Here is a 56612-nt window from a genome sequence, read left to right on the forward strand (position 1 = left end):
GCAACTATCGCGCCAAGCCGGTCGGCGGCGCCAAGCAATGGCTCGATCTGATCACCGGCGTGATGCCCGAGCGCGAGAAATACTCCAAGATCGTCGGCCTCTGGACCACCGAAGCCGGGCAGCCCAACGAGGTCTGCCACATCTGGGCCTATCCTGATCTCAACGCCCGCGCCGCCGCACGCGGCAACGCGATGAAGGATCCGGCCTGGCTGGAATTTTTGAGCAAGGGCACGCAGGTGCTCGAGGAGATGCACTCGACCATCATGCTGCCGGCACCGCACTCGCCGTTGCAGTAAGGCAGGCGCTGGTCGCGCCGCGTTTCCCAATGATGCGCCGAGCGCAAGGCAGAGAGGCCGCCGGTTGAGGCGGCCTTTTCGTTTGGCGTCGGGACGTCGAGAGCGCGGGCAAAAAGCCCCATCCGATGTTTCCATCAGATGAGGCTTTCGAAGCAAGGGCGCGCGCCGTCTGAGAACCAGCGCGCCACAACGCTAGTCGGGCCAGCTGACACCAACCTGACGGCGGCTGCCCGTTGTTTCCCGATGTGTCTGCATGCCTACGAAAGGGTAAACCGCATTATCCGGGCTTGCCGCGCCGGCTACGGATGAAGCGCACGGCGCCGCGCGCGCCTTCGTAGGCGAATTTGTTCAGGGTCAGCGCGGCGTGAATGGCCGGCACCAGCGGATCGCGGCGCCGCAGCGGCAGCAAGACGTCGCCGATCGCGAAGCGGCCGCGCCAGATCGGGTCGATCATGGGGTGGCCGGGCGCCGCCGTGGAATCGGCCGAATTGATCGCGGGATCGGCGCAGAGATGGCGCGTCAGCTCCAGCGTCAGCTGCGTGCCGGGCGAATGTTTCGCAAAACGCTCGTCGACGCCGATCTTGAAGAAGAAGGCTCGGTCCTGGTGGCGCACCACGATGCCGCCCGCGACCGGCGTGTCGCCCGCATGCAGCGTGATGATCTCGCAGCGGCCGGCTTCGGCCATCGTCGACGTCGCGCGGCGGATGAAGGCCGCATCGCCGGCATGCTGGCTGAGCGCCGTGCCGCGCTGGCCCTTCCAGCCACCGGCTTCTAGGACAAGGAAAGTCTCGAGCGCCGTCGCAACCTCGTGCGGCGTGCGGGCGACATCGAAGCGCACCGCGCCGTGGTCGGACAGGCGATGGTGCTGACGGCGCAACTCCTTCAGCTTCTTAGGCCCGAGCGCGTCGCGCAACAATTCGTCGGCATCGCGCGTCGCATCCAGCTGGGCGCGCTGATAGGCGCTCAGCACGCGCGGCTGCAACCCGTCTCGCGCCAGCACCGCGCGGATCGCCGCCATGGCCGGGCCCTCGAGCGACATGGTGCGCAGGATCAGCGCATGCGCGCCCGCATTGCGCGCCTGCCGCAGCATCTTGCCCACCGCTTCCTCGGCGGCGTCGCGGTCGAGCAGCGGCGTGCACAGCGTGCCATAAGGTTCGGCGCCGACCAGCGCGGGCAGGGGGATGCGGTAGATCCGCCGCATCGGAACGACCGGCAACAGCCCGATCAATTGCCCGGCATCGCCTGCGGCACTGAGCAGCGCCGCGCCGGTGCGGCCGCGCGCGGAGGCATCGACCGCCAACTCCCAGTCGGGCTGATAGTAGCCATTGGCCTCGATCGCGCGCGCGGCAAGCGCACGCCATGCATTGAGCGGCGCGGCCGACAGCGGCGGCAACGTGCGATCGTCCGTGGCATCCCTGCGCGATGCACGGTGGATCATTGCCTGGTCAGCAATATCGGCCACGTCCCTGTTTCCCCAGTCCGCGAGGCCGATTGGCCTTGCGTTCGTCAGGGCAACGCTAGCGGAAAGAAATGGAAAATGCCGTTGAGGCCATCAGGCAAGTTGAGCGGTCGTGTTAACGGGCCGTTCAGCATACCCGGTGCGCGCCGGCCTGGCCGTCTCGCCGGCTCAAGCGCTAGGGTTTGGCGCTCCGCTGCGCTTCCGCCGCAACGGTGCTCTCGACCGGTTCGTAATTCTGCGTCACGCAATTGTCGTCGGCCTCCACCTGCCGGCGATCGAAGATCGCGCCGTCGTTGATGAAGACGCGATAGGTCTGCGTCCCCAGGGGCTTGCCGATCACCGATGTCAGCTCGGCGCGGACGCAGGCGGTCCAGCCGGTGCCGCGCGGGTCGTGCAGCGGGGCGGAGACCCGCACATGGGTCGGCTGTGAACCGGCCGTGAACACCGAATCCAGCTTGCCCGCGACCAGCCGTTTGACGTCCGGAGGCGTCTCGAGCGGGGCCGGCTCTGTAGCCTTGACCTTCAAGGCCTCCGGCCACACCGCGTGGCTGTCCGCCAGCCCGCAGCCAGTCAATATGAAGGCGGCGCCGGCCAGCAGCGCCGCCAGATGTACTTGTCCCTGTCCCATTGAGCGAATTTAATGTGCCACCGCCAAGATTGCGCCCCCCTGGTGGCGCTGAATTCGCATCGCGCGGCGCTTTGTCGATCAACAAATGTCGAGCGACAAGTTATCGTTGGGGTAGAGGTATTACCGGATGTTGCTGCGGCGGCGGGGGAGACAGACTGACATGAAACGCTTCACGGTTGCTGCCGTCATTCTGGCGCTGCTCGCGACACCCACGCTGGCCCAGGGCCGGCGAGGGGGCGGTGGGGGCGATACGAAGACGGAGCAGAAGCCCAAGGTCGACGAGAAGGCCTACAAGGCTGCGCTCGATCGGATCCCCGAGCCCAAGGAGAAATACGACCCCTGGGGCGTCACCAAGCCGGCAGCCGATCCGGCCAAGAAGCCGAAATAGCCGGGCTCGCGAGGTCTCTGCGGCCATTCGACATCCGAACCGGCGTCGGTCGGCAGCACATTGGCGCACGGCATGAACCTTGGCCTGACGGCGTCCGACCCATCTTCGATGTCATTGTCGGAGGCCGCCATGCTTCGCCGTTCGCTCCTCAGCCTGATCGTTCCGGCAGCGATCCTGCTCGGCGCCGTGCCGGCGTCGGCGGAAAACCGGCTGGCGCTGGTGATCGGGCAGTCGGCTTACAAGTCGGTGCCCGCGCTGCCGAATCCGGCCAACGACGCCAGGGCTGTGTCGCAGATGCTGACCGATGCCGGATTTGCAGTCACGGCCGCATCGGACCTGTCGCAGGACGAGATGCGCGCACGGCTGAGCGATTTTGCCGGCCAGGTGGCGGCAAAGGGCGCCGACACCGTGGCGCTGGTGTTCTATGCCGGACATGGCCTGCAGATCGACGGCGAAAACTATCTGGTGCCGGTCGATGTCGATCCGAAGCGCGAGGCCGATATCCCGATCCAGGCGGTTCGGCTCAACGACATCCTGAATACCTTGACCTCGGTGCCGAGCCGGATGCGCATCGTGCTGCTCGATGCGTGCCGCAACAATCCTTTCCCGGAGCTCAGCAAGACCGCGGGGCACGGGCTCGCCATCGTCGATGCCAAGGTCGGCGCGCCCGGCACGTTTGTCTCGTTCTCGACCTCGCCGGGCGCGGAAGCCGAAGACGGCAGCGGCGCCAACAGCCCCTACACGACCGCGTTGCTGGCCTCGGCCAAGGAGCCGGGCATCCCGATCGAGGACACCTTCAAACGCGTTCGCCTGGCGGTGAACAAGGCGACCGACGGCCGCCAGACGCCGTGGGACTCGTCCTCGCTCACCGACGACTTCCGTTTCATGGCGGGTGCTGCGGCGTCGCCCGCAGCGCCGCCGCCGCCGGCCGCGGCCAAACGCAGCGTCGACGACTGGAAGCGCGAATTGCAGGGCAAGCCGATCGAGGCCGCGAATGAGCTGATGGTGGTCGACGGCACCGACGAATCCTATGAAGCCTTCGCCGCGATCTTCGCCGGCACGCCGCGCGGCCTGCAGGCGCGCGACTGGCTCGACCGGCATCGCCGCATGATGGCGTGGAATAGTGCTGTTCTCGCCAACACGGCGGCGGCCTATCGCGGCTTCCTCGCGCAATATCCTGACACCGACCTGACAGCGACCGCGCGCAAGATGATCGAGCGGCTGCGCTACCGTCCCGATCCGGCACCCGCCGTCGCGCTCAGTGTGCCCGCGACCAACGTCGCGCTGGCGGCGCCGACCTGTCCCTGCAACGCCGCGCCGCCGCAACAGCCGCTGCAGCAGAGGGCCAACGTGCCGGTGAAAAAGCGTGCCGATCCCGATCCGCCGCGGCGCGCGGGCAAGCGCCCGCCGCGCGTTGTGGTCGAGGACGACGTCGTGGTGGTGCGCCGTCCGCCTCCAACCGTGGTCTATGAGCCTGCCGGACCGCCGATCGGAATCGGGATCGGCATCGGTGGCGGCGGTGGTTATCGCGGCAACTACGGCGGCGGCTATCGCCGGGGTGGATACTGACGCGCCGATCGCGTAAAGGCTTTCCCCGCATGAGATGCGGCGCCTGATGATCGCATCCTGGGGGAGGACGCGATGCGGTCGCTGCTTTGCCTGCTTGCCGCGCTGCTGCTGTGTGCTCAGCCGGCGCGCGCCTGGGAATATTGGGGCGGCGACCGCGGCGGACAGCGCTTCTCGCCGCTAACGCAGATCACATCAGACAATGTCGGCACGCTGGTGCGCGGCTGGGAATTCCGCACCGGCGATCTCGATACCCGCCCGCCCGAGGTGATGAAGCGCACCAAGTTCGAGGTGACGCCGCTGTTCGTCGAGGCCAGCCTGATCCTCTGCACGCCGTTCAACGAAGTGATCGCGCTCGATCCCGGCAGCGGTGCGCAGAAATGGCGTTTCGATCCGAAGATCAGCATGGCGCAGCGGCCGGCCAATCGCTTTGTCTGCCGCGGCGTCGCGCACTGGACGGATGAACGTGCGGCGGAAGGCGCGGCCTGCAAGTCACGCATCTTCACCGGCACCAACGACAGGCGCCTGATCGCGCTCGATGCCAGAACCGGCAAGCCCTGCGCCGATTTCGGCAACGCTGGCGAGATCAAGATCGACGTTGGGATGAAGCTGGAATGGCCGGGCGAGTTTCAGATCACGTCGGCGCCGGTGACGGGACGTGGCGTGGTCGTGGTCGGGTCCGCGATCGGCGACAACCGGCGGGTCGACGCGCCGCTCGGCGCGGTGCGCGCCTTCGATGCGCGGACCGGCCAGCCGCGCTGGAGCTTCGATCCGCTCGTGCACAATGGCGTCGAGGCCGGCCACAGCAATGTCTGGGCGCCGATGTCGGTGGACGAGGAGCGCGGCCTGGTGTTCCTGCCGACGACATCGCCCAGTCCGGACTTCTGGGGCGGCAAGCGCCCCGGCGATGACGAGCACGCCAATTCCGTCGTCGCGCTGAGGATCGAGACCGGCGAACTCGCATGGGCATTCCAGACCGTGCATCACGACGTATGGGACTACGACCTGCCGGCGCAGCCAACGTTGGCGCGGATCGACACCGGCGATGGTCAGCGCGACGTCGTGATCCAGCCGACCAAGCAGGGCTTTGTGTTCGTGCTCGATCGCGACACCGGCAAGCCGGTGTGGCCGGTGGAAGAGCGCGCGGTGCCGCAGAACGGAGCCGAGGGCGAGAGGCTGTCGCCGACGCAGCCGTTCCCGAGCCATGTGCCGCCGTTGCTGACGCAGCGGATGACGACCGATGATGTCGCCGGCCTGCTGCCGGGTACCGGGAGCTCGGCCTGCGAGACGCTGCTCGCGCAATCCCGCAATGAGGGCCTTTACACGCCGCCGTCGACGCAAGGCACTGTGATCTATCCGATGACCGGCGGCGGTGTGAACTGGGGCGGCGCGGCGTTCGATCCGGTCAATCAGATCCTTTACGCCAATGTCAGTCATGCGGCGCACATCGTCACACTGATTCCGCGCGACCAGGCCAAGGGCTTCAATCCGCCGCCGGGTCATGAATTCGGCCAGCAGGAAGGGGCGCCGTTCGCGATGTCGCGGGCGCTGGCGAAGTCGGCGGTCGGGTCGCCCTGCAACAAGCCGCCATGGGGCGAGACGGTGGCGGTCGATCTCAAGGCCGGCAAGATCCTGTGGCATGCGTCGGTCGGCACCAGCGAGGATCTCGCGCCGCTCGGCATCGCGCTCAATACCGGCACGCCGCTGGTCAACGGCGTCGCGATCACCGCGGGCGGACTGGTGTTCACCGGCGCGATGGATGCCTATCTGCGCGCATTCGACGCCAGGTCTGGAAAGCAATTGTGGCTCGGCCGGCTTCCGGTGCCCGGCGTCGCCAATCCGATGACCTATTTCTGGAAGGGCGAGCAGTACGTCGCGATCGGCGCCGGCGGCCATTCCGAGGCCGGCACATCGATCGGCGATAGCGTGGTGGCCTTTCGCCTGCCGCGTCAGGGCGAGGGGGGATCGTTGTGGTCGCGCCTGATCGACTGGCCCGGCGGGCGGTTCACCGCCAAGGCTGTGGCCGCCGGACTCGTGCTCGTGGCCCTCATTGCGCTGTTGTGGCGCTGGCGGCACAGCCGTCGCTCGCGATCCGCTTAGGTGCTCCCTGCTGCAGGTGCGCGCCTCCAAAATATCGAAAACAACCCCATGCAAAGTAGCCGGCGGCTGCCGGCGTTCGAAAAGCAACTTGACACGTCGGGCAACTCAGGGGTATTTTTCTAATATTCCGAAATGATGCAAGCGCCGCCTCGCTGCGCCAAGGCGCGATGAATTCAGGTTGAATCGGCTTGGCGGCATTCGCTGCATCTTCCCCCGCAACCCGCAGGGCAATCGCATTTGGGAAAAATCTGGCGAGAAGCGCCCCTGCGGCCCATCCTTCGAGACGCCCGCCTTTGGCGGGCTCCTCAGGATGAGGTCTTGTTTAGCGGCACAATAGTAGACCCTCATGGTGAGGAGCGCCGCTTGCGGCGCGTCTCGAACCACGAGGCCGAGTACGTGCGCAACCGCCCAAGGGACATATGCGATTGCCCTGCCCGGCAACTGGAGAGGGAGCGCAGGTTCTTTGCGGATGCAATTGAACCTGGGGCGTGGACTCATAATTCTAAGATGTCGCTTCCGAGAGGAAATGCGGACACGCGGCGCAGACCGCGGGGATGTCACCTAGTGGACCAACTTCGCCGCCTCTGACTGGTCCGGGACTTCTCATCAACGATCCTCGACCGCCGCATTTGACCCAAAGCCGACGATGACGTGACCTGCACACGTGCAGAGGCTTTATTGAGCGTCTAGTTATGGTAGAGTTGATGAGATGAGACTACCAGAGGACACGATGAAAACCGTGCGCACTTCCATCCAGTTCGCACTGGCGGCGTGGCTGGTAATATTCTTTCTCGGGGTGCTACCGTACGCGGGTAGCCAAGCGCTAAAAATCAAAGATCGTCCTCGCGTAATGGGATTTTTCTCAAACTACCGCGAGGTTTCCGGTACAAAAGGCTCTAGATACGTTGTGGCTACTCTCGATTTCGATCGACCAAGCCCTCAAGGCCTAGTTCACTGCAAGATTGATCCCTATACGCTGGGCCCAGTTAACACTGAAGCATCAAAGCTTTCGAACGCTCAATTTGCCGTACAGATGGGCACATGCGAGGCGGCGATACAGTTGCCGCTTGGAAGCCCGCATGACCTTTGGGGCTGGATACGGCTCCTTCTCCTCGGTTCGATGTACGCAGCAATAATCGGATGTGTTTATGGCTTCGCTGTGCTGCACGATTACGTCTGGAAGCACGGGCATGGCAAGCAGACGGCGGGCTGAGCACCACCACGTGACATATGCTCGGGTCACGTCTGCTTCTGGCCCTGAGCGGACATTCACCACAGCATTGCTGATGTCGGCTTTTGAGAGCGACACCGACCTCGCTATCCGCTCGCATACACTGGATTTTCGAGTACACGCCCCTGTTCTCATCACGCTTTAGCGCGACCCGTCACAAATCAGGAACACGAATTCTCAATCCGTGCACTGAAGCGACGTGCAGTCAAAGTTGCGCGATGTCTCGCTTGCGTTCGCCGTGATGCTTCGCATACGAGGTCGCGAACGGACCCGCCGGGCTTCCGGCGAACCCGTTGATTTCAGATCATTGCCCATGGTGATTGCGATGAAGATCACTGCCTCGATCATGCTTGCCGCCGCGCTCGCGCTGTCGTCCGCGCCGGCCAACGCCACCGTGCTCGATCTCTCGACCATGACGTGCAAGCAGTTCGTCGAAGGTGGCGACGACACCATCAAGATGGTGCTGGTCTGGATGGACGGCTGGTACAAGGGCGATTCCGACGAGGCGATCATCGACACCGACGTGTTTACCGAGAACGCCAAGAAGTTCGGCACCTATTGCGGAAAGAATCCGACGATCAGCATCGTCAACGCCGCGGAGGCCGTGCTCGGCAAGTAAATCTTGCTACGCAAGCTATGGCGGGATTGGTCTAGTCGGCTTGCTCAGTGTCATCACCCGCGCATGCGGGTGATCCAGTATTCCAGAGACCGTGGTGATGGAATGAGCGGCCGCGGCGTACTGGATCGCCCGGTCAAGCCGGGCGATGACAGTTGCGTAGGATGGGTAGAGCGAAGAGAAACCCATCATCTCAATGCGCGGCAAGAAGCTCGGCAAGTAAATCTTGCACCGTGATTAGCCTGAACCCTCATGGTGAGGGGCGCGGGACGCGCGTCTCTGTACGATGCTTCGCATCGCCAGGCGAACCATGAGGCCGGGCTGGTGGCCTCGTCCTTCGAGACGCTTGCTGCGCAAGCTCCTCCAGCGACAAAGGCGAAGCCTTTGCGCGGGGATGAGGAGATACACCGTCTATGATGCGAGAGGCCTATCCCGGCAGCATCGCGAAGGCGCTCGACACCATCGCCACCGGCTTGTTGTCGGTGGCGGAGGATAGCGTGACGCGGCCGAAGCTCATGGTGCGGCCGAGCCTGACCACGCGGGCGTCGGCCAGCACGTCGGAGGCGGTCACCGCGCGCATGAAGTGGGTGGTCTGGTCGACCGTCGTCATCGGGCGATAGCCCTTGTTGGCCGCGAGGTTGGCGAGCACCATCGCGGTGTCGGCGAACGCCATCAGCGCCTGGCCGCAGACGATGCCGCCATTGCGGCACAATCGCTCGGAAAACGGCATGCGCAGGATGGCGCCGGGCTGCCAATCGGCATCGCCGCTAGCAGGCGGGGCGATGTCGAACTGCTCGATCGCCAGATTGAGGTCCTGCACCCATGGCGCAAAGACGTCGCCGAGCACGCGCTTTGCGTCGTCGATCCCGAATTCACCGGCCTGCTGCATGACGTCCCGTTTCCTCCGCTGATGGTTTTGCCATTTATCGCCTAGTTGCGCGTGACATGCACTGCCGGCGTGTTGCCCGCATTCCACTTGCCGTCGATCGCCCGTTCGATCTGGGCGGCGAGTTGTAGCAACAGCCCGTCACTCGCTTGCTTTCCGATCGCCTGGATGCCGAGCGGCAGGCCGTGCTCGTTGGCCGCGAGCGGCAGCGAGATCGCGGGGATGCCGCAGAGATTGGCGAGCGGCGTGAAGGCGAAGTTGCGCCAGAGATTGCCGAACCAGTCCAGCACCGACGGATTGTCCGAGATGGTGAGATACTCCGTGGTGCCGACCTTCGGCGTCGGCAGCGCCGTGATCGGCGTCAGGATGATGTCCCAGTCCTCGAAGAAGGCGCCGAAGCCGCGCGAGGTGGTGTTGAAGACGGCCTGCATGCGGGCGCGATCGGCGAAGCTGAAGTCGCGGCCGTGCTCCCAGATGCGGATATTGATCGGCTCGATCAGCTCCGCCGGCGGCCGCTCGAGGCCGCGCGCGGCGAGCATGTTGCCGATCACGACGGCGAAATTGCTGATGTAGCAGGTGGTCTGCGCCGCGAAGGCTTCCCGATAGTCGATCGACGGCAGTGCGTGATCGACCTGATGGCCGAGGCCTTCGAGGAAACGTCCGACCCGCTCGAGCTCGGCTGTGATGTGCGGCGTCGCGCGATAGTCGCCCCATGTGTGCGACAGCGCGATTCTGAGCCGGCCGGGATCACGCGCGATCATCGCGGCATATGGCTCGGGCGAGGTCCAGAACGGCATGAACTCGCCGGGCGCAGGTCCCCGGCAGGCATCGACGAAGCCAGCGGTGTCGCGCACCGTGCGCGACTGGCAGCCCTGGATCGAGACCAGCCCGGTGAGATCGGACAGATGCGGCGCGAGTGAGAACACGCCGCGCGAGACTTTCAGGCCGATATTGCCGTTGACCCCGGCGGGAATCCGGATCGAGCCGCCGCCGTCGGTCGCATGCGCGATCGGCACGGCACCGGCGGCGACCATCGCCGCGCTGCCGGCCGACGAGCCGCAGGTGGTGTAGTCGGTGTTCCAGGGATTGCGCGTGACATAGACCGCGGGATTTTCCGCCGAGCTGCAGACCCCGAACTCCGGCGTCGTGGTGCGGCCGATCAAATTGAGGCCGGCCTTGCGCATCTTCGCGGTCAGGAAGGTATCCGCCGCGGCGCGATTGCCGCGCATCATCAGCGAGCCCATCTCCTGCAGCCGGCCCTTCAGCGTCGGGCCGAGGTCCTTCATCAGGAAGGGCAGGCCGGCGAACGGGCCGTCGAGGTCGGCGCCGTCGCGCGCGGGGTCGGCGATCACATCGTCGAACAGCTCGACGACGCCGGAGAGCGCGGGATCGACCTTGGCGACGGCGCTGGCTGCCTGCGACGCCAGCTCACGGGGCGTCAGCTCGCCGGCCCGGACGCGCCCTGCGAGCGCCGTCCCGTCATGCTGCGTCCACTCGTCCCAGCTCATCGCCAAAGTCATTTGATCGATTCCTTTTCTGCTTTGTTGCGCAGTGTAATTTGCGCGGACGCCCGGTCAAACCGACGCGCGCTGCGCTGCGTTCCGATGCGCGCTTGCGCTGCGCTCCGACGCGCACTGCGCTGCGCTGCAAGCGCCGTGCCCGGCTTGAAAATGCCCCAGTTTCGGCGCTCAGTCGCCTCCTCGCGAGTGGTGGGGGCGTACATGTTCCGCAAATTGGTGGTGCTCGGCGGCGTGGTTGCGATCGGGCTTGCGCTCAGCGGTTGCACGCGCTGCGGTCCGGTCTGGGACGGCTGGATGCAGTCGCCGAAATCCTGCAAGTCAGACCATCTCTAGTGTGCTGAATGCGAAGTTCGTGCGATTTCGCGGCAGCCACTTTCACGAACTTCGCATTCATAAAGCACACTAGAATCATAAGTTTGCTAGTGTCCTTATCGAATCCGAAGTTCGCTCCGAAGGTGCGGCAAATGATGCGAACTTCGGATTCGGGACACTAGGGCCGGGGCAGGCGCGCTTGGCCAGACACGCTTGGCGACGGCTTTCTTGCGGTGATATACCGGCGACGAAAATGCAAGGAGCGTACTCATGAGAGTTTTGTGCGCAGTCGCGGTTGCGGTGCTGCTGTCGGCGCCGGCCTATGCGCAGATGCCGAACGTCAACCTGATGCCTGAGGTCAAGACCAGGACCCAGGAGGAGAAGGAGCAGGACGCGGTCAGGGACAAGGCCTACAAGGACTCGCTCAGCAAGATTCCCGATGCCAAGGGATCGTCCGATCCCTGGGGCGTCGTGCGCAGCGATCCGCCGAAGGCGGCCGCCCATCCCGCCAAGCCGAAGACCAAGACCGGAAGTTCGGCGCAGCCCGGAAGCGCCGCGCCGCGTAGCCAGTAACGCCCGTTCGGGGCGACGTCATCCGTCTCCCGCAGACTCGGATTCTCCTGCCGCCGCCCCTATATTGGGGTGTCGTCAGTTGGTCCGGAGTTGCGGCATGGTGTCTCGTCCGCGCGATCTCGCCAGCCGGATGGCCGAGCGGCGAAAGCCGGACGACGGCTATCTGCGCGAGACCTTCAGCCTGCCACGCGATCAGGCCCGCGTGAGGGCGCGCGACTTTCTCAAGCGCTACCCGAAGGCGGCCTATATGAGCGCCGTCGAGAGCTGGCGCGAGCTCCCCGGCGGCGACATCGAGTTCACGATGCGGCGGCTGGCAAGCGCGGATTGAAGCGTTTTCGAGCGAAGCGCGAGGGCCGGCCGGTCAGGGCACCGGGGCGTGCACGATAGGCCGTGCCTCAGTCCCCATTGCTGCCGCGGGTCCGTTCCCGCTCCAGATTGTTCAGCTCGCGATCGATCCGCAGTTGCACGCGGCGGATCGCCAGAAGATCGAGCTTTGCTTCGGTCTTGCCCGTGAAGACGCGATCGCCGATCTGGAAGCGCCATTTCCAGACGCCAGCCATCAGCTGAGTGACGCTGAACTCGATGCCCCTGTGGATCATCTGTAACGGTTCCGCGAATGAAGGGCGGTCGTCGATCTTTAAACCATTGGTTGTAGTAATAGTTGGCACCCGTAAAAAGGTCGTGTGAAAGGCCGCGCCCGTTCGAGCCGTCGTTGTGGATTCCGGAAAGGATTCGTCCGCCGGCAGCGTCGCCAGGGAACCGTCGCCAGCCGTGTTGCCTGTCCAGCGCCGCGCAATTCGCGTTGGTTGAGCAGGCCAATGTTACGAACACTGGCGGAACCCGAGTCTTCCCGTCGAACGCTACGGAGTTTTTCCAGGGCTCAGGAGGGGTACGAAGGTAGTATGCAGATTGTGCCAACCGTTATCTGACGCGGTCGAGCCTGTCCGGTTAACTTGTTGATTATCAGGGGAACTTCGGGCGCAAGACGCAGTACGGCCCGGAACTTTGTTCTTGGCCGGAGAACTACGGAATTTTAAACGGCCCCAACAGGGGGCCGCCAACCCGTCCCGGAGGCGGGTTTTCCTCCAGCAGTCGGGGGGCTACCTGTCTGGCTGGGGGCCCCCAAATAAGGGCACTGCCGGGCCGATTGTTCCAGTAAATATTCCGCGAGAACAGATCGCGACCCGCAGGAAGTCATGGGGCCAGAACATCTGAGAGCCTCCTCAGTAGTCCTACCGAGAACATCGGCTAACCCTTGGTTGCGGCGGGGTTAAACCCAAACCAGGCCGCTCCAAAAATCAAAGCAGGCCATTGTGGATGGAAACGGGCCGGCACCTCCTGGCCTGAAAGAACATATTGCGAACATAGAACAAACGTGGTACGAAGTTCCAATCAACAACGCATTCTACCCGATCTCATCGCCCGTTTTTCCCGCTAGCGAATCCCCGCCATAAGGAGCACATCCCAAATGTCCGCCACCGCACTGCGTATCGTCGAAGGATCCTCCATGGATAAGTCCAAGGCCCTCTCAGCCGCGCTCTCCCAGATCGAGCGCCAGTTCGGCAAGGGCTCGGTGATGAAGCTCGGCAAGAACGACCGGTCGATGGATGTCGAGACGGTGTCGTCGGGGTCGCTCGGGCTCGATATCGCGCTCGGCGTCGGCGGCCTGCCGAAGGGACGCGTCGTCGAAATCTACGGGCCGGAATCCTCGGGCAAGACCACGCTGGCGCTGCACACCGTGGCGGAAGGCCAGAAGAAGGGCGGCATTTGCGCCTTCATCGACGCTGAACACGCGCTCGACCCGGTCTATGCGCGCAAGCTCGGCGTCAACATCGACGAGCTCTTGATCTCGCAGCCGGACACCGGCGAGCAGGCGCTGGAGATCTGCGACACGCTGGTGCGCTCCGGCGCGGTCGACGTGCTGGTGGTCGATTCGGTTGCGGCGCTGGTGCCGAAGGCCGAGCTCGAGGGCGAAATGGGCGATGCGCTGCCGGGCCTGCAGGCGCGCCTGATGAGCCAGGCGCTGCGCAAGCTCACCGCCTCGATCAACAAGTCCCACACCATGGTGATCTTCATCAACCAGATCCGCATGAAGATCGGCGTGATGTACGGCTCGCCGGAGACCACCACCGGCGGCAACGCGCTGAAATTCTACGCCTCGGTCCGCCTCGACATCCGCCGCATCGGTGCGATCAAGGAGCGCGACGAGGTGGTCGGCAACACCACCCGCGTCAAGGTGGTGAAGAACAAGCTGGCGCCGCCCTTCAAGCAGGTCGAGTTCGACATCATGTACGGCGAGGGCGTCTCCAAGATGGGCGAGATCCTCGACCTCGGCGTCAAGGCCGGCATCGTCGAGAAGTCGGGCGCCTGGTTCTCCTATGACAGCCAGCGGCTCGGTCAGGGCCGCGAGAATTCCAAGGCATTCCTGAAGTCGAATCCCGACATCACCGCCAAGATCGAAGCCGCGATCCGGCAAAACTCCGGCCTGATTTCCGAGCAGATCCTCGCCGGCACGCCCGAGCGCGACGCCGAAGGCGAGGAGCCTGCCGACGAGTAAGCCGCAAGGCTCAATCATTTCGCTGGAAGCGGGCGCTGAGGACGTTGAGTTGCCGACGTCTTCGGCGCCCGTTTCGCTTTGTGCCTGGCGTCGAGAGAGTTGAGCGGATGAAACGCCTGATCCTGACCAGCCCGTCCGGCCTTAGCCTCGCGCGTTCGGGGCTCACCGAGATCGCTATTACATCCGGCTTTCGGTTTGTTGGTGGACCGCTGCCGCCGCCAGGAGAGCTTGAGGCTTACTTCGGATTACGGTCGGACCAGGATTCAGTCGGACATTGGTCGCACTGGAGCTCACAGAGCCAGTGGCCTCAGGATGCCCGTGCGCGCCGGCATCTCGCACTGATCGAATTCTGCGAACCTTACGAGATTATCGAGCTTTGGTTCGATCCGAACCCAATGGATCAATTGCAGCTGATTTGGTTGCTCGATCATTTCCGGGCCTACCCGGCGATGGCGGCCAAGCTGAAATTGCGCCTGGTCGCGTTCGATCTGTCGATGATGCACGAGACATGGCGCGGATGGAACGAGGTGCCGCTGATCAACATACGGCCTGCCGACCTCGAGACTGCAAGTCTCTGTTGGCAGGCGTATCGAGCGGCAACGCCCGAGGCCTGCTTCGATACGCTGCATCGAGACCTCAGCGGCTTTCCCTTGCTGAGGCCGGCGCTGCTTGATTTGCTCCAGGAGCTTCCGTGGAGCGGATCGGGACTTGGCGCGACCGAACTGCGACTGCTCGAACTGATTGCGGCGGGCTTCATGGGGACGAACGGGCTGTTCTACCTTCGCGGCTTTCGTCAACGCGGTGTGTTCACCGACATGGAAATCGGCACGCTGCTTCAGGGGCTCGCGCATGGGCCGCGGCCCGCGATCGCCGGGCTCGATGATGAGCTACGCGTCATCGCCCCTGAGAATTTGCGCGCGCGTATGGAGGCGTATCAGCGAAGCCGGCTGTCGCTGACTGAATTCGGCGAGGCTGTCCTTGCCCATAAGGAGGACTTCAGTCGCCACAATCCGATCGATCGTTGGTGGGGTGGCACGCATCTCACCAACGACAGCCTTTGGCGCTGGGCCCCCGCGCTACTCAAGCACTAGCACCGATCGTGGATTGGACCGTTGCGACTCAATCCGCGCAATTCGGATTGTCCGCTTACCCCCGCGCCAGCGCCTTTTCGCGGCTCGCAATCAGCGCCCGCAAGTCCTCGGTCACGGCGACCGACTGGTGCGTTTTCTGGTCGGTCGCGACCCAGATGATCTCGCCGGTGGCGCGCAGGTCATGGGAGTCCTTGGCGAAGATCGCGAGCGCAAGATTGATCGAGGAGCGGCCGATCCGCGCGACGCGTACGCAGACCTCGATGTCCTCGTCGAACCGAATCGGCGCCTTGTATTCGACGACCGACTTCACGGTGTGAAAGTCGATCCCGGTCCGCGCCACTTCGCCGAGATAATCATAGCCGAGCGCGCGAAAATATTCCGTGATCGCGGTGTCGAAATAGGTCAGGTAGTGGGCGTTGAACACCACGGCCTGCGCGTCGACCTCGGAATAGCGGACGCGGAACGGGAAATGAAACCAGAATTCCTCGCGCATGTTTCCTCCTGCCGCGGGCGGCCCTCGCTATCGTTCGTCCCGCAGTTAGCAGGGACGTTACGATCGCTGGACCGTAGGATGGGTAGAGCCAACGGGTCCGCGCAAAGCGCGGCCCGATGATAAACTCCGCGAAACCCATCGTTCACGGAGCGTGATCAGCAGTGATGGGTTTCGCTGCTCTCTACCCATCCTACAACAATGGCTACGAGAAGGGCGCTTACTCTGCCGCCTGCGCGTAGTCCTCGACCGGCGGGCATGAGCATACCAGGTTGCGGTCGCCATAGACGTTGTCGACGCGGCCGACCGGGCTCCAGTATTTGTCGGACCGCGACACGCCGGCCGGGAAGCAGCCCTCGGCGCGGGTGTAGGCCCGGTTCCAGTCATCGTCGGCAATGTCGTGGACGGTGTGCGGCGCGTGGCGCAGCGGCGAGGCCTCGACCTTCCAGCGGCCCTTCTCGATCTCCGCGATTTCGTCGCGGATCGCGATCATGGCGTCGCAGAACCGGTCGATCTCGAACTTCGACTCCGATTCCGTCGGTTCGATCATCAGCGTGCCCGCCACCGGGAAGCTCATGGTCGGCGCGTGGAAGCCGTAATCGATCAGCCGCTTGGCGATGTCGTCGACGGTGACGCCGCTCGTCGTCTTCAGCGCCCGCGGATCGACGATGCACTCATGCGCAACGCGGCCGCGCTCGTTGCGGTACAGCACCGGGAAGTGCGGCTGCAGCCGTGCGGCGATGTAGTTGGCATTGAGGATCGCGATCTCGGTGGCGCGCGTGAGGCCTTCGCCGCCCATCATCAGGATGTAGATGTAGGAGATGGTCAGGATCGACGCCGAGCCGAACGGCGCGGCCGACACCGGGCCGATGGCGTGCGCCGTCGTGCCGTCGGTTGCGGGATGACCCGGCAGATAAGGCGCAAGATGCGCCTTCACACCGATCGGGCCCATGCCCGGGCCGCCGCCGCCATGCGGGATGCAGAAGGTCTTGTGCAAATTGAGATGGCTGACATCGGCGCCGTAATCGCCGGGCCGCGAGAGCCCGACCTGCGCGTTCATGTTGGCGCCGTCGAGATAGACCTGGCCGCCATGCGCATGCACGATGTCGCAGATCTCGCGGATATGCTCCTCGAACACGCCGTGGGTCGACGGATAGGTGATCATGACCGCGGCAAGGTTGGCGGAGTGCTTCTCGGCCTTGGCGCGGAGATCGTTGACGTCGACGTCGCCGCGCGCATCGCACGCCACAACCACGACGTCCATGCCGACCATCGCGGCCGAGGCCGGATTGGTGCCGTGCGCGGAGGAGGGGATCAGGCACACCTTGCGGTGCGGCTCGCCGCGCGCAAGGTGATAGCCCCGGATCGCCAGCAGTCCGGCATATTCGCCCTGCGCGCCGGAGTTCGGCTGCAGCGAGATCGCGTCATAGCCGGTGATGTCGCACAGCCACTGCTCCAGCCGCTTGAACAGCGCGTGATAGCCCTTGGCCTGATCTGCGGGCGCGAACGGATGCAGATTGCCGAACGCCGGCCAGGTCAGCGGGATCATTTCCGTGGTGGCGTTGAGCTTCATCGTGCAGGAGCCGAGCGGGATCATCGCGCGGTCGAGCGCGAGGTCGCGATCACTGAGCCTGCGCATGTAGCGCAGCAGCTCCGTCTCCGAGCGGTGGGTGTTGAACACCGGATGGGTGAGGAAGGCGCTCGAGCGCCGCAGATCCTTCGGCAGCGCCTCGCGCGCGGCCGCTTCGATCTCGGCAAAGCTGAGCTTGCCGCCGAACACGCGCCATACTGCCTCGACGGTCTCCGGCGTCGTGGTCTCGTCGAGCGCGATGCCGAGCGTGGTCGCACCGATGCGCAGATTGATCCGCTCCGCCTGCGCGCGGGAGACAATCTCGATCTGCTTCGCTCCGGCCTCGACCGTCACGGTGTCGAAGAACGCTTCGCTGGTCGGCGCAAAGCCGAGCTTGCGCAGGCCGGCGGCGAGCACGGTGGCGCGGCGATGCACGCCGCGTGCGATATGGGTCAAGCCCTCGGGACCGTGATAGACCGCATACATCGAGGCGATCACGGCGAGCAGCACCTGCGCGGTGCAGATGTTCGAGGTCGCCTTTTCGCGGCGGATATGCTGCTCGCGGGTCTGCAGTGCAAGGCGATAGGCGGGCTGCCCACGCGAATCCACCGAGAGGCCGACGAGGCGGCCGGGCAGCGAGCGCTTCAGCGTGTCGCGCACTGCCATGTAGGCGGCGTGCGGTCCACCATAACCCATCGGCACGCCGAACCGCTGCGCCGAGCCGATCGCGATGTCGGCGCCGAGCTCGCCGGGCGAGGTGAGCAGCGTCAGCGACAGCAGGTCCGCCGCGACGATCGCAAGCGCGCCCCTGGCGCGCAGCGATGCGATGGCAGGCTTGAGGTCGCGCACCGCGCCCGATGTTCCCGGATATTGCAACAGGGCGCCGAGCACGTCGGCGTTGTCGAGCTCGGTCAGGGGATCGCCGACGACCAGCGCCCAGCCGAGCGGCGCGGCGCGCGTGCGCATCACCGCCAGCGTCTGCGGATGCACCTCCTTGTCGACGAAGAACACCTTCGCCTTGACCTGCGAGTGGCGCTCGGCGAGCGCCATCGCTTCGGCCGCCGCGGTCGCCTCGTCGAGCAGCGAGGCGTTGGCGACATCGAGCCCGGTGAGATCGCAGATCATGGTCTGGAAGTTGAACAGCGCCTCGAGCCGGCCCTGGCTGATCTCCGGCTGGTACGGCGTATAGGCGGTGTACCAGGCCGGGTTCTCCAGGATGTTGCGCTGGATCACCGCGGGCAGGATGGTGCCGGAATAGCCCTGGCCGATCAGCGAGGTGAACACCTGGTTCTGCGCGGCGAGCTCGCTCATATGCGCGAGCGCCTCGGTCTCGCTCAGCGCCCGACCGAGATCGAGCGGCGCCTTCTGGCGGATCGACGCCGGCAGCGTCTCATTCATCAGCGCCTGCAGGCTCGCGGCGCCGACCGTTTCCAGCATCGCGTTGATGTCGCGCGGCGACGGTCCGATGTGGCGGCGGACGAAATCGGTGGCGGCTTCGTTGATCGGCTTGAAGGGCGCGTTCATGACGTGGTCCTCGTTGTCAGCCGTCATACTCCGCGAAAGCGGGGTATCCAGTACGCCGGGACATCAGTGATTGAGCTGAAGGGCCGCGGCGTACTGGGTCGCCCGATCAAGTCGGGCGATGACAGTGAGTGTGTGGTGGCAATCTGCTTCATTCTCTCAGGCGGTGTGCGCGGCGTAGGCGGCCTCATCCATCAGGCCGCCGAGCTCGCCCTTGTCGGCAATCTTCATCTTGAAGAACCAGGCCTTGCCGCCGGCGTCCGAATTGACCAGCGCGGGCTCGGCGGCGAGCGCGTCGTTGACCTCGACCACCTCGCCGGTGATCGGCGCGTAGACGTCGGAGGCGGCTTTGACGGATTCGACGACGGCTGCGGCCTCGGCCTTCTTCAGGCTGCGGCCGACCTTGGGCAGTTCGACGAACACGACGTCGCCGAGCTGCGACTGCGCATAGTCGGTGATGCCGATCGTGGCGACGTCGCCCTCGATGCGGAGCCATTCGTGGTCGGATGTGTACAGCGTCGTCATGGGATCGATCCTTTGGCGTTTAGCGTTTGTAGGTATTGGGGACGAAGGGCGTGGCGGCGACTTTCAGCGGCAGCCGCTGGCCGCGCACTTCGGCGAAAACGGTGGTGCCGACGGCGGAAAGGGCGGTCGGCAGATAGCCCATCGCGACCGGCGCATTGAGGCTCGGGCCGAAGCCGCCCGAGGTCACCTTGCCGATCTGTTCGGTCGAGGCGGCATCGGCGAACAATGCGGCGCCTTCGCGCACCGGGGCGCGGCCGTCGGGCTTCAGGCCGACCCGCCGGCGCGCGGCGCCATCTGCGAACTGCGCGAGAATCTTGTCGGCGCCCGGGAAGCCGCCGGCGCGGGCGCCGCCGCTGCGGCGAACCTTCTGCACCGACCATTCCAGCGCGCCTTCGACCGGCGTCGTCGTGGTGTCGATGTCATGGCCATAGAGGCAAAGCCCGGCTTCGAGCCGCAGGCTGTCGCGCGCGCCGAGCCCGATCGGCAGCACGTCGGGATTGTCGAGCAGCGCGGTGACCACGGCTTCCACCTTGTCTGCGGGCACGGAAATCTCAAAGCCGTCCTCGCCGGTGTAGCCGGAGCGCGAGACGAAGCAGTCGACGTCGCCGACGCGGCGCGGACCAGCGTCCATGAATTTCATCGAACTGACATCTGCACAAAGTTTCGCCAGCGCCGATTCGGCCTTCGGCCCCTGCAGTGCGATCAGCGCGCGGTCGGCCAGCGATACGATCTCGCAAGTGTCGGCGAGGCTAGCGCGCAGATGCGCCTCGTCCTCGGCCTTGCAGGCGGCGTTGACCACCAGGAACAGGTGATCGCCGAAATTCGCGACCATCAGGTCGTCGAGCAGGCCGCCGTCATTGTTGGTGAATTGCGCGTAGCGCTGCCGTCCCGGCGCGATGCCGACGATGTCCTGCGGCACCAGTTTTTCCAGTGCGAGCGCAGCATCGGCGACTTTGCCGGATTTGGCCTTCAGCACGAGCTGGCCCATGTGCGACACGTCGAACAGGCCGGCTTCCTTGCGGGTGTGCAGGTGCTCCTTCAGCACGCCGGCCGCATATTGCACCGGCATGTCGTAGCCGGCGAACGGCACCATCTTGGCGCCGCGCGCCAGGTGCAGCGCGTGCAGCGGGGTCTGTTTCAGCGGGGAAGTTTCGCGTGCAAGCATCACAGGGCCCTCGCGGTTCCCATCGGGGACCTATTTCCCCTTGAGAAACCTGCAGAAAGCCCCATCTGTCGCTGTGCCTGAGAGTATTATCCCGTCGGCGGACGCATCAGGGCGAATCCCAGCGTCTCTTTCCAGATGTCAGACGTCACGCGGTCCTTTTGCCTGAGAGTTTCCGGGGCGGTTGCTCCTTCGGCGCCGGCGGTAAGGCCGGTCTCTCCCGACGTGACTAGGTATAGGTAGGTAGAAAACACGTCGCCACCAAGACTGTCAACGCAGCTGCAGCAACTATCCAATGGGCTTTGTGCTGCCGCGGCAAGCCCATGATCCGCCTGCACAGTTTCTGGACACCGCAGCTGGCAATGTCTAAAAGCGTTCGGCCGGAAAATGACGCCTTTTTGCGGCTGGCCGGCCCCTTTTTCCGATTGGATGAACATGAGCAGCGTCAACGACATCAGGTCGACATTTCTGAACTTCTTCAAGGGGAATGGCCACGAGATCGTGGCCTCGTCGCCGCTGGTTCCGCGCAACGACCCGACCTTGATGTTCACCAATGCCGGCATGGTGCAGTTCAAGAACGTCTTCACCGGCGTCGAGAAGCGCTCCTATCAGCGCGCCACGACGTCGCAGAAGTGCGTGCGCGCCGGCGGCAAGCATAACGACCTCGACAATGTCGGCTACACCGCGCGCCATCTCACCTTCTTCGAGATGCTCGGCAACTTCTCGTTCGGCGATTACTTCAAGGAGCGCGCGATCGAGCTCGCCTGGAATCTGATCACCAAGGATTTCGGGCTGAAGAAGGACAAGCTGCTGGTCACCGTCTACCACACCGACGACGAGGCGGCCGGCTACTGGAAGAAGATCGCGGGCTTCTCGGACGACCGCATCATCCGGATCCCGACCTCGGACAATTTCTGGGCGATGGGCGACACCGGCCCGTGCGGTCCGTGCTCCGAGATCTTCATCGATCGCGGCGAGCACATCTGGGGCGGACCTCCGGGCAGCCCGGAGGAGGATGGCGATCGCTTCCTCGAATTCTGGAACCTGGTGTTCATGCAGTACGAGCAGGTGACGAAGGAGGAGCGCGTGGCGCTGCCGCGTCCCTCGATCGACACCGGCATGGGGCTGGAGCGCATGGCGGCCATCCTGCAGGGCGTCGAGAGCGTGTTCGAGACCGATCTGTTCCGCAACCTGATTGATGCCGCCGCGTCTACCCTCGGGCACGGTCCGAACGAGCAGAACGTTGGGTCGTATCGGGTGATCGCGGACCATCTGCGCTCGTCGGCGTTCCTGATCACCGACGGCGTGCTGCCGTCGAACGAGGGCCGTGGCTACGTGCTGCGCCGGATCATGCGCCGCGCGATGCGCCATGCGCAGCTTTTGGGCGCGAGCGAGCCGCTGATGCATCGCCTGGTCTGGGCGCTGGTCCGCGAGATGGGCCAGGCCTATCCGGATCTGGTCCGCGCCGAGAAGCTGATCGAGGAGACGCTGCGGCTGGAGGAGACGCGCTTCCGCAAGACGCTGGCGCGGGGCCTGTCGATCCTCGACGAGAAGAGCGCGGGCCTCAAGAAGGGCGACATGTTCGACGGCGACACCGCGTTCACGCTGTACGACACCTACGGCTTCCCGCTGGATTTGACGCAGGACGCGCTGAAGTCGCGCGGCATCAGCGTCGACCAGGCGTCGTTCACCGACGCGATGGAGCGGCAGCGCGTGAAGGCGCGTGCCTCCTGGGCAGGCTCGGGCGAGGCGGCGAGCGAGGCGATCTGGTTCCCGCTGCGCGAGAAGCTCGGCGCGACCGAATTCCTCGGCTACGAGACCGAGGGCGCGGAAGGCGCGGTGACGGCGCTGATCAAGGACGGCGCCGAGGTCGAGAGCCTGAAGGCCGGCGAGAGCGGCGCGATCGTGCTGAACCAGACCCCGTTCTACGGCGAGTCCGGCGGCCAGGTCGGCGACACCGGCGTGCTGACCGGGGAGGGCGTCAAGTTCCGCGTCACCGACACGCAGAAGAAGGCCGGCGATCTGTTCGTGCATCTCGGCACGGTAGAGCAGGGCACGCTCGGCGTCGGCACCGCGCTGCAGCTCGAGGTCGATCACGCGAGGCGTTCGTCGATCCGCGCCAACCATTCGGCGACGCATCTGTTGCACGAGGCGCTGCGCCAGGTGCTTGGCGATCACATCGCCCAGCGCGGCTCGCTGGTCACGCCGGACCGGCTGCGCTTCGACTTCGTGCATCCGAAGCAGATCACGCCGGAAGAGCTCGCCCGGATCGAGGACATCGCCAACGATGTCGTGCTGGAGAACGACGAGGTCACGACCAGGGTCATGGGTGTCGACGATGCCCGTGAGGCCGGCGCCCGTGCGCTGTTCGGCGAGAAGTACGGCGACGAGGTCCGCGTCGTGTCGATGGGCAAGGGCGCCCGCGATCACGGCCAGAACGCGCTCGGCTGGTCGGTCGAGCTCTGCGGCGGCACCCATGTCCGCCGCACCGGCGACATCGGCATGATCTCGGTGACCAGCGAGGGCGCGGTCGCGTCCGGCGTGCGCCGCATCGAGGCGCTGACCGGGCATCACGCGCGCAAGCACGCCAACGACACCATCGCGCTGGCCAAGACCGCGGCGCTGGAGCTGCGCACCACGATCGACGACGTCCCGGCGCGGATCGCCGCGCTGATGGAGGAGCGCAAGAAGCTCGAGCGCGATCTGTCTGACGCCCGCAAGAAGCTCGCGATGGGCGGTGGCGGTGCGTCGAACGGCGCCGCCTCAGCCGTTCGCGAGGTCGGCAATGTCAAGCTGCTCGCGCGCGCGGTCGAGGGCGTCGAGACCAAGGATCTGAAGAGTCTCGTCGACGACGGCAAGAAGCAGATCGGCTCGGGCGTGGTCGCGATCGTCGGCGTCACCGAGGACGGCAAGGCCGGCATCGTAGTCGGCGTCACCGCCGATCTGACCGCGCGGTTCAACGCGGTCGAGCTCGTGCGCAAGGGCTCCGAGGTGCTCGGCGGCAAGGGCGGCGGCGGCCGGCCCGACATGGCGCAGGCCGGCGGGCCCGACGGCGCCAAGGCCGATGCCGCGCTGTCGGCGATCGAACAGGCCATGACTCAACAGGCATCGGCCGGCGCCTGACGGAGAGGCTGATCGTGGCGACGGCTCCGCTCAAGCCCACGATCAGCGATCCCGGGCTGCGCGACCGTCTCTACGAGCTGCTCGAACGCGATGATCTGCCGCATTCGGGCGGCTTGCGGTTTGCCCGGGTCATCGTCGCCATCATCGCCGTCGACGTGCTGGCGGCGATTCTGGCCTCCGTGCCCGAGATCGACGCGCAGTTCGGCTGGCTGCTGACGACCATCGAGATCGTGGCGGTCATCGCCTTCGCGCTGGAATATGCCGCGCGGCTCTGGAGCGTGGTCGGCCACTCGCTGCGCGACATGACGCCGGCGCGGGCGCGACTGGAATACGCCTTCTCGGCGCTCGGCGTGATCGACCTGCTCGCCTTCCTGCCGTCGGCCATCGCGCTTGCGATCGGCGACAAGACCGCGCTGGTGCTGTTCGGCATGCTGCCGTTCCTCAAGCTGGTGCGCTACTCGACCGCGATGCGCTCGCTGCTGGCGGCGCTGCATGCCGAGCGGCGCACGCTGTTCGGCTGCGTCGTGATCCTGACCGGCGCGGTGCTGCTGTTCGCCTCGCTGCTCTATGCCATCGAGCACAAAGTGCAGCCGGACAAGTTCGGCACCATGCCGCAGGCGATGTGGTGGGCGATCGTGACGCTCGGCACCGTCGGTTACGGCGACGTCATCCCGATTACGCCGCTCGGCCGGACCGTCACGGTGGTCGCGATCGTGGTCGGCTTCGCGATGATCGCGCTGCCGGTCGCGATCATCTCGACTGCGTTCGCCGACGAGGTCCGGCGCCGCGACTTCGTCGTGACCTGGGGCATGCTGGCGCGGGTGCCGCTGTTCTCGCATCTTGGCGCCGCCGATATTTCCGACATCATGCGGCTATTGCGGTCGCAGACCATCGAGGCCGGCGAGGTGCTGGTGCGGCGCGGCGATGCGGCGTCATCGATGTATTTCATCACCGCGGGCGAGGTCGAGATCGACCTGCCGAGCCAGCTTGTGCGGCTTGCCGACGGCGCGTTCTTCGGCGAGATCGCGCTGCTGCGGCGAACCAGCCGCTCCGGCACGGTGACGGCGACGCGCAAGACCAAGCTCCTGGTGCTCGATGCGCAGGACTTCCATGCCCTGATCGAGCGCATGCCGGCGCTCGCCGCGCATGTCCGGGAGACCGCCGAGGCGCGGCTTGCCGATCCGCTCGCGGCCGGTGGCGACCTGGCCGCCGCAGAGATCGCCCAGGCGCCGCGCGAGACCGACGGCGGCATCCGCGACTAGAACCTCATTCCGATTGAATCGGAACGAGGCTCTTGATTCTTCGTTTGACGCGTTTTCTTCACGCGAACCGGTATCCACTTCGCTCGAAAACGCTTAGTCCCGTCGCAGGAACACGTAATCCGCCGAATATGCCGCGCCCTTCAGCGCGCCTGATTTGTCGCAGGCCCCGCTGAGCTCACCGCCCGAGGTGTTGATCCGCTGCACGGTTGCGACGCTGGAGAGCAGGCCGTTGCCGCGATGGGCAATCACGTCGAGCTTCAGCCAGGCAATGTCGGAAGGCGTTGCGCCGGGTGCGCTGCCGGCGGTGCGGGCGGTCACGGCGCTGCCGTCGACATGCTCCCAGTTCGGACCCGCGTAATGCCGGCCGACCGTGCGGCCGTCGGCAATCAGGGTGGCGACCGGTTCGCGGAACGACCAGGCGAGCTTGCCGTCGGTGACCGGCTTGCACTCATAGACCTGCACGCCCTCGGCATGGACCGACAGAACCGGGGACTCGCCGGGCGCCGCGACGGCGTCGGGCAGCGGATCGGCAGCGAATGCCGCCGACCCGGTGAGCGAGAACGATGCGAGCACGACGGCTCTGACAAGGGCCATGGTCATGCTCGCACCTGTCTTCCCGGGATGACGGCCTCAGGCCGCGATCGCCTTCACGAGGTTGTCGGACACCTTGTCGAGGAAGCCGGTGGTCGAGAGCCAGCGCTGGTCGGCGCCGACCAGGAGCGCGAGGTCCTTGGTCATGTAGCCCTCCTCGACGGTGGCGACGCAGACCTTCTCCAGGGTGGTGGCGAACTTCGCCAGCGCCTCGTTGTTGTCGAGCTTGGCGCGATGGGCGAGGCCACGGGTCCAGGCGAAGATCGACGCGATCGAGTTGGTCGAGGTCTCCTTGCCCTTCTGGTGCTCGCGGTAGTGGCGGGTCACGGTGCCGTGGGCGGCCTCGGCTTCCACGGTCTTGCCGTCCGGGGTGAGCAGCACCGAGGTCATCAGGCCGAGCGAGCCGTAGCCCTGGGCCACGGTGTCGGACTGCACGTCGCCGTCATAGTTCTTGCAGGCCCAGACATAGCCGCCGGACCATTTCAGCGCCGAGGCCACCATGTCGTCGATCAGGCGGTGCTCGTAGGTCAGGCCCTTGGCGTCGAATTCCTTCTTGAACTCGCGGTCGAAGACGTCCTGGAAGATGTCCTTGAAGCGGCCGTCATAGACCTTCAGAATCGTGTTCTTGGTCGACAGATAGACCGGGTAGTTGCGCATCAGGCCGTAGTTGAACGAGGCGCGGGCGAAATCGGTGATGGAGTCGTCGAGATTGTACATCTCCATCGCGACGCCGGCGCCGGGCGCCTTGAACACTTCCTTCTCGATCACGGTGCCGTCCTCGCCGACGAACTTTAGCGACAGCGTGCCCTTGCCGGGGAACTTGATGTCGGTGGCGCGGTACTGGTCGCCGTAGGCGTGACGGCCGATGATGATCGGCTTGGTCCAGCCGGGAACCAGGCGCGGCACGTTCTTGCAGATGATCGGCTCGCGGAAGATGCAGCCGCCGAGGATGTTGCGGATGGTGCCGTTCGGCGACTTCCACATCTGCTTCAGGCCGAATTCCTTCACCCGGGCCTCGTCGGGGGTGATGGTGGCGCATTTGACGCCGACGCCGACCTTCTTGATGGCTTCGGCGGCGTCGATGGTCACCTGGTCGTTGGTCTCATCGCGGTATTCCATGCCCAGATCGAAATAGAGCAGTTCGACATCCAGAAACGGGTTGATCAGCTTGTCCTTGATGTACTGCCAGATGATCCGGGTCATCTCGTCGCCATCGAGCTCGACGACGGGGTTGGATACCTTGATTTTTGCCATGACGGGGAGGCCCTCTTGGGAACGGCGCGCTTTTGACGGCGGGGGTGGAAAAGATGCCTGCGCTATAGCACCGCCCGGGGGCGGGCGGAAGCGGAGGGGTTATGCACTTTCAGCCCATCTTTTCACCTAAAATGGGACCTGAGTGGCCGTCCCCGCGACGATGTACCAGGTCACGAACAGGCCCGCGATCAGGGCGCCCGGCAGACTCGATCCGGTCCGCCGCCAGGTGAAGGTCGCGATCACGGCGACGATCGCGAGCAGCGGCACGAACTGGATCGCGACGATGGTCGAGAGCGGCACGAAGCCGGGGTCCGGGACCGGGTTGAACAGCTTCCCCGTCAGCCACAGCGTGCCGTATTGCAGCACCAGCAACACGATGAAACCGAACGTCAGCGCCAGGATGTTGGTCAGGTACAGCGCCCCGCGCGGCGCATCCATGGTCGAGAAATTCCGGTGCAGCACGTGCAGCGCCACGACGAAAAACGCCGTGAACGGAATCAGATAGATCAGGAAGATGAGGAACTGCTTCGCGCTCATCAACTTGAGTGCGACGATCCAGAAGCGGAAGTCGATCTTGAAGGCGAGGTCGGCGAGCCACAGCGCGGCATAGCCGACCGCGACCGAAGCCAGCGCGATCACGACGGATTGACCGACGAGGCCGGTCCGGCTGGTGCGCTTCGGGGCGAACCGCATCAGGGCGAGCGTGATCAGGCCGTTGATGATGGCCCAGACCAGGATCTGGTTGGTGATGCCCTGCGGCAGGAACGCGCTCGGGGTGACGAAGGTGCCGCCCAGCGCAAAGGCCGGGTAATAGGTCAGCGCCGGGATGAAGGCGGACAGGATGAACGCCGTGGTCCAGCGCCGGCCGCTCGCGGCCTGATGCGGCGGCATCGTGCCGTCGGCAACCGCCGGCAGCCGCAGCCGGGAGAACATCCTGGCTTCCAGCAGCCCGTCGAACGTCCCGATGACCAGGGCAATGAAACCGATGAGGGCGATGAGCGTGCCGATCTCCTTGCGGAACCAGATCTGGTCGTCGACCGGCCGCGAGGTGCCGCCCTTCAATGTCTTGGCGAACCAGTCGAGGCTGTAGCCGATCGCCTCATGCGAGATGTGCTCGGCCGGATGGGTCATCGCCGGGGTGTACAGCACCCGGGCGGTGCCGTTGGCCGGATCGCCATAGACCTTGCCCGGCTCGACCGCGCCCTGCGTGCCGAACAGCGCCCAGAGCTTTGGGCTCTTGGTGACGTCGCGCGCGAGCTGGACGCCCCACATCAGGTCGGGGAATTCCTCGTACTGCGCGAACACCAGCGCGGTGTTGCGCGGCCAGTTCGCCGTGCCCTCGGCGGCGAACGGCTTGCCGGTGGACGAGCCCTCCAGCACCATCGACTTGTAGTCGTTGGGCATCGCTGCCGCGGCGGCGAGAACCGTCCAGCCGCCCATCGAATGGCCCTCGAGCCCGATATTCTCCTTGTCGACGAATTGGAGGCTTCGCAGATAGGCGAGGCCGTCAGGTCCGCCAAAACCGTTGGCGAAGGAGGGCGGGTCGCTATAGCCGTGGCCGGTCTGGTCGAGCGCGAGCACCACGTAGCCGCGGCGGGCGAACTCGATGGCGAAGCCGTCCTGGGTCTCGCGCGAATTGATATAGCCGTGGACGGCGAGGATGCCGGGCGCCGGAATCTGCGGCGTGGCATTCGGTGGGATGTAGAGCAGGGCGCTCATGGTATTGCCCTTGGCGCCCTTGAAGCGCACATCCTCGATCCGGATGCCGCCGGCGATCTGCGTGAAGTGGGCGAGCAGGCCCCCCGCCACGATCAAGATCAGGCCCACAATCGCCAGCGTCCATCTGCCCAGCATCGTCGTCCCCCCAAGGTGCCTCGCCGTTCAACCGGCGTCTCAAGCGTGCCTTTACAGCTTCGCTTTGGTTGTGGTTGATAGCCTATCCGAAGGCCAAGTGCGCAAGCGGCAGCCTTCGCTTCGTGCGATTGGGACTCCGATTGAGGATTCGCAAACGCCGCTAACCCTGTTATCTCCTTGGAGAAAATGGTCTCGCGCAAAACCGGTGCAAAGCTGGTCGATGCGGTCTTGGGCCCCTGCTTGAGATTTTGAATCAGCCGCTTTGGAAGCTGATTCAAAATCTTCAGACGTTGAATCAGAAAGTGAAGCGAGATGTCCGGCACCGACAAGACCAAGGCAGGGCACGACCTTGCCGGTCCCGTCGTCATCCTGGTCGAGCCGCAGCTTGGCGAGAACATCGGCATGGCCGCGCGCGCGATGGGCAACTTCGCGCTGTCGAGGATGCGCATCGTCAACCCGCGCGACGGCTGGCCGAACATTGCCGCCCAGCGCGCGGCCGCCGGCGCCGACCACATCATCGGTTCCGTCGAGCTGTTCGACACGGTCGAGCAGGCGATCGCCGATCTCACGCTGGTGTTTGCGACCACCGCCCGGGCCCACGACCAGGCCAAGCCGGTGGTCGGGCCGGAAGGCGCGGCGGGTGAGATCGTCGGTCATGTCGCATCCGGCGGCGGCGCCGGCATCCTGTTCGGGCGCGAGCGCGCCGGCCTGACCAATGAGGAGGTCGCGCTCGCCAACCGCATCATCACCTTCCCGGTGAATCCAGGCTTCGCTTCGCTCAATCTGGCGCAGGCGGTGCTGTTGATGGGCTACGAGTGGTTCAAGCTCTCGACCGCGGGCGCGCTGCCGTTCGCGATGCCCGAGCGGTCCGAGCCGGCCTCCCAGCACCAGATGCAGGCGTTCTTCGACAACCTCGTCGCCGAGCTCGACAAGGTCGAGTTCCTGCGGCCGGCGGAGAAGCGCGACACCATGCTGGTGAACCTGCGCAACATCTTCACCCGGATGGATCCGACCAAGCAGGACATGCACACGCTGCATGGGGTGGTGATGGCGATCGCCGAGGGCCGCAAGGGCCCGGCCAAGGGCGGGGTGCTCGACGGCGCCCAGGCGACGCGCTTGCGGGCGCTGCTCGCCGAGCAGGGGCAGGGTGGCGCGACCGCCGACAGCAGCAGCACCGTGCGCGGGCTCGCCCGGCTGCTCCGCCGCAACCCGACCGACGCCGAACGGATCCTGTGGCAGGCGCTGACACGGGACCGCCGCTTCGCCGGCCAGTTCAAGCGCCAGACCCCGGTCGGCCGCCACATCCCCGACTTCGTCTCCTTCGTGCACCGGCTCGCGATCGAACTGGTCAACCCGAACGAGAGCGAGGCCATCGGAGCCGACCGCGCCAAGCGCAGAGCCTGGCTCGAGGCGCGCGACTATCGGGTGGTCGACATGCAGGTGGCCGATGTCGAGCGCGACCTCGACGGCGAGCTCGCGCGGCTGGAGGCGGGGCTGCGGCAGGGGCGTTAGCTTACGCAATCGCTCTGTCCGCGGAGCAAGAACGGGATTCGAGTAAGCGACTCTTTCCACACGTCGTCCTGGCGAAAGCCAGGACCCATAACCACCGCATTGGATTGTGAAAGGGATCGTGGCCGCAGCGTCGCGCAACAATTGAGATTTGGGGTAATGGGTCCCTGCTTTCGCAGGGACGACACTGTGTTTGTTGCGCGGCCGGTGAGTCACACATACGCGTTCTCGCGACGCGCTTCGCCCGAGCTTTGCTCTTCGTTTCGCCGCTCTGATTACAGAGGGCGAAGGGAAAGCCGAGTGCCGACCACAGGCGCGGCGCGGATGGCGTGATATCTGCCTTCACAATCCGGAAGGCAGCATCTCGCTAGGCCAGTGCCGACACGAGCCACAGACCCACATGCAGGTCGCGCCCATCGGCTCCGATGCTTGCGGCGAGCGCGTTGCGTACCGCTTCTATGGCGCGATGACGTTGATCGTCCGTGGCATTCTCGAGCAGCGTAGGCAGCGGGCCGGCCTGCGTGATGAAGGCCATGCTTTGCGCGATGTCGCCGCCATGGATCGGCACGTCAATGGCCTTCAGTGCAATCTCGTGAAACCCAGCCTCGGTCAGGATGCCGCGAACGCGTTCCTCGCGCGCGAACGAAAACATCCCAGGCGCCAATGGATCGAGCGGCGGCTGAGGCGGCACGTGCGGTCGTGCCGCCTCGATCGGCACGCGAAACCACGGCGACTCCGGCATGGTGCGAAAACAGACGAACACCAGCCGCCCGCTCGCCTTCATGCCGCTGCGGATGTTGGTGAAGGCCTTGACCGGGTCATCGAAGAACATCAGGCCAAAGCGCGAATACACCAGATCCGCCCAGCGCGGTTCGAAGCCGTAGATCGTTGCGTCGGCCAGCGCACAGGTGACGTTGCCAAGTCCCGCCTCGGCGACACGATGCCTGGCCAGATCCAGCATCGGGACCGAGATATCGACACCCAACACAGCACCTGACGGACCAACAATCCTGGCGAACGCCAACAGTGTGTCACCGGTGCCGCATCCGATATCGATTACATGATCACCCGGTTTTGCCGCCGCAGCACCCAAGCTGACGCTGGTGACCGACGTGAAGACATCGCTGATCACGGCTTGCTGCGAAACCCATGAGTGCCCCATGGTGCTGTTCCAAAACTCTGCTCCTCGAGGGTTTGCGATAGGCGTCTGCATTGGATCAATCTCCTGGTGCTGAAAATCCGACGGAGTGTCGTCTGAAACAAACTGCAAAAATTCCAAATGGAATGCGAACTGCAGCCGACGCGCTTCCCATGTCGGCTTCAGGCTATCAGGACGTCTTCGCACGATCCGCATCTGATCGATGATGCTGGACGGCGCTCAGGTGGTGGAGTCATTGCCGCCGCTGCCTTTCGGCCTGGACATCGGAGGGATGCAGCTGCCAAAGCGTGGATCGAGCGGATCGTAGCGCGACCTCATTCTCGCGACGATGTAGAGCGCCGCCAGTGCGAAGGAGCCGAGCAACAGCAGGCCCCATGCAGGTGGCGGACCTGCAATCAAAAGCACTGCTGCTCCAACGAGGACTAATGCGAAAATGCCCGAAGACAGTTTTGAAGCCATGATCGGCTCCGCAGTTAGCGCAGGGACGGGATACTACCCTGGAATCGATCTGTTTGTGAGAGGCCGGCTGCGACACGCCAGCGCAGATATATCCACCTACGCCCGAGCAACGGCCAGTTCGCTCCCGGCCGCGAAGGTTACTATTGCGAGTTAGAGGTCGAGTTGGCCCCGGCTCACTTGCTCACTGCCGCGTGGATGGCGCGGCAATGTTGTACCAGTACGTCATGCGAGACCACGAAGTCCTTCAACGGCGTCTGGATGTCGTAGAAGTAGATGTTGGCCACGAAGCCATAGATGCCGGCATCGACGGTCGTCGGTTTGTCGCCATGCACATAGCCACGGCTCGGGATCAGGCTCGCCAGTGCGGCAAGATCGGCGAGCCCGCGGGCCATCGCAGCGTCGGGCTCGAAGCGGCCGATGCCCTGGTAGTAATAGCGCCGGGCATTGAACTCCTTGGCCTTCATCAACCCGTCGTCGGTGAGGCCCGGATGTTCGCGCTTGAGCGCATCGCGGAACTGGGGCCAGTAGCGCTCATCCTGCCAGCGCGAATAGGACATCACCCAGTAGAGATCGTCGAGCGTCCGCGTGACGAGGAGGTTGGTCGTGCGCTGCGCCGGCGTCAGCGCTGCATCCAGCGTCACGCCATATTTTCCGGTGACATAGGCGAGGATAGTCTCGCTGTCGCCGACAGTGTCGTCGCCATCAACGATATAGGGCAGTTGCTGGCGCGGCGCCTTTGACGCATCGAAGATGTGCTCGTGCCGGAACGGCACGCCGGCGAGCTTCAGGAAAGCGAATACCTTCAGGCCATAGCCATTGTTGTCGGCGACGCCGAACAGCGGCGGATAGGAATAGAGCGTGAGCATGGCGGCTCGTCACGTTCAAGGGCGGGTGCAGGCTATCTCAGAATTGGTCAGCTGGAAATGCCAGGCAGTTAAGGCCGCGTGTTGCGTCGCAACGCCTGAAACGATTGCCTACAATCCGTAGTTGATGTCTTATTGCCGTCCTGGTCCCGGGTCGGGCCATTTTTTTGATAACAAATATTTTCAGGGAGGAATTGCGATGCTGCGGACGTGCTTCTCATGCCTATTCCTGCTCGTCTTTTCGTTGTCGGCAATGGCCGCGGACGGTGATCCAAAGCAAAAGGTCGAAGGGATTGCTTCCGAATATGCGGCGAGTTTCAACAAGCAGGATGGCGCAGGAATTGCCGCGCTGTTCGCGACCGGCGGCATCCACGTGAATCCCGCGGGGCCGCGCTCCGACATTGCGGAGTTTTATCAAGGCGCCTTCAAGGCCGGGTTCGACCATGAGGAAATCACGGTGGACCAGGCATGGCCGGTCGGCTCGGACATGGCGCTCGCCATCGGCGGGTATCGCATCTCGGGCAAGAACCAAAGCGGCGCGCCTATCGAGACAGGGGGCATCTGGACGGCAACTTACGTGACCGAGGGAGGCAAGCTTAAAATTCGCTTGCTGTCGGCAATGCCCAAACCGCCGCCTCCGAAGTAGGAGGGGCATCCCCTTGTTCGATACCGCCGCGCGCTTCGGCGCGCGGTTTCTCGTCCCTTTCTGTCCTCAAACCCCAAGGCGATCCAAAGGAGCCTTGATCCTTATCTTGAGGCCGTTCTGCCGCCAGTCGTATTCGATCTTGCCCCCGAGCTGACCAGCAATACTGCGTTCCGTGAGTACGCTGCCAAAGCCGGCGGCTTGCGGCGGGGCGGCAATCATGGGCCCGCCGGTCTCATCCCACTCAAAATGCAAGTCGCCGCCTTGGGTCTCCCATTTGATACGGATCGCCCCGCTCGGCTCCGAGAGTGCCCCGTATTTGGCTGCATTCGTCGCGATTTCGTGCAGCGCAAGGGCGAAGCTCGTTACGGCCATCACGCCTACAGGCACATCGGGGCCGCCGATCATGATGCGGTCGCGCGAGCCGTCGTCATAGGGTTGCATGACGGTTCGCACGACCTCGTCCACCGTCGTCCGTTCGCTATGCGCCTCCGTACCCATGATCCCCGGACGTATAAGGTCCTTGGCCCGCATGAGGGCATCCAGCCGCCCGCGAAGCGAATGTGCCATTTCTTGCGGCGTTCGAGCTGATCGAGCACTAAGGCTAATGATGCCGTGGAAGATCGCGAACAGGTTTTTCACCCGGTGGTTCGCCTCTCGCGCAAGCAACCGTTGATGCTCTTGCGCTTCCTTCTGAGTGGTGATGTCCACCACGACACCGACGAAGTTGGTAAGCTCGCCGTTCGCGTCTCTCAGGCATTCGCCGCGCGCCTCGACCCAGCGGATGGTTCCGTCTTTGTGGAGCAGCCGGTATTCCTGGATGTACTTTTCTCCGGTGGCGACCGCGAGACTCACGGCCGCAGTAGTCCGCTCCACGTCCTCCGGATGGATGCCCGCGACATATTCCGACAAAGGTGCGCCTTTCTCGCCCTTGGCGGGATCGACTGAGAACATTTGTGCGAAATACGCATCCGAATAGAACGTGTCCGTCGGCACATGCCAGTCGAACGTGCCTATCATGCCGGCGGCACTTAGCGCTTGGGTGAGCCGTTTCTCCGCTCTGGCCAGTTCGCGCTGTGCCACAACCCGTTCAGTTGTCTCGTTCACGATGCAGAGGACGCCGCCTATGTCGCCCGCCTCGTTCCGAACCGGGGAATAGGAGATGTCGAAATAGACGTTCTCCGGATAGCCGTGCCGCTCGATGTAGAATGGACGATCCTTGGCGAATACGGTCTCACCAGTGTCGAGGACGCGCCTTAGCAGAGGTTCAAGATCGTCCCAAAGCTCCGCCCAGTTCTCTCGCGCGGGCCGCCCAAGTGCCCTTGGATGCTTCTCACCGATGGTCGGTGCGTAGGCGTCGTTGTAGAGGGCCACGAAGTCCGCGCCCCAGAACAGCACGATTTGTGCGTTGGCAGGCAGCATGAGGCTGACCGCGCTCTTGAGATGTGCAGGCCATCCGTCAATGGGTCCCAAACTGGTCGTGGACCAATCGAGCGCGCGAATGAGCGCACTCAATTCGCTCCCGCTCGGCAGGAAGTCAGTTTGACATTTGCCGCTGGGACTCGTCTCGCGAGTGGTGCTCATTGCATTGAAGCAAACAGGACTTTGCGACCGGAGACAAGAGCCGCGTTCTCCTGCCACTCCCTTAGTCAACTGAGCCAGTTGAGCCAAATGAGCTAACAATGGTTATTCGGGCAATATCCGGTTCGGGTCATGAGCCGCCGATGACGCCCAAGCCGGGCGGCTTCCGCTTTGCCATCGGAAGCCGACGCCAGCGGTGCACGCTTCGGACGGTCAGGCCTTCGAGATCCCGCCGTCGATCACCGGTCCCATCGGCTCGTAGCGCTCGCCGCTGAAGCGCACCAGTTGCAACTGCTCGAGCGGATAATAGTCTGATGGCGAGGTGTTGATCCGGATGCCGGGCAACAGCATGTCGGATTCGAAATCCTTCAGATTGGCCGCCTGCTTGATGATGCTTTCGGACGAGACGTCGTCGCCGCATTGCTTGAGCACCTGAACCAGGATCTGGCTGGTGAGATAGCCGGTGACGGCGTAGATGTCGTTCTTGGCCGCCGCCGGATCGTATTTGTCGAGGAAGGCGCGCCATTTCTGGATGGCGGGATCGTTGTCCCAGGCGGCGTCGACGGGATCCTTCAGATAGGCGCTCGAAATGATCCCCTTGGAGACGTCGAAGCCCGCGGCCTTCAGCGTCGAGCCGGCGGAGGAGGCGTTGTTGCCGATGTAGTGTGCCGGCTGCCAGCCGAGCTCGGCGATCTTCTTGATGCCTTGGGCGGCGAATTTCGGCGTGGTCATGCTCATGAACACGTTGGCGCCGGCGGATTTGCAGCGGACCACCTGGCTGTCGATGGTCGGATCGGCGGTCTCATAGGACAGCTCCGCCACGATCGCGGACGTCCTGGCGCCAAGTCCGTCCTTGAAACCCTTCAACACGTCGCGGCCGAAATCATCGTTCTGGTAGACGATGCCGATCTTGGGATCGTTCTGTGTCGACAGCACATGCTGCGCGAAGGCGCGGCCCTCGATCTGGTAGCAGGGCTGGAAACCCATGGTGTAGGGGAAATTCTTGTAGTCGCCGAACTTGGTCGCGCCGGAAGCGATGAAGAGGTGCGGGACCTTCTTCTGGTTCATGTACTTCATGATCGCCGCATTGGTCGGCGCGCCGAGCGGCGCAAACAGCACGTCGATCTCGTCGCCTTCGACCAGCTTGCGCGCCTGTTCCACTGTCTTGGCCGGGCTGTAGGCGTCGTCATAGGTGATGTATTTGATCATGCGGCCGTTGATGCCGCCTTGCTCGTTGATCATCTTGAAATAGCCGCCGGGCGTGCGGCCGATCGACGAATAGACCGCAGCCGGTCCCGAATAGGCGTCGATGTTGCCGATCACGATTTCGGTCTTGCCCTCCGCCTTGCCCTTGGCAATGGCGGGCGTGCCGAGCAGCAGCGTGGCCGACGTGGCAGCAGTGCCCTTGATGAGATCACGGCGTGTGAGCCGGGATGAACGGTTCCTTGGCATTGTCGTCCTCCGTTTCTTGTTGTTGGCCGTTTTGGCATTGTTGGCCGGTTGGCAGCCTCTGACGGGCATGTCGGCTTGAAGCATTCCATAGTGCTTCAGCCGGATCAAACCAGTCTATGAGTGAGGCGCGGCAGAACTTGTGTGCAGTCGCTATCGCCGGAAATATTCGCGCGGTGTCAGGGTCCGGAGCGGCGCGGCAGATCACATGATCCGCCGCGCCGACGCCGAGATCGATCAGGCCGCCAGAGCCCGGTTCGCCGCGCGATCGTGCGCGTCGAGCTCGCGCACCGGAAACACGCGATCGTAGGCGATGTTAAAGGCGAACGCGTAGACCAGATAGAACGCGACGATGGAGATATCCATCATCAGCGCCGCCCACAGCGAGACGCCGAGATACCAGGCGACGAACGGGATCAGCAGCACGATCAGGCCGGCCTCGAACAGCATCGCGTGCGCGACGCGGATCGGCATCGTCTTGGCGATACGGCCGGTGACGCGGACCAGCGCGTGGTCGAAGCCGAGATTGAACAGCAAGTTCCAGACCGTCGCTACCGTGGCCGAGACGATTCCGATGACGCCCATATGGGCGACCGGCTGATTGAACAGCCAGGCGGCCGCCGGCGTGAAGATGGCGATACCGATCAGTTCGAACAGGACTGCGTGCCTGACCCGGTCGGAGAAGGAACGCATAGACATTTTGAAACCCTTTCTTGTCGTTGCGACCGGGTTTCTATCTGATATTGTGCCATAACAAAGTTAGGTATTATCTGGAAAAGAGATAGATGTCCGTTTCCATGGACCAGCTCGAATCCTTCGTGGCGGCGGCCGAGCAGGGCTCGTTCTCCGGCGCGGCGCGGCTTTTGAAGAAGGCGCAATCAGCGGTCAGCACGCATGTCGCCAATCTGGAGGCCGGTCTCGGCATCGCGCTGTTCGACCGCGCCGGCCGCAATCCGGTGCTGACCGAGGCAGGGGCGCGGCTGTTGCCGGAAGCAAAACTGATCCTCGATCGCCGCGAGCACCTGATCGGTGTCGCCAGCAGTTTCGAGGCCCATGTCGAGAAGCGCCTGGTGGTGGCGATCGACGAGCTCTATCCGGAGAGCGCGGTAGGCGAGCTGTTCGCGGAATTCGCCGGGCGTTTTCCCCATGTCGAGCTGGAATTGCTGTTTCCGATCATGGAGGACGTCAGCCGTCTCGTGCTCGACGGCAAGGCCGATGTCGGCGTGATGTGGCGGCAGGAGCACCTGCCGCCAGAGCTCGGCTTCAAGACCATCGGCTGGGTGCCGCTGCAGCTGGTTTGCGGCAAGAACCATCCGCTGGCGCATGGCCGGGTGGATTGGGAGGAGCTGAAGCGGCATCGCCAGATCATGGTCACGGTGCGCAACGAAGGCACCGAGCGGCATCGATTGCGTGTCGCAGCCGAGGTGTGGTGGGTCGAGAGCCATTGGGTGATCCTGCAGATCCTCAAGCAGGGCGTCGGCTGGGCGCTGATTCCGGCGCACATCATGGCGAGCTCGCAGGTTGCCGATGAGCTCGCCATTCCCGAACTGGAATTCGACGAGGGCGCACATCCCGTCGCGCTAGAAGTGGTCTGGCACAAGCAGCGGCCGGCCGGGCCGGCGGCAAAATGGCTGCGCCGCCGTTTCGCTACGCGGCCGCCCATGCTGCGCATGTGACGGGATCAGACAAACGTGGAGTTGCTCATCGCATGGTGAGCTGACATCGCGACCATGATGTGTTGCGATAGGTGCTGCACGGACCTGACAGGGTGGAGACGATGGCGAAGCAATTGGAAGGTAAGGTCGCGGCCGTGACCGGAGCGGCGTCGGGCATCGGACTGGCCAGCAGCGAGGCGATGCTGGCGGCCGGCGCGCGCGTGGTGATGATCGACCGCGACGCCGCCGCGCTGCAGGCGCTCGCCGCCAGGCATGGCGATGCCGTGATCCCGCTGGTGATCGACCTGCTCGACCCGAAGGCCTGCGCCACGCTGCTGCCGCGGGTGCTCGAGAAGACCGGCCAGCTCGACATCCTGCATGCCAATGCCGGCATCTATGTCGGCGGCGACCTCGTCGATGCGGATACGAGTGCGATCGACCGGATGCTGAACCTCAACGTCAACGTCGTGATGAAAAACGTGCACGACGTGCTGCCGCACATGATCGCGCGGGCGACCGGCGACATCATCGTGACGAGCTCGCTCGCCGCGCATTTCCCGACGCCATGGGAGCCGGTCTATGCCTCGTCGAAATGGGCGATCAACTGCTTCGTCCAGACGGTGCGGCGCCAGGTGTTCCAGCACGGCATCCGCGTCGGCTCGATCTCGCCGGGGCCCGTGATCAGCGCGCTGCTTGCGGACTGGCCGGCGGAGAAGCTGGAGGAGGCCAAGGCGGCGGGCAGCCTGCTGGAAGCGAGCGAGGTCGCCGAGGTCGTGATGTTCATGCTGACCAGGCCGCGCGGCATGACCATCCGCGACGTCGTGATGCTGCCGACGAACTTCGATCTGTAGGGCGCATTTCTGCCGGACGTCGTCTCAGGCGGCGCCGCGATCGAGGGCCGGCGCGGGGTCCTTCTTCGTCAGCCGGCGCAGCGCCGCGACATTGGTGGCGACGGACGCCAGACGGCACTGCGCCTTGCCGTCGGATTTGGCCTCATAGAGCGCGGTATCGGCAACGGCCAGGAGCTCCTCGGCCTCGGTACCGTGCTCGGGCGAAACAGCGACACCGACACTGACGCCGACCTTTGCGAAGATGCCGTCGGCGAGCCGGTAGGGCATCGTGACGGTCTGGATGATGCGATGACCGACGGCGAGTGCCTGCTCGGCGGTGACGCCGTTCGCCAGCACTACGAATTCATCGCCGCCGAGCCGCGCGATCACCGCGGTCTCGGGCAGGGCGCGCCGCAGCCGCTCGGCGGCCAGCATCAGCACCTGGTCGCCGGCCGCATGGCCATAGGTGTCGTTGACCGGCTTGAAATTGTCGAGGTCGAGGAACAACAGCGCGAACGGCCCGCTATCTCCAGCCGGGGCCGCGAGCTTCGCGTTCAGCGCGGCGACGAAGCCGGCGCGATTGCGCAGGCCGGTCAGGGTATCGTGATGGGCAAGATGGCCGTTCTCGCGCTCGGCGCGCATCGTTGCGATCAGCATCTTGTTGAGGCGGAAGGCCGCGACCGTCATCGCCGCGAGATACATCGGCACTTGCAGGAACACGATGAACAGCAGCGGCTCGCCGGCCAGTGCCGCCCCGGGCACGATCGGGCCGAGGCTGAGCAGGATCATGGTGCCGGCCAGGCGCGGCGCGCTGAAGTTGCGGAAGCAGATGCCGCCGACCATCGCCGCCGCCGACAGCGAGGCCAGCATCGCAACCACCCAGTCGCCGCTTGCGAGGCTGATCAGGATGCCGAAGCCGACGCTGGCGCTCCAGGCGACCGCAAGGACGAGGTGCAGATCGGTCGGCGTCGGCCGCCGCTCGCGCGCCGCGCGATGCGCAGCCACCAGCACCGCCAGTCGCGAGAGGCAGATGACGAGTTCGAGGATGACCCAGGTGATGAACGGCGCGGTCGGCTCGCGGATCGCAATCACGGCCGCGACGGCGACCGTGTTGACCGCGCCGGCCGCGAACACCGGCAACGAGCCGTAGAGATCCCCGATCAGCGCCGCGCGGATGTCGTCGGGCACGCCTGGTCCGGCGTCGGCGAGCCAGCGCGTCACGCCCCAGCGCGGCTGGCTGTATCGTCCTTTTTCGGACTGCATTGTTCTTGCCTCGTACTTTCACCTCGCAACTGACCCGGCCGGACCTAACAGGCGTTTAAGGTCGGGGCGGATCGCGCGGCGTGATTGACGGCAGGTAAACTCGGAGGCGATCGCGTCGCAGAAATACCGACGCGGGAGGTCGCGATGCGGCCGTTGCGTTACACGGCGAGAAGCTGTTGCTCTGCCTCGCGGCCCGCGCGCTTCGCCTTCTTGATCTTGGCCGGCGCGAGCAGATTGCTGGCGGCAAGGCCCGCGGTGTCGGCGACCGTGGGATCGCACGACACCATCGCGGCGACGATGGCGCCGTCGATCAGCAGCGCGAGCTGGTGCGCGAGCACGGCCGGCTCGGCCGCGCCCATTTCGCCGGCGAGCTTCTCGATATGCGCCAGCACCACCTTCTTGTGCTTCAGCGCGATGTTGCGGAACTGCTTGGCGTCCTTGTCGTGCTCGGCGACCGCGTTGATGAAGGGGCAGCCGTAGAAGCGCTCCTCTGCGAACCAGGTCTTCAGGGCAGGGAAGATCCGCGACAACTTGGTCTGCGGATCGCCGCCGCCGGCCTCGATCGCGCCGATGAACCATTCGCGCCACTGCCGGCCTTCGCTCTCCAGCACCGCATGCACGAGGTTGGTCTTCGAGCCGAACAGCTTGTAGAGCGTCGTCTTCGCGGTTCCGGCCTCGTCGATGATCGCATCGATGCCGGTGGCGTTGATGCCGTTCTTGCAGAACAGATGGGTTGCGGCGTTCAGCAGGCGCCCGCGCGCCGATTCATCGTCGCCGGCGGTGAACGCCGCGGCGGTTTTTTTCTTCGCAAGCGATTTGGCCATGCGCGGCAGTAAATCGGAGCGCGGCAGAATCATCAAGTCGCATCTTCACGGGGGCGGGCATGTGTGCCGTCCTGCGCTCAAAATAATCGCGGCAGCGCGGCAGATGCACCGCGTTTGAGCAGCCGCGCGCTGATCAATCCGCAGGCAGGCGCAGCTAAGCGCCTGCGGAATTTCGCCTTTTGATTTGGCGGAGGACTGGCACGCTTCGTGCAGGAAACAGACCGTTCGGTATCCTGACCAATTCCATCGCTCCCAGGGAGAAAACTGATGACCGCTGTCGCCCAGAAAACCGCACTGACCGGCTGCCTCGCGCCGATCGACAGAGGCGGGCTCGAGCAGCTGATTGCCAATGGCAAGGCCAACCCGAAGCTGATCAAGACCTTGAAGTGCAAGACGGTGGCCGAGGGCAAGTTCCGCCACGCCAACTACATCCGCAACCTCGCGCCCTACATCGTCGACGAGCCGCCGGGCCTGCTCGGCGACGACACCGCGCCCAATCCCTCCGAGGCCTCGCTCGCCGCGCTCGGCTCCTGCCTCGCTGTCGGCCTGCACGCCAACGCCGTGCATCGCGGCTGGATCGTCAACAAGCTCGAGCTCGAGCTCGAGGGCGATCTCAACATCACCGCGGTGTGGGGCACCGGCGACGTCAGCGAGAAGCCGGTCGGCTTCACCGACGTCCGCGTCAAGGTCGACATGGAGTGCGAGGGGGTCTCGCAGGCCGAGATCGACGCGCTGGTGGCGCATGTGAAGAAGTGGTCGCCGGTCGCCAACACCTTCACCCGTCCCGTCAATCTCGAGGTCAGCGCGTAAACGCCCGACCGGCAATTCAAGGTGCGGAGATCATCCATGGGTTCACTGGCTTTGTCGCGGGTCGCAGCTCAAGATCCCGCACCGACCATTGCGGACGAGGTTGCCCGCCTTGCCCGTCAGGAGCTGGCGCCGATCGCAGCCGCGGTCGATGCCGGCTCGGTCTATCCCGGCGAATTCCTGCACCGGCTCGGCAAGGTCGGCGCCTGGAGCAGCCATGTGCCGCAGGAAGGTCCTGCCGACCTGCGCTGGGCCATCCAGTCGATGGCCGCGCTTGGCGAGGTCTGCGGCGCCACCGCCTTCATGGCGTGGTGCCAGAACACGCTGGTCTGGTACGTCGCCAACTCCACCAACATGAAGCTCGCCGCGCGCTTCGGTGACTGCTTCTCGCGCGGGCGCGTGCTCGGCGGCACCGGGCTCTCCAACCCGATGAAGAGTTTCTTCGGCATCGAGCGGCTGAAGCTGAAGGGCCGCAAGGTCGAGGGCGGCTACATCGTCCGCGGTGCGCTGCCCTGGGTGTCGAACCTCGGGCCCGGCCATTACTTCGGCACGATCTTCGAGCGCGAGGACGAGGGCACCAAGGGCGAGCCGGGCAGCACCGTGATGTTCCTCGCCGACTGCTCCGATCCCGCGATCACGCTGACGCCCTGCAAGCCGTTCCTGGCGATGGACGGCACCGGTACCTATGGCGTCCAGTTTCGCGACGTGTTCGTGCCGGACGAACTGATCCTGGCCGAGCCAGCTGCGCCGTTCGTCAAGAAAATCCGCGCCGGCTTCATCCTGTTGCAGGCTGGCATGGGTCTTGGGCTGATGAAGGACTGCATCAACATCATGGACGAGGTCCATGCGCCGCTCGGACACGTCAACCGCTATCTGCCCCAACAGCCGCTGCAATTCCGCGAGCTCTATGCCGAGTTCGAGAAGGAGGCGATGGCGCTGGCAAGCGATCCCTACAATGCCGATGACAGCTACTGGCGCCGCGTCGTCGCACTGCGGCTGCGGATCGGCGATGCCAGCGTCGCATTCGCACATGCCGCGATGCTCCATTGTGGCGCGCGCGGCTATCTGATGAGCCACCGCGCCCAGCGCAGGCTGCGCGAGGCCTATTTCGTCGCCATCGTCACGCCCGCCACCAAGCAGCTGCGCAAGATGCTGGCGGACGGCTGAAGCATGATCCGGAAAAGTGGAAACCGGTTTTCCCTCGCGACAAACGCGGAACGCGTTTGCGCGGAGATCATGCTCAAACAAGTTCGGGACCACCACAACTGCAACCACAGACAGGAGAGGCTGCCATGACGGACGTTCTGATCACCTCCGGCGAACTTGCCGAGCTCGTCAAGAAAGACCCGTGTGTCATCATCGACACGCGGAATCCGGATGCCTATGCGGCCGGCCATTTGCCCGGTGCCGTCAATGTGCATGACATCTTCACGTTCCTTGCGACCTCGACGCCGGAAGGCATCCACGAGCTGAAGAGCAAGTTCGCGGATGCGTTCGGTGCCGCCGGCCTCTCCGGCAAGGAGACCGCCGTGATCTACGAGCAGTCGATGAATTCCGGCTTCGGCCAATCCTGCCGCGGCTACTATCTTCTGACGATGCTGGGCTATCCCAAGGTGAAGGTGCTGCATGGCGGCTTCGATGCCTGGAAGGCGGCCGACCTGCCGGTGACCACCGACGTTGCGGCGCCGGCGAAGACCTCCTTTGCGATCGTGCCGGAGGCCGGCGACATCATGATCGACGCCAAGGCGGTGCTGGCGGCGGTCGGCAAGCCCGGCGTTGCGATCCTCGACGTGCGCGACGTCGACGAGTGGATCGGCGAAAGCTCCTCGCCCTACGGCAAGGATTTCTGCCCGCGCAAGGGCCGCATCCCCGGTGCGGTGTGGCTGGAATGGTACCGCATGATGAAACCGACCGCCGAGGGCCCGCGCTTCAAGTCGAAGGATGAGATCCTGGCGGAGTGCGCTACCGTCGGCATCTCGCAGACCACGCCGGTCTATCTCTACTGCTTCAAGGGTGCGCGCGCCTCGAACACCTTCCTGGCGCTGAAGAACGCCGGCGTCAAGGACGTGCGGATGTACTTCGGCTCCTGGAACGAGTGGTCGCGCGACCCGTCGCTGCCGATCGATGAGGGCTTGCCGACCGCGCCCGTCGTCACCGGCAAGGCGGCATAGAACCTGCATGTTTGTTGGTGTCCGGCGGCGCAAAACGCGGCCGGACGCCGATCAATGAACCGGATCGCGGAGCTCTCTGCGTTTCGGTGCGACAATGGGGCGCAGCATGTCCACGTCAGATGATCCCTTCGACGCCGACCGCGTGCTCGCGCGATCGGGTTGCGCCTGCGGCTGGCATCGCTCAGCCGCCGAGCATGAGCAGGCCGCGCGCACGCTGCGCTGCGAGCCGGTCGGCGATCTCAGCGAACAGAAGCGTTACGAAGGCATCGTCGCGTCGGCGGTGATGCGGGCGGTGTTTCCGCAGGATGTCGCGCGCCGCGCCTTCCTGAAATCGGTTGGCGCCGCGACGGCGCTCGCCGCGCTGTCACAGTTCTTCCCGCTGAAGACGGCGACAGAGGCGTTCGCCGACGCCGGGCCGCCGGAGAAGAAGGACCTCAAGGTCGGCTTCATTCCGATCACCTGCGCGACCCCGATCATCATGGCGGCGCCGCTCGGCTTCTATACCAAGCAGGACCTCAACGTCGAGGTGGTGAAGACCGCCGGCTGGGCGGTCATTCGCGACAAGACCATCAACAAGGAATACGACGCCGCCCACATGCTGGCGCCGATGCCGATCGCGATCTCGCTCGGCCTTGGCGCCAACGCCATACCGTTCACGGTCCCTGCGATCGAGAACATCAACGGACAGGGCATCACGCTGGCGATGAAGCACAAGGACAGGCGCGATCCGAAGGACTGGAAGGGCATGAAGTTCGCCATTCCGTTCGACTACTCCATGCACAATTATCTGCTGCGCTATTACCTCGCCGAGCATGGGCTCGATCCGGATACCGACGTGCAGCTCCGCTCGGTGCCGCCGCCGGAGATGGTCGCCAATCTGCGCGCCGACAATATCGACGGTTTCCTCGCGCCCGACAATATCTGCCAGCGCGCGATCTATGACGGGGTCGGCTTCCTGCACATCCTGTCCAAGGAGATCTGGGACGGCCATCCCTGCTGCAGCTTTGCCGCCAGCCGCGAGTTCATCACGACGGCGCCGAATTCCTTCGCGGCGCTGACTCGCGCGATCGTGGATGCCACCGGCTACGCGGCGAAGGCCGAGAACCGCAAGCAGATCGCGGAAGCGATTGCGCCGGCCAACTACATCAACGCGCCGGTGACGGTGCTGGAGCAGGTGCTGACCGGCACCTATGCCGACGGGCTCGGCGGCGTGAAGACCGATCCGAAGCGCGTCGACTTCGACCCGTTCCCCTGGCAGTCCTTTGCGGTGTGGATGCTGACGCAGATGAAGCGCTGGGGCCAGATCAAGGGCGACGTCGACTACAAGGCGGTCGCTGAGCAGGTCTATCTCGCCACCGATACCAAGAAGGTGATGGCCGAGATGGGGCTCGCGCCACCCGCCACCTCGTACAAGTCGTTCTCGGTGATGGGCAAGAGCTTCGATCCGGCCAAGCCCGACGATTATCTCGCGAGCTTCAAGATCAGGAAATCGTCGTGAGGGCGCGCACCAACCTATCCACGTCGTCCCGGCGAAGGCCGGGACCCATAACCACTGCAGCCGGCGATTCGGCACGGCGTCTCCCCGCGTGCCTTACCGCGACGGCGCGGCGTATGGGTCCCGGCTTTCGCCGGGACGACGGATTGAAAGAGTTGACGCGATGACCTTCTCCCTCCGTCTCCGCGCCGCCATCGTCTCGATCGCGCTGCTTGCCGCCTTGCTTGGCGCCTGGCACCTCGCCACCCGCAGCAGCGGCACGACGGCGGCGATGAGCCCCGAATACGCCAGGCTGATGGGGCTGACCGCGACGCAGGGCAAGTCGGCGATGCCCGGGCCGCTCGATGTCGGCGCCAAGCTGTGGGAGCATCTGAAGCGGCCGTTCTACGACAATGGCCCGAACGACAAGGGGCTCGGCATTCAGCTCGCCTATTCGATCGGGCGTGTCGGGCTCGGCTATCTGATCGCGGTCGTCGTCGCGATTCCGCTCGGCTTCATGATCGGCATGTCGCCCCTGATCAGCAGGGCGCTCGATCCCTTCATCCAGGTGCTGAAGCCGATCTCGCCGCTGGCCTGGATGCCGCTCGCGCTCTACACGATCAAGGATTCCTCGATCTCCGCGATCTTTGTCATTTTCATCTGCTCGGTGTGGCCGATGCTGCTCAACACCGCGTTTGGGGTCGCCGGCGTGCGCAAGGAATGGATCAACGTCGCGCGGACGCTCGAGGTCGGCACCATCAGACGCGCCTTCACCGTGATCCTGCCGGCGGCGGCGCCGACGATCCTGACCGGCATGCGGATCTCGATCGGGATCGCCTGGCTCGTGATCGTCGCGGCCGAGATGCTCGTCGGCGGCACCGGCATCGGCTACTTCGTCTGGAACGAGTGGAACAACCTGTCGATCACCAATGTGATTATCGCGATCCTCCTGATCGGCCTTGTCGGCATGCTGCTCGACCAGGTGCTGGCGCGATTCACGCGCATGGTGACGTTTCCGGAGTAGCGATGACCGACAAGTTCATCTCGATCGAGGGCATCGCGCGGCGCTATCCCGGCGCGGGCGGCAGCGTCACCACGGTGTTCGAGAATTTCTGGTTGTCGATGGCGCGCGGCGAGTTCGGCTGCGTGATCGGCCATTCCGGCTGCGGCAAGACCACGGTGCTGAACATCCTCGCGGGCCTCGACGAGCCGAGCGAGGGCACGGTGATCGTCGACGGTCAGGGGATCGAGGGCACCAGCCTCGACCGCGCCGTGATCTTCCAAAGCCATGCGCTGCTGCCGTGGCGCACCGTATCGGGCAATGTCGCCTATGCCGTCAGCTCGAAATGGCGCAAATGGGACCGTGCGCGGGTGAAGGCGCATGCGCAGAAGTTCATCGATCTCGTCGGGCTCACCGGCTCCGAGCACAAGCATCCGTCCGAGCTCTCCGGCGGCATGAAACAGCGCGTCGGCATCGCGCGGGCGCTGTCGATCACCCCGAAGATCATGCTGATGGACGAGCCGTTCTCGGCGCTGGACGCGCTGACCCGCGGCACGCTGCAGGACGAGGTGCGGCGGATCTGCCTGGAGACCGGGCAGACCACCTTCATGATCACCCATGACGTCGATGAGGCGATCTTTCTCGCCGACAAGATCTTCCTGATGACCAACGGTCCCGGCGCCGTGCTGGCCGAGATCGTCGAGAACCCGCTGCCGAAGGAGCGCGGCCGCATCGACCTGCACCGCCATCCCTATTACTATGCGCTGCGCAACCATATCGTCGATTTCCTGGTCAGCCGTAGCAAGAGCTTTGCCGCCGAGGTGACCGGTCCCGATCCGCGCCGCGTGCCGATGGTGCGGCCCGGCGTCGGCGAGCCCGTGATCGTCTCGCCGCCACGCGTCGTCGAACCCAATCCCGCGCAGAGCGCTGCGCGCTGAAGCCTGAGGAGGAAACCTGATGAAACGCGAAGACCTCACCGAGAAGCTGCTCGACATCAAGCGCGAGAAGGGCTGGAGCTGGAAGCACATCTGCGAGAAGATCGGCGGCTATTCCGATGTGCTGATCACGGGCGCGATCCTCGGCCAGATGAAGCTGACGAAGCCGCAGGCGGCGAATGCCGGGGAATTGTTCGGGCTGTCGAAGGCCGAGATCGCGATGCTCAACGAGGTGCCGATGCGCGGCACCGGCACGCCGATGCCGCCGACGGATCCCTTGATCTACCGCTTCTACGAGATGGTGATGGTGAACGGCCCGGCGTGGAAGGCGCTGATCGAGGAGGAATTCGGCGACGGCATCATGTCGGCGATCGACTTCGACATGGCGATGGAGCGGGTCGCCAATCCGAAGGGCGACCGCGTCAAGATCACCATGAGCGGCAAGTTCCTGCCGTACAAATATTACGGCGCCAGCGGCAACGTGCCGGAATACGGCTTCAAGGAGGAGTGATGTTGGCGTCGCGGAAGCGACGGCGACGTCATTCCGGACGACGCGGAGCGGCGATCCGGAATCTCGAGATTCCGGGTCTGGTCCTACGGACCATCCCGGAATGACGGGAACGCTTCACGCCACGCTCCTTCGGGCGTGCCCGATCTCACAGGATCGTGCCCGGCGCGTAGCTCGCGGCTTCCGGCTTGGCCTTGGCCAGGGCCTCAACCTGCTCGGCGAAGTGATCGACCTGGGCGCCGGCGTCGCCGGAGTTGGCGCGACCCTGGTCGAGCACAAGCTGCAGTTCGGCTGCGCTCAAGCCGAGACGCTTGTCGGCGGCGAGACGTTGCAGCAGATCGTTCTGCACGATCTTGCCGGTGCGCAGGTCGCCGATGGCCGCGACGGCATGCTCCTTGATCGCCTCGTGGGCGCCTTCACGGCCCGCGCCCTTCTTGACCGCTTCCATCATCACCGTGGTGGTCAGCAGGAAGGGCAGATAGCGGTTGAGCTCGGTCTCGACGACGGCTTCGAACACCTCCATCTGGTCAAGCACCGTGAGCAGGGTTTCGAGCAGGCCATCCATGGCGAGGAAGGCGTCGGGCAGCATGACGCGGCGGACGACCGAGCAGGAGACGTCGCCTTCGTTCCACTGATCGCCGGCAAGCCCTGCGGCCATCGCGAGATAGCCCTTCAGGATCACATGCAGGCCGTTGATGCGCTCGCAGGAGCGGCTGTTCATCTTGTGCGGCATCGCGGAGGAGCCGACCTGGCCCTTGGCAAAACCTTCGCTGGCGAGTTCGTGGCCTGCCATCAGGCGGATGGTCTTGGCGAAATTGCCGGGCCCGCTGGCGAGCTCGATGAGCACGCTGACCGCACGGAAGTCGAGGCTGCGCGGATAGACCTGGCCGACGGCATCGAGGGCCTTCGGCAGGCCGAGGTGAACGAGGACGCGCTGCTCGAGCTCGCGCGCCTTGCCGGCATCTCCGTTGAACAGGGTGATCTGGTCGAGACGGGTGCCCACCGCGCCCTTCAGGCCGCGCGCCGGATAGGTTTGCAGCACATTGACCAGGCTCTGATGCGCCAGCAGCATCTCCTCGCCGGACATCGCGACGCGCTTGCCGAGCGTCGTGACCTGCGCGGCGACGTTGTGGGTGCGCGCGGTGAACGGGACGTCGCGCAATTGCTTGGCGCGCGTGGCAAAGCGGATGAGCGCGGCGATGCTCTTGGTCTCGATGAGCTGCAGCGCGCGGTAGACCTGCAATTGCTCGACGTTCTCGGTGAGGTCGCGGCTGGTCATGCCCTTGTGCAGGTGCTCGTGACCGGCAAGCTCGCAGAACTCCTCGATGCGGGCCTTGACGTCGTGGCGGGTGACGCGCTCCCGCTTCATGATAGAGGTCAGGTTGATCTGGTCCTTGACGCGCTCGTAGCTCTCGATCACGCCATCCGGCACCGCGATGCCGAGATCGCGCTGGGCCTTCAGCACGGCGATCCAGTAGTCGCGTTCGAGGCGGACCTTGCCTTCGCCGCTCCAGATGGCGCGCATGGCGGGCGAGGCGTAACGTTCGGCGAGGACGTTGGAAATGTGATCTTGGGACATCCCGTTCTCTTGGCATTGCCTGAGGCTGGCTGCAAGCCGCGACCTGCGATGAATCGTCAGGTCTGATAACGCCTCGGCCGGGCTTGCGGTGCTGGCGCCAGCATACCAGATTCTAGAAGGCGCCGCCTCGGGCAATCCGGGGCGGCGTTGGCATGCTTCGCGCTGGCCGGCGGCGCACCTCGCGATGAGGGGGCGATCAGTTGAATGCCGCGCGGACCTCCTTCATCGGCGCCATATCGCGGACGAAGCTGAACGCGCCGTTGTCCTTCATCTCGCGGGCACAGCGCAGGAACGCAGCCAGCGCGTGGCGCTGCATCGCGCCGCCGACGCTGATGCGCTTGACGCCGGCGGCCGACAGCTGCTCGACCGTCAAGGTCGGATCGGCATAGCCCATCACCAGGTTGAACGGCTTCTTGACCGACGACACCACGGTCTTGATGGTGGCGAGATCGTAGAGGCCCGGCGAATACAGCACGTCGGCGCCGGCGGCCTCGAACGCCTGCAACCGCTTGATGGTGTCGTCGAGGTCCTTGCGGCCGTGCAGGAAGTTTTCCGCCCGCGCCGTCAGCGTGAACGGGAAGGGCAGCGCCCGCGCGGCCTCGACCGCGGCCTGCACCCGCTCCACGGCGAGCGTGAAATCGTAGATCGGGCGCTGCGGGTCGCCGGTCGAATCCTCGATCGAGCCGCCGACCGCGCCGGCTTCGGCGGCGAACCGGATCGCCTCGGCCGCGAGCTTCGGCATGTCGGCGCCGCAATTCTCCAGATCGGCATTGACGGGCAGGTCGGTAGCCTCGGCGATCACCCGGCAATTCTCGATGATCTCGTCGAGGCTGACGGTCGAACGGCCAAGCGTGTTGGCGACCCCGAGGCTGGTGGTCGCAACCGCCTCGAAGCCCATGGATGCGAGCAGTTTCGCCGTTCCGGCGTCCCACGGATTTGGAATGATGAAGGCGCCGGGCCGCTGATGCAGCTCGCGAAACCGTGCTGCCTTGTCCGCCTGGGTGCGCATGTGAACTCCTGCTGTTGTCAAAAGCGACTGGCAGCAGCGATAGGGCGGTTTCGCCCATCAGACAAATTTGTTATTTCTCTCGATATCATCAGCTTTTTGCATGAGGTCCGGCATGGATAGCGACGCGCTCAACACGTTCCTGGTGGTGCATCGGCGCGGCGGGATCTCGCATGCCGCGAAGGCGCTGCATCGCTCGCAGCCGGCGATTTCGCGGCGCATCGCGCTGCTCGAGCAGGAGCTCGGCGTGCCCCTGTTCGAGCGGATCGCGGGCAAGACGCGGCTGAGCGATGCCGGGCGGGTGATGGTGCCCTATGCCGAACGGGCGGTGGCGGCGGCGCAGGATGCCGAGAACGCCGTGCGCGCGCTGCTGCGCGACAATTCCGGCCCGGTGGCGCTGGCGGTGACCGGCACGCTCGCCGGCGAGCGGCTCTCGAACGTGCTGAAGCGCTTTGCCCGCCGGCATCCGGACGTTGCGCTGACGCTGCGCACCGCGACCAGCGCCGAGGTCAGCGACCTGATCCGGCGCGGCGAGGCGACGATCGGGTTGCGTTACGACCGCGACCGCTCGCGCGACCTCGATTGCGAGGTGCTGTTTGCCGAGCCGCTCTGGGTGGTCTGCGCGCCGGACCATCCGCTGGCGGGACGCCGGGTCGGCAAGCTTGCCGATCTCAGGGATGAGCGGTGGATCGCCTTCCCGGAAGTGCCGGGGCGCCGCGAAATCACCGCCTCGCACGTCTTCGCCCTGTTCCTGACGCACGGGCTCGGCGAGGTCGGCTGGACGCCGGTCGACAGCCTCACGGCGCAGAAGCGCCTGGTCGAGGCCGGGCTCGGGATCGCGCTGCTGTCACAAAGCAATGCGGCGGAGGAATTGGGTAGCTCCAGGATCGCGACGATCAGCGTCGGCGATCTCGCCGCCAGTCACGAGGTCGTCGCCGTGACGCGGCACGGCGGCTTTCTCAGCGCCGCGTCCCGCCGTCTGCTCGACATCCTCCGTGCCGATTTCACCAAGACGAGGGGCACAAACACGTCGCGCCGGAACGGCGTCCGGCGCGCGTAAGAGTCGAGTTGGCCAGTGTCCCGGGAACTCAGCTTCCCGCCTTGACCTGCGCCGCGGCCACCGCCAGCAGCTCGTCCATCTTGGCGCGGATATCGCGCTCGGTGACGGCATGGCCCTTGGCGGTGAGGTCCTTCAGAACCTTGTGCAGCACGTCGTTATCGCCGGCTTCCTCGAAGTCGGCGGCGACCACTTCCTTGGCATAGGCGCTGGCGGCATCGCCCACGATGCCGAGCTTCTCGGCGGCCCACAGGCCGAGCAGCTTGTTCCGGCGGGCTTCAGCCTTGAACTTCTGCTCCTCGTCGAGGGCGAACTTCTTCTCGAAACCTTCCTCGCGCTTGTTGAATTCGCTCATGGCTGAAGTTCCAATTCCCTTGCTGAATGAGGGCCGCCGCGCGTTGCGGCAACCCCGATGCCTGCCTAGATAAGTGGGAGGAATCGGCAAGACAACGAGCCGTTAAGCCGCAGGCAAATCTGGCGGAATCGGCCCTTTATGATAGGGCGGTATAAGTGCCCCCAAGGGGGCACTATCGATTGTGCTGGATGGGCCAATCGGATAGGTTGCCAACAGGCATGGTTCTTGTTCTGTTTCCAGTTGGATTACCCAGGTTCCAGGCCTCCGCGGCAGCTCCGTCGTGGGTCGTAACCCCAAGTCATCCGGAGCACCCAAATCCATGGATTTCAACAAAACACGGTACATCCCAATGAGCCGTCGACGCCGTATTTATGAAGGCAAGGCCAAGGTGCTTTACGAAGGCCCCGAGCCGGGAACCCTGATCCAGCACTTCAAGGACGACGCGACCGCGTTCAACGCCAAGAAACACCAGGTGATCGAGGGCAAGGGCGTCCTCAACAACCGGATTTCGGAGTACCTGTTTCAGCACCTCAACGACATCGGGGTGCCGACCCACTTCATCCGCCGCCTCAACATGCGCGAGCAGCTGATTCGCGAGGTCGAGATCGTGCCGCTCGAGGTGGTGGTGCGGAACGTCGCCGCCGGCTCGCTGTCGCAGCGCCTCGGGATCGAGGAAGGCACCCAGCTGCCGCGCTCGATCATCGAGTTCTATTACAAGAACGACCAGCTCAACGACCCGATGGTGTCGGAAGAGCACATCACCGCCTTCGGCTGGGCGACGCCCCAGGAGATCGACGACATCATGGCGCTGGCCATCCGCGTCAACGACTTCCTGACCGGCCTCTTCCTCGGCATCGGCATCCGCCTCGTCGACTTCAAGATGGAGTGCGGGCGGCTGTTCGAGAACGAGATGATGCGGATCATCGTCGCCGACGAGATATCGCCGGACTCCTGCCGGCTGTGGGACATCAAGTCGAACGAGAAGCTCGACAAGGACCGTTTCCGCCGTGATTTGGGTGGCTTGCTTGAGGCCTACACCGAAGTGGCAAAACGGCTCGGCATTTTGATCGAGAACGAGCGCCCGGCCGGCAGCGGCCCGGTGCTGGTGAAGAGCTAAGCTGAAGGGGCGACCGTGAAGGCACGTGTGACTGTGACGTTGAAGTCGGGCATCCTCGATCCGCAGGGCAAGGCGATCGAGGGCGCGCTGAAATCGCTCGGTGTGGATGGCGTCGCCAGCGTTCGCCAGGGCAAGGTGTTCGACATCGAGCTCGCCGCGACCGACAAGGCCAAGGCGGAGGCGGCGCTGAAGGCCGCCGCCGACAAGCTGCTGGCGAATACCGTGATCGAGAACTATCGGGTCGAACTGCTCTAGGCCGCATCGCACATGAAATCAGCCGTCCTCGTCTTCCCCGGCATCAACCGCGAGCGCGACATGGCGCGCGCGCTCAAGCTCGCATCCGGCAATGAGACCGCGATGGTCTGGCACGCCGAGACTTCGCTGCCCAAGGGCACCGACCTCGTGGTGGTGCCGGGCGGCTTCTCCTATGGCGACTACCTGCGCTGCGGCGCGATCGCGGCGCGCTCGCCCGTGATGGACGCGGTGCGCGACTTCGCCGCCAAGGGCGGGCTCGTGCTCGGCGTCTGCAACGGCTTCCAGATCCTCTGCGAGTCCGGGCTGTTGCCGGGCGTGCTGATGCGCAATGCCGGGCTGAAGTTCATCTGCCGCGACGTGCATATGCGCGTCGAGCGCTCCGACACCCCGTTCACCCGCGGCTACAATGCCGGCCAGGTGATCCGCGTGCCGGTGGCGCACGGCGAAGGCAATTACGAGGCGGACGAAGAGACGCTGAAGCGGCTCGAGGGCGACGGGCGGGTGCTGTACCGCTACTGCACGCCGGAGGGCGTTGTCGACGAGGCTTCCAATCTGAACGGCGCCGCGCATTCGATCGCCGGCATCGTCAATGAGCGCGGCAACGTGCTCGGCATGATGCCGCATCCGGAAAACCACGTCGAAGAGATCATGGGCTGCACCGACGGCCGCGGCCTGTTCGCGGGCCTTGTCCAGCAGTTCGAAAAGGCGGCGTAACGATCATGCTGCGGCGGTGGTGCGTTGCCGCGGCTGCGGCACTTGTGCTTGCGACGTCGGCCTACGCCCAGGACTTCCCGAAGCGTCCGATCACGATGATCGTGCCGTTCACGGCCGGCGGCACCTCCGACGTCATCGCCCGCGCGGTCGCCGACCAGATGAGCGCTGCGCTCGGCCAGAGCATCGTCATCGAGAATGTCGGCGGCGCCGGCGGCTCGACCGCGCTCGCCCGTGCTGCGCGCGCCGAGCCGGACGGTTACACCATCGCGATCGGCAATGCCGGCACCAACGCCGCGACCTACACGATCTATCCGAAGCTGCCGTTCACGCCTGACTCCTTCGCGCCGATCGCCATGGTCGCGAAGACCTTCGGCATCGTCGCGCTGCGCAAGGATTTTCCGGCCAAGGACCTCAAGGAATTCATCGACTATGCCAGGAAGAATCCGGGCAAGGTCAATCTCGGCCATGCCGGTGTCGGCTCGTCGAATTACCTGATCTGCAAGAGCTTCGTGCATGCCGCCGGCATCGACGTGCAGCTGGTCGGCTATCGCGGCGCGGCGCTCGCGCTGACGGATGCGATCGGCAGCCAGATCGACGGGGTGTGCGATGCCGCGGCCTCGGTGTCGCAGGCGATCGACGACAGACTGGTGAAAGCGGTGGTGGTCGGCTCGACGGTGCGGCTTGCGTCGCTGCCCGAACTGCCGACCTCGGCCGAGGCCGGACTGCCCGAGTTCGAGGCGCAGGGCTGGAACGGCCTGTTCGCCCCCAAGGGCACTCCGCCCGAGATCATCGCCAAGCTGAATGCCGCGGCGCGCGCCGCAGTCGCGAGCGAGGCGGTGAAGAAGCGCTTCGCCGACCTGTCGACCGTCGCCCCCGACGCCAATGAGCTCGCGCCCGAGGTGCTGCAGCAGCTGGTGACGCGTGACGTCGCGAAATACCGCGCCCTGCTGGCGGACGACAAGAAGTAGCGGCTTCGCGGCGCCGCCGGACGCGCGGAGCAGAAGCGGCTGTCGGCTTGAGCTGCGATAGACGTATGTGACTCGTCATTGCGAGCGGAGCGAAGCAATCCATCGTGCCGCAAGTGGAGATATGGATTGCTTCGTCGCTGTCGCTCCTCGCAATGACGTCGACAGGCTGTGTACAAGTACCCGCTTCTACAGCCGTCGCAGCCAGCGCTTGACCGCTTCGGCGGGCACCGTCATCGCGGCGACGCCGGCCATGACGAGCAACAGGCCGAGCGCGAGATTCGACGGCACGGATTCCCCGAGCAGGATCACCGACAGCGCGACGCCGATCGGAATGCGAAGATAACCTTGCGCATTCGTCGTCAGCGTGCCGAGCCGGGTCAGGCACATGTAGAACAGCATCAGGCCGAACGCGCTGGAGAAGATGCCCATCACGACGGTGGCGACCAGCGCTTGCGGCGTCGGGTGCAGGGTCCAGGGATGGTCGACGATCAGGGCGACCGGCAGCAGCACGGTGCCGCCGAACAACAGCGAGCCGGCCGCCACGACCATCGGATCATAGTCCGACAGCCGAAGCCCGAAGATCGTGGCGCAGGCGAACGAGACGGTGGCGAGCAGGATCGCGATCTCGGCGAAGATCTCCTTGCCGAAGCCTGAGAGCGCGTCGAGGCCGATGATCGCGACCGTGCCGGCGAGGCCGAGGATCGCGCCGACCAGCTTGAGCAGCGAGGCCGGCTCGTGTCGCGTGATCGCCCAGGTGATGAGGAAGGCGAAGATCGGCGTCGTCGAGGCCAGCACCACGGTGTTGGATGCCGGCACGTAAAGCTGCGCCCAGGTGATCACCAAAAAAGGGATCGTGGAGTTGATGGTCTGCTGGAAGGCGAACAGCTTCCAGGCCTTGATGTCGGTCGGGATGCGGATGCCGCGAACACGCAGCACGATCAGCAGGAAGGCTGCGGCCACCAGCGAGCGCGCGGAAATGAAGGTGACCGGCGGGATCGAGCCGAGCCCGATCTTGGTCAGCGGGTAGGTCGAGCTCCAGCAGCAGGCCAGCGCCAGCAGCAGCGCATAGTCGCGCCAGCCGCGCGCGCCTGGCCTTGACGGGGTGGGCACTCTCGCGGGAGCCGTCACGCCCGTCCTGGCTCTTTGCTTGAGCACGATCTCCGCGTCAACGCGTTCCGCGTTTGTCGCGAGAGAAAACCGCTTCGAATTTTTCCGGATGATTCTCTGGCTGTGCTCTGCGGCACCTTGATTGGCTCCCTTCGCGCATTGGCGCGCGATGGAGCGAATGTAGTTTGGTGGTGAGGCGAAAGGCTAGGGGCGACGGATCAGGCGCGCAATTCCGAGCCGGATAAGCGCGAGTATGGAAAAAGCGACGGACGCCGGTGTGGCGTCCGTCGCGCGGAATTTGCCTGAAACCTAGCGCAGGACCTGGCCCAGCACCTCGCCGTCGACCTGCTGCGGTGCCGATCCGAGGATCCGCATGATGGTCGGCGCCACGTCGATATTGCGCATGTGCCGCACCACGGTGTCCTTGCGGATCTGCGGCCCCGCGGCGATGAACGTCGCGCTCATCACCGGAAGCTCGGGGTCGTGACCGTGGGCGCCATAGAAATTCGGCATCGACAGCATGGTGGTTGCCGCGTTGAACGGCGCGTCGCCCTGACGCGCGACGCCGGGGTTCTGGATGCCGTCGAAATTGTAGCCGGGCGCCATCAGCGCGAACACGTCGCCATAGTCCTGGCCGATGGTCTTGCTGATGCATTGTCCGGTTCCGGCGTCGCATTGCAGCGGCCGGGTCTCGACGACGGTGAAGATGCGCTGGTCCTTGAGCGAGTAGTTGAAGCGGGCATTGGGGT

Annotated in this window: 54 protein-coding genes, 1 pseudogene and 1 riboswitch (2 of these 56 running past the window's edge); of the genes and pseudogenes, 29 read left to right on the forward strand and 26 right to left on the reverse strand. The window is 64.8% G+C overall.

The window, feature by feature from the left end; translation table 11 throughout:
* Positions 1-296, forward strand: the 3' portion of a protein-coding gene (locus QJT82_RS21990) for an NIPSNAP family protein (protein WP_035631194.1). It extends 343 nt beyond the left edge of the window; the window shows 296 of its 639 coding nt (coding positions 344-639); the start codon falls outside the window, past its left edge; it ends in the stop codon at positions 294-296.
* 277 nt (positions 297-573) lie between these two features.
* Here the strand turns inward: QJT82_RS21990 and QJT82_RS21995 are convergent, their stop codons facing one another.
* A complete protein-coding gene (locus QJT82_RS21995) occupies positions 574-1758 on the reverse strand; it encodes a GNAT family N-acetyltransferase (protein WP_028339840.1) in 1185 nt (394 codons plus the stop codon).
* 172 nt (positions 1759-1930) lie between these two features.
* Entirely contained in the window at positions 1931-2383 is a 453-nt protein-coding gene (locus tag QJT82_RS22000; RefSeq protein WP_028339841.1) for a hypothetical protein, read from the reverse strand.
* Between the two features lie 160 nt (positions 2384-2543).
* On the opposite strand from QJT82_RS22000, the gene QJT82_RS22005 reads away from it, so the two are divergent.
* From QJT82_RS22005 to QJT82_RS22025, 5 genes are all read left to right on the forward strand, one after another.
* Positions 2544-2771: a hypothetical protein gene (locus QJT82_RS22005; protein WP_016848541.1), complete on the forward strand. Its 228-nt coding sequence runs from the start codon at positions 2544-2546 to the stop codon at positions 2769-2771.
* Positions 2772-2900: 129 nt separating this feature from the next.
* Entirely contained in the window at positions 2901-4340 is a 1440-nt protein-coding gene (locus tag QJT82_RS22010) for a caspase family protein (RefSeq protein WP_028339842.1), read from the forward strand.
* A gap of 72 nt (positions 4341-4412) precedes the next feature.
* Complete coding sequence (locus QJT82_RS22015; RefSeq protein WP_028339843.1) at positions 4413-6437, forward strand: pyrroloquinoline quinone-dependent dehydrogenase; 2025 nt, start codon at positions 4413-4415, stop codon at positions 6435-6437.
* Positions 6438-7167: 730 nt separating this feature from the next.
* The gene (locus QJT82_RS22020) at positions 7168-7650 is read left to right on the forward strand and encodes a hypothetical protein (protein WP_155258407.1); all 483 of its coding nucleotides are present in this window, start codon (positions 7168-7170) and stop codon (positions 7648-7650) included.
* Between the two features lie 343 nt (positions 7651-7993).
* Positions 7994-8287, forward strand: a complete 294-nt coding sequence (locus QJT82_RS22025; protein ID WP_028339845.1) for an HdeA/HdeB family chaperone — start codon at positions 7994-7996, stop codon at positions 8285-8287.
* 424 nt (positions 8288-8711) lie between these two features.
* Here QJT82_RS22025 and QJT82_RS22030 read toward each other — a convergent pair whose 3' ends face one another.
* The gene (locus QJT82_RS22030; protein WP_028339846.1) at positions 8712-9173 is read right to left on the reverse strand and encodes a PaaI family thioesterase; all 462 of its coding nucleotides are present in this window, start codon (positions 9171-9173) and stop codon (positions 8712-8714) included.
* 41 nt (positions 9174-9214) lie between these two features.
* Positions 9215-10690, reverse strand: coding sequence for an amidase (locus QJT82_RS22035; protein WP_028339847.1), 1476 nt, complete (start codon positions 10688-10690; stop codon positions 9215-9217).
* 201 nt (positions 10691-10891) lie between these two features.
* On the opposite strand from QJT82_RS22035, the gene QJT82_RS22040 reads away from it, so the two are divergent.
* The 3 genes from QJT82_RS22040 to QJT82_RS22050 all read left to right on the forward strand — a co-directional run bounded on the left by QJT82_RS22040 (position 10892) and on the right by QJT82_RS22050 (position 11903).
* Complete coding sequence (locus tag QJT82_RS22040) at positions 10892-11023, forward strand: hypothetical protein (protein WP_028339849.1); 132 nt, start codon at positions 10892-10894, stop codon at positions 11021-11023.
* 249 nt (positions 11024-11272) lie between these two features.
* Positions 11273-11575 (forward strand): hypothetical protein, encoded by a 303-nt coding sequence (locus tag QJT82_RS22045; protein ID WP_028339850.1) that lies wholly within the window; start codon positions 11273-11275, stop codon positions 11573-11575.
* 97 nt (positions 11576-11672) lie between these two features.
* Positions 11673-11903 carry a hypothetical protein gene (locus QJT82_RS22050; protein ID WP_016848527.1) on the forward strand — a complete coding sequence of 77 codons (231 nt, stop codon included), beginning with the start codon at positions 11673-11675 and terminating at the stop codon, positions 11901-11903.
* A 67-nt stretch (positions 11904-11970) separates the two neighbouring features.
* Here the strand turns inward: QJT82_RS22050 and QJT82_RS22055 are convergent, their stop codons facing one another.
* Positions 11971-12174, reverse strand: a complete 204-nt coding sequence (locus QJT82_RS22055) for a hypothetical protein (protein ID WP_016848526.1) — start codon at positions 12172-12174, stop codon at positions 11971-11973.
* Positions 12175-13043: 869 nt separating this feature from the next.
* Between QJT82_RS22055 and recA the strand changes: the two genes are divergently transcribed.
* Together recA and QJT82_RS22065 are read left to right on the forward strand one after the other, a co-directional pair.
* On the forward strand, positions 13044-14132 hold the full coding sequence (gene recA, locus QJT82_RS22060) for a recombinase RecA (protein ID WP_028339851.1): 1089 nt from the start codon (positions 13044-13046) through the stop codon (positions 14130-14132).
* Between the two features lie 107 nt (positions 14133-14239).
* The gene (locus tag QJT82_RS22065; RefSeq protein ID WP_028339852.1) at positions 14240-15223 is read left to right on the forward strand and encodes a hypothetical protein; all 984 of its coding nucleotides are present in this window, start codon (positions 14240-14242) and stop codon (positions 15221-15223) included.
* A 55-nt stretch (positions 15224-15278) separates the two neighbouring features.
* Here QJT82_RS22065 and QJT82_RS22070 read toward each other — a convergent pair whose 3' ends face one another.
* The 4 genes from QJT82_RS22070 to gcvT all read right to left on the reverse strand — a co-directional run bounded on the left by QJT82_RS22070 (position 15279) and on the right by gcvT (position 20494).
* Positions 15279-15716, reverse strand: coding sequence for a thioesterase family protein (locus tag QJT82_RS22070; protein ID WP_028339853.1), 438 nt, complete (start codon positions 15714-15716; stop codon positions 15279-15281).
* A 217-nt stretch (positions 15717-15933) separates the two neighbouring features.
* Positions 15934-18807, reverse strand: coding sequence for an aminomethyl-transferring glycine dehydrogenase (gcvP, locus tag QJT82_RS22075; RefSeq protein WP_028339854.1), 2874 nt, complete (start codon positions 18805-18807; stop codon positions 15934-15936).
* Positions 18808-18963: 156 nt separating this feature from the next.
* Positions 18964-19329, reverse strand: coding sequence for a glycine cleavage system protein GcvH (gene gcvH / locus QJT82_RS22080; RefSeq protein WP_016848516.1), 366 nt, complete (start codon positions 19327-19329; stop codon positions 18964-18966).
* 19 nt (positions 19330-19348) lie between these two features.
* On the reverse strand, positions 19349-20494 hold the full coding sequence (gene gcvT, locus QJT82_RS22085; protein WP_028339855.1) for a glycine cleavage system aminomethyltransferase GcvT: 1146 nt from the start codon (positions 20492-20494) through the stop codon (positions 19349-19351).
* Between the two features lie 141 nt (positions 20495-20635).
* Positions 20636-20724: riboswitch (glycine riboswitch) on the reverse strand.
* Between the two features lie 202 nt (positions 20725-20926).
* Here gcvT and alaS point away from each other — a divergent pair.
* Both alaS and QJT82_RS22095 read left to right on the forward strand, forming a co-directional pair.
* On the forward strand, positions 20927-23614 hold the full coding sequence (gene alaS, locus QJT82_RS22090; RefSeq protein WP_028339856.1) for an alanine--tRNA ligase: 2688 nt from the start codon (positions 20927-20929) through the stop codon (positions 23612-23614).
* Positions 23615-23625: 11 nt separating this feature from the next.
* Positions 23626-24876, forward strand: coding sequence for a cyclic nucleotide-gated ion channel (locus QJT82_RS22095; protein ID WP_028339857.1), 1251 nt, complete (start codon positions 23626-23628; stop codon positions 24874-24876).
* 93 nt (positions 24877-24969) lie between these two features.
* On the opposite strand, the gene QJT82_RS22100 is transcribed toward QJT82_RS22095, so the two are convergent.
* The 3 genes from QJT82_RS22100 to QJT82_RS22110 all read right to left on the reverse strand — a co-directional run bounded on the left by QJT82_RS22100 (position 24970) and on the right by QJT82_RS22110 (position 28575).
* Positions 24970-25470 carry a DUF3455 domain-containing protein gene (locus tag QJT82_RS22100; RefSeq protein WP_051447783.1) on the reverse strand — a complete coding sequence of 167 codons (501 nt, stop codon included), beginning with the start codon at positions 25468-25470 and terminating at the stop codon, positions 24970-24972.
* Between the two features lie 36 nt (positions 25471-25506).
* On the reverse strand, positions 25507-26721 hold the full coding sequence (locus QJT82_RS22105; RefSeq protein ID WP_016848511.1) for an NADP-dependent isocitrate dehydrogenase: 1215 nt from the start codon (positions 26719-26721) through the stop codon (positions 25507-25509).
* Positions 26722-26847: 126 nt separating this feature from the next.
* Positions 26848-28575, reverse strand: coding sequence for an alpha/beta hydrolase (locus tag QJT82_RS22110; RefSeq protein ID WP_259242417.1), 1728 nt, complete (start codon positions 28573-28575; stop codon positions 26848-26850).
* A gap of 312 nt (positions 28576-28887) precedes the next feature.
* On the opposite strand from QJT82_RS22110, the gene QJT82_RS22115 reads away from it, so the two are divergent.
* On the forward strand, positions 28888-30087 hold the full coding sequence (locus tag QJT82_RS22115) for a TrmJ/YjtD family RNA methyltransferase (RefSeq protein WP_028339860.1): 1200 nt from the start codon (positions 28888-28890) through the stop codon (positions 30085-30087).
* A 364-nt stretch (positions 30088-30451) separates the two neighbouring features.
* Here QJT82_RS22115 and QJT82_RS22120 read toward each other — a convergent pair whose 3' ends face one another.
* From QJT82_RS22120 to QJT82_RS22130, 3 genes are all read right to left on the reverse strand, one after another.
* Entirely contained in the window at positions 30452-31297 is an 846-nt protein-coding gene (locus QJT82_RS22120; protein ID WP_028339861.1) for a methyltransferase domain-containing protein, read from the reverse strand.
* Positions 31298-31462: 165 nt separating this feature from the next.
* Positions 31463-31702 (reverse strand): hypothetical protein, encoded by a 240-nt coding sequence (locus QJT82_RS22125; protein ID WP_155258411.1) that lies wholly within the window; start codon positions 31700-31702, stop codon positions 31463-31465.
* A 173-nt stretch (positions 31703-31875) separates the two neighbouring features.
* Complete coding sequence (locus tag QJT82_RS22130) at positions 31876-32568, reverse strand: glutathione S-transferase C-terminal domain-containing protein (protein WP_028339862.1); 693 nt, start codon at positions 32566-32568, stop codon at positions 31876-31878.
* Between the two features lie 196 nt (positions 32569-32764).
* Here QJT82_RS22130 and QJT82_RS22135 point away from each other — a divergent pair, with 196 nt between their 5' ends.
* Positions 32765-33211 (forward strand): nuclear transport factor 2 family protein, encoded by a 447-nt coding sequence (locus tag QJT82_RS22135; protein ID WP_028339863.1) that lies wholly within the window; start codon positions 32765-32767, stop codon positions 33209-33211.
* Between the two features lie 66 nt (positions 33212-33277).
* Here QJT82_RS22135 and QJT82_RS22140 read toward each other — a convergent pair whose 3' ends face one another.
* From QJT82_RS22140 to QJT82_RS22150, 4 genes and pseudogenes are all read right to left on the reverse strand, one after another.
* Positions 33278-34723: a PAS domain-containing protein gene (locus tag QJT82_RS22140; RefSeq protein ID WP_196238139.1), complete on the reverse strand. Its 1446-nt coding sequence runs from the start codon at positions 34721-34723 to the stop codon at positions 33278-33280.
* Between the two features lie 279 nt (positions 34724-35002).
* Entirely contained in the window at positions 35003-36169 is a 1167-nt protein-coding gene (locus tag QJT82_RS22145; protein WP_348652648.1) for an ABC transporter substrate-binding protein, read from the reverse strand.
* Positions 36156-36446 (reverse strand): annotated as a pseudogene (locus QJT82_RS45620) (hypothetical protein); the annotation flags it as partial. The gene QJT82_RS22145 and the pseudogene QJT82_RS45620, both read right to left, overlap by 14 nt.
* Before the next feature lie 29 nt (positions 36447-36475).
* Positions 36476-36931, reverse strand: coding sequence for a PACE efflux transporter (locus QJT82_RS22150; RefSeq protein ID WP_155258420.1), 456 nt, complete (start codon positions 36929-36931; stop codon positions 36476-36478).
* Between the two features lie 92 nt (positions 36932-37023).
* On the opposite strand from QJT82_RS22150, the gene QJT82_RS22155 reads away from it, so the two are divergent.
* Both QJT82_RS22155 and QJT82_RS22160 read left to right on the forward strand, forming a co-directional pair.
* The gene (locus tag QJT82_RS22155) at positions 37024-37914 is read left to right on the forward strand and encodes a LysR family transcriptional regulator (RefSeq protein WP_028339866.1); all 891 of its coding nucleotides are present in this window, start codon (positions 37024-37026) and stop codon (positions 37912-37914) included.
* 101 nt (positions 37915-38015) lie between these two features.
* Entirely contained in the window at positions 38016-38744 is a 729-nt protein-coding gene (locus QJT82_RS22160; protein ID WP_028339867.1) for an SDR family oxidoreductase, read from the forward strand.
* 24 nt (positions 38745-38768) lie between these two features.
* Here the strand turns inward: QJT82_RS22160 and QJT82_RS22165 are convergent, their stop codons facing one another.
* Together QJT82_RS22165 and QJT82_RS22170 are read right to left on the reverse strand one after the other, a co-directional pair.
* Entirely contained in the window at positions 38769-39986 is a 1218-nt protein-coding gene (locus tag QJT82_RS22165; RefSeq protein ID WP_028339868.1) for a GGDEF domain-containing protein, read from the reverse strand.
* A 158-nt stretch (positions 39987-40144) separates the two neighbouring features.
* Positions 40145-40810, reverse strand: a complete 666-nt coding sequence (locus tag QJT82_RS22170; protein ID WP_028339869.1) for a TetR/AcrR family transcriptional regulator — start codon at positions 40808-40810, stop codon at positions 40145-40147.
* Between the two features lie 267 nt (positions 40811-41077).
* On the opposite strand from QJT82_RS22170, the gene QJT82_RS22175 reads away from it, so the two are divergent.
* The 7 genes from QJT82_RS22175 (at position 41078) to cynS (ending at position 47708) form a co-directional block, all read left to right on the forward strand.
* Positions 41078-41620 (forward strand): OsmC family protein, encoded by a 543-nt coding sequence (locus QJT82_RS22175; RefSeq protein WP_028339870.1) that lies wholly within the window; start codon positions 41078-41080, stop codon positions 41618-41620.
* Positions 41621-41656: 36 nt separating this feature from the next.
* Positions 41657-42784 carry an acyl-CoA dehydrogenase family protein gene (locus QJT82_RS22180; protein ID WP_028339871.1) on the forward strand — a complete coding sequence of 376 codons (1128 nt, stop codon included), beginning with the start codon at positions 41657-41659 and terminating at the stop codon, positions 42782-42784.
* A gap of 125 nt (positions 42785-42909) precedes the next feature.
* Complete coding sequence (locus QJT82_RS22185; RefSeq protein ID WP_028339872.1) at positions 42910-43788, forward strand: sulfurtransferase; 879 nt, start codon at positions 42910-42912, stop codon at positions 43786-43788.
* A gap of 106 nt (positions 43789-43894) precedes the next feature.
* Entirely contained in the window at positions 43895-45286 is a 1392-nt protein-coding gene (locus tag QJT82_RS22190; protein WP_028339873.1) for a CmpA/NrtA family ABC transporter substrate-binding protein, read from the forward strand.
* A gap of 160 nt (positions 45287-45446) precedes the next feature.
* Positions 45447-46286 carry a nitrate ABC transporter permease gene (gene ntrB, locus QJT82_RS22195; protein ID WP_028339874.1) on the forward strand — a complete coding sequence of 280 codons (840 nt, stop codon included), beginning with the start codon at positions 45447-45449 and terminating at the stop codon, positions 46284-46286.
* A gap of 2 nt (positions 46287-46288) precedes the next feature.
* Positions 46289-47200 carry an ABC transporter ATP-binding protein gene (locus tag QJT82_RS22200; protein WP_028339875.1) on the forward strand — a complete coding sequence of 304 codons (912 nt, stop codon included), beginning with the start codon at positions 46289-46291 and terminating at the stop codon, positions 47198-47200.
* A 19-nt stretch (positions 47201-47219) separates the two neighbouring features.
* Positions 47220-47708, forward strand: coding sequence for a cyanase (gene cynS / locus QJT82_RS22205; protein WP_051447778.1), 489 nt, complete (start codon positions 47220-47222; stop codon positions 47706-47708).
* A 145-nt stretch (positions 47709-47853) separates the two neighbouring features.
* Here cynS and purB read toward each other — a convergent pair whose 3' ends face one another.
* Entirely contained in the window at positions 47854-49284 is a 1431-nt protein-coding gene (purB, locus tag QJT82_RS22210; protein ID WP_028339876.1) for an adenylosuccinate lyase, read from the reverse strand.
* A 196-nt stretch (positions 49285-49480) separates the two neighbouring features.
* Positions 49481-50293 carry an isocitrate lyase/phosphoenolpyruvate mutase family protein gene (locus tag QJT82_RS22215; RefSeq protein WP_028339877.1) on the reverse strand — a complete coding sequence of 271 codons (813 nt, stop codon included), beginning with the start codon at positions 50291-50293 and terminating at the stop codon, positions 49481-49483.
* A 112-nt stretch (positions 50294-50405) separates the two neighbouring features.
* Here QJT82_RS22215 and QJT82_RS22220 point away from each other — a divergent pair, with 112 nt between their 5' ends.
* Positions 50406-51350 (forward strand): LysR family transcriptional regulator, encoded by a 945-nt coding sequence (locus tag QJT82_RS22220; protein ID WP_028339878.1) that lies wholly within the window; start codon positions 50406-50408, stop codon positions 51348-51350.
* A 28-nt stretch (positions 51351-51378) separates the two neighbouring features.
* On the opposite strand, the gene QJT82_RS22225 is transcribed toward QJT82_RS22220, so the two are convergent.
* Entirely contained in the window at positions 51379-51702 is a 324-nt protein-coding gene (locus tag QJT82_RS22225; protein WP_028339879.1) for a DUF1476 domain-containing protein, read from the reverse strand.
* 349 nt (positions 51703-52051) lie between these two features.
* Between QJT82_RS22225 and purC the strand changes: the two genes are divergently transcribed.
* Genes purC through QJT82_RS22245 form a run of 4 tightly spaced genes read left to right on the forward strand, consistent with a single transcriptional unit; the run spans position 52052 to position 54756 of the window.
* Positions 52052-52819, forward strand: coding sequence for a phosphoribosylaminoimidazolesuccinocarboxamide synthase (gene purC / locus QJT82_RS22230; protein WP_016843454.1), 768 nt, complete (start codon positions 52052-52054; stop codon positions 52817-52819).
* Positions 52820-52834: 15 nt separating this feature from the next.
* Complete coding sequence (gene purS, locus QJT82_RS22235; protein ID WP_026192985.1) at positions 52835-53074, forward strand: phosphoribosylformylglycinamidine synthase subunit PurS; 240 nt, start codon at positions 52835-52837, stop codon at positions 53072-53074.
* Between the two features lie 12 nt (positions 53075-53086).
* Complete coding sequence (gene purQ / locus QJT82_RS22240; RefSeq protein ID WP_028339880.1) at positions 53087-53788, forward strand: phosphoribosylformylglycinamidine synthase subunit PurQ; 702 nt, start codon at positions 53087-53089, stop codon at positions 53786-53788.
* 5 nt (positions 53789-53793) lie between these two features.
* Complete coding sequence (locus QJT82_RS22245; protein ID WP_028339881.1) at positions 53794-54756, forward strand: tripartite tricarboxylate transporter substrate-binding protein; 963 nt, start codon at positions 53794-53796, stop codon at positions 54754-54756.
* 186 nt (positions 54757-54942) lie between these two features.
* Here QJT82_RS22245 and QJT82_RS22250 read toward each other — a convergent pair whose 3' ends face one another.
* Together QJT82_RS22250 and QJT82_RS22255 are read right to left on the reverse strand one after the other, a co-directional pair.
* A complete protein-coding gene (locus tag QJT82_RS22250; RefSeq protein WP_155258413.1) occupies positions 54943-55866 on the reverse strand; it encodes a DMT family transporter in 924 nt (307 codons plus the stop codon).
* A gap of 306 nt (positions 55867-56172) precedes the next feature.
* Positions 56173-56612, reverse strand: the end of a protein-coding gene (locus tag QJT82_RS22255) for an alkaline phosphatase family protein (RefSeq protein WP_028339883.1). Its footprint extends 1795 nt past the window's final position; the window shows 440 of its 2235 coding nt (coding positions 1796-2235); the start codon falls outside the window, past its right edge; the stop codon is at positions 56173-56175.

Source organism: Bradyrhizobium sp. Mp19 (assembly GCF_029952935.1).
Lineage (GTDB): Bacteria > Pseudomonadota > Alphaproteobacteria > Rhizobiales > Xanthobacteraceae > Bradyrhizobium > Bradyrhizobium elkanii.

Coding starts and splice junctions, on each gene's coding strand:
- QJT82_RS22000 (WP_028339841.1), bottom strand. CDS start 2,383: ATGGGACAGGGACAAGTACATCTGGCGGCGCTGCTGGCCGGCGCCGCC.
- QJT82_RS22005 (WP_016848541.1), top strand. CDS start 2,544: ATGAAACGCTTCACGGTTGCTGCCGTCATTCTGGCGCTGCTCGCGACA.
- QJT82_RS22010 (WP_028339842.1), top strand. CDS start 2,901: ATGCTTCGCCGTTCGCTCCTCAGCCTGATCGTTCCGGCAGCGATCCTG.
- QJT82_RS22015 (WP_028339843.1), top strand. CDS start 4,413: ATGCGGTCGCTGCTTTGCCTGCTTGCCGCGCTGCTGCTGTGTGCTCAG.
- QJT82_RS22020 (WP_155258407.1), top strand. CDS start 7,168: ATGAAAACCGTGCGCACTTCCATCCAGTTCGCACTGGCGGCGTGGCTG.
- QJT82_RS22025 (WP_028339845.1), top strand. CDS start 7,994: ATGAAGATCACTGCCTCGATCATGCTTGCCGCCGCGCTCGCGCTGTCG.
- QJT82_RS22030 (WP_028339846.1), bottom strand. CDS start 9,173: ATGCAGCAGGCCGGTGAATTCGGGATCGACGACGCAAAGCGCGTGCTC.
- QJT82_RS22035 (WP_028339847.1), bottom strand. CDS start 10,690: ATGACTTTGGCGATGAGCTGGGACGAGTGGACGCAGCATGACGGGACG.
- QJT82_RS22040 (WP_028339849.1), top strand. CDS start 10,892: ATGTTCCGCAAATTGGTGGTGCTCGGCGGCGTGGTTGCGATCGGGCTT.
- QJT82_RS22045 (WP_028339850.1), top strand. CDS start 11,273: ATGAGAGTTTTGTGCGCAGTCGCGGTTGCGGTGCTGCTGTCGGCGCCG.
- QJT82_RS22050 (WP_016848527.1), top strand. CDS start 11,673: ATGGTGTCTCGTCCGCGCGATCTCGCCAGCCGGATGGCCGAGCGGCGA.
- QJT82_RS22055 (WP_016848526.1), bottom strand. CDS start 12,174: ATGATCCACAGGGGCATCGAGTTCAGCGTCACTCAGCTGATGGCTGGC.
- recA (WP_028339851.1), top strand. CDS start 13,044: ATGTCCGCCACCGCACTGCGTATCGTCGAAGGATCCTCCATGGATAAG.
- QJT82_RS22065 (WP_028339852.1), top strand. CDS start 14,240: ATGAAACGCCTGATCCTGACCAGCCCGTCCGGCCTTAGCCTCGCGCGT.
- QJT82_RS22070 (WP_028339853.1), bottom strand. CDS start 15,716: ATGCGCGAGGAATTCTGGTTTCATTTCCCGTTCCGCGTCCGCTATTCC.
- gcvP (WP_028339854.1), bottom strand. CDS start 18,807: ATGAACGCGCCCTTCAAGCCGATCAACGAAGCCGCCACCGATTTCGTC.
- gcvH (WP_016848516.1), bottom strand. CDS start 19,329: ATGACGACGCTGTACACATCCGACCACGAATGGCTCCGCATCGAGGGC.
- gcvT (WP_028339855.1), bottom strand. CDS start 20,494: ATGCTTGCACGCGAAACTTCCCCGCTGAAACAGACCCCGCTGCACGCG.
- alaS (WP_028339856.1), top strand. CDS start 20,927: ATGAGCAGCGTCAACGACATCAGGTCGACATTTCTGAACTTCTTCAAG.
- QJT82_RS22100 (WP_051447783.1), bottom strand. CDS start 25,470: ATGGCCCTTGTCAGAGCCGTCGTGCTCGCATCGTTCTCGCTCACCGGG.
- QJT82_RS22105 (WP_016848511.1), bottom strand. CDS start 26,721: ATGGCAAAAATCAAGGTATCCAACCCCGTCGTCGAGCTCGATGGCGAC.
- QJT82_RS22110 (WP_259242417.1), bottom strand. CDS start 28,575: ATGCTGGGCAGATGGACGCTGGCGATTGTGGGCCTGATCTTGATCGTG.
- QJT82_RS22115 (WP_028339860.1), top strand. CDS start 28,888: ATGTCCGGCACCGACAAGACCAAGGCAGGGCACGACCTTGCCGGTCCC.
- QJT82_RS22120 (WP_028339861.1), bottom strand. CDS start 31,297: ATGCAGACGCCTATCGCAAACCCTCGAGGAGCAGAGTTTTGGAACAGC.
- QJT82_RS22125 (WP_155258411.1), bottom strand. CDS start 31,702: ATGGCTTCAAAACTGTCTTCGGGCATTTTCGCATTAGTCCTCGTTGGA.
- QJT82_RS22130 (WP_028339862.1), bottom strand. CDS start 32,568: ATGCTCACGCTCTATTCCTATCCGCCGCTGTTCGGCGTCGCCGACAAC.
- QJT82_RS22135 (WP_028339863.1), top strand. CDS start 32,765: ATGCTGCGGACGTGCTTCTCATGCCTATTCCTGCTCGTCTTTTCGTTG.
- QJT82_RS22150 (WP_155258420.1), bottom strand. CDS start 36,931: ATGCGTTCCTTCTCCGACCGGGTCAGGCACGCAGTCCTGTTCGAACTG.
- QJT82_RS22155 (WP_028339866.1), top strand. CDS start 37,024: ATGTCCGTTTCCATGGACCAGCTCGAATCCTTCGTGGCGGCGGCCGAG.
- QJT82_RS22160 (WP_028339867.1), top strand. CDS start 38,016: ATGGCGAAGCAATTGGAAGGTAAGGTCGCGGCCGTGACCGGAGCGGCG.
- QJT82_RS22165 (WP_028339868.1), bottom strand. CDS start 39,986: ATGCAGTCCGAAAAAGGACGATACAGCCAGCCGCGCTGGGGCGTGACG.
- QJT82_RS22170 (WP_028339869.1), bottom strand. CDS start 40,810: ATGGCCAAATCGCTTGCGAAGAAAAAAACCGCCGCGGCGTTCACCGCC.
- QJT82_RS22175 (WP_028339870.1), top strand. CDS start 41,078: ATGACCGCTGTCGCCCAGAAAACCGCACTGACCGGCTGCCTCGCGCCG.
- QJT82_RS22180 (WP_028339871.1), top strand. CDS start 41,657: ATGGGTTCACTGGCTTTGTCGCGGGTCGCAGCTCAAGATCCCGCACCG.
- QJT82_RS22185 (WP_028339872.1), top strand. CDS start 42,910: ATGACGGACGTTCTGATCACCTCCGGCGAACTTGCCGAGCTCGTCAAG.
- QJT82_RS22190 (WP_028339873.1), top strand. CDS start 43,895: ATGTCCACGTCAGATGATCCCTTCGACGCCGACCGCGTGCTCGCGCGA.
- ntrB (WP_028339874.1), top strand. CDS start 45,447: ATGACCTTCTCCCTCCGTCTCCGCGCCGCCATCGTCTCGATCGCGCTG.
- QJT82_RS22200 (WP_028339875.1), top strand. CDS start 46,289: ATGACCGACAAGTTCATCTCGATCGAGGGCATCGCGCGGCGCTATCCC.
- cynS (WP_051447778.1), top strand. CDS start 47,220: ATGAAACGCGAAGACCTCACCGAGAAGCTGCTCGACATCAAGCGCGAG.
- purB (WP_028339876.1), bottom strand. CDS start 49,284: ATGTCCCAAGATCACATTTCCAACGTCCTCGCCGAACGTTACGCCTCG.
- QJT82_RS22215 (WP_028339877.1), bottom strand. CDS start 50,293: ATGCGCACCCAGGCGGACAAGGCAGCACGGTTTCGCGAGCTGCATCAG.
- QJT82_RS22220 (WP_028339878.1), top strand. CDS start 50,406: ATGGATAGCGACGCGCTCAACACGTTCCTGGTGGTGCATCGGCGCGGC.
- QJT82_RS22225 (WP_028339879.1), bottom strand. CDS start 51,702: ATGAGCGAATTCAACAAGCGCGAGGAAGGTTTCGAGAAGAAGTTCGCC.
- purC (WP_016843454.1), top strand. CDS start 52,052: ATGAGCCGTCGACGCCGTATTTATGAAGGCAAGGCCAAGGTGCTTTAC.
- purQ (WP_028339880.1), top strand. CDS start 53,087: ATGAAATCAGCCGTCCTCGTCTTCCCCGGCATCAACCGCGAGCGCGAC.
- QJT82_RS22245 (WP_028339881.1), top strand. CDS start 53,794: ATGCTGCGGCGGTGGTGCGTTGCCGCGGCTGCGGCACTTGTGCTTGCG.